Origin of the sequence: Bartonella taylorii 8TBB (genome assembly GCF_902825155.1) — a bacterium.
Classification (GTDB): Bacteria; Pseudomonadota; Alphaproteobacteria; order Rhizobiales; family Rhizobiaceae; genus Bartonella; species Bartonella taylorii_A.
On sequence record NZ_CADEAG010000004.1, the window covers coordinates 115343 to 168669 of the forward strand.

Below are 53327 nucleotides of genomic sequence, written 5' to 3' on the forward strand. Positions count from 1 at the left end.
TCTAATGAAATGTGATTATCAGCCATATGCCTTGCAACTGCCGCAAAAACACCAGCACGATCATGAACATTCAAACGAATAAAATAACCACCTGCATGTTGAGAAATACGTGCTTTTTTATGAGGAGAAAGCCCCAATGCAGGGCTTCTTAAAACAGGTGCATACTGAAAACCAGGACGCGCTTTCGCTATGTCAGCCAAATCGCCAATAACCGCTGATGCTGTTGCCGCTCCTCCAGCACCAGGACCAGAAAACAGTAATTCACCTAATAAATCACTTTGGATAGAAAGAGCATTCGTTACACCGTGAATCTGTGCAATCATTGAAGATGTTGGTACCATTGTTGGATGAACACGTTGCTCGATTCCAGAATCGGTTTCTAATGCAACTCCTAAAAGCTTAATCCGATAACCTAATTCATCCGCTGCACGGATATCAATTTGCGAAATATTACTAATTCCCTCAACATAAACGTCATCTAACGAAACCACCGTTCCAAATGCCAAACTTGTCAATAAAGCTAATTTATGAGCAGTATCATGGCCTCCAATATCAAAAGTGGGATTAGCTTCAGCATAACCAAGTTTCTGCGCATCTGCCAAACAATCTTTAAAGGAAAGTCCTTCAGTAAACATGCGTGTTAATATATAATTGCAAGTTCCATTGAGAATACCATAAATCCGCGATATGCGATTAGCGACAAGAGATTCCCTCATAGCTTTGATGATAGGAATCCCCCCCCCGATGGCAGCTTCAAAATGAAGAAAAACACCTTTTTTTTCTGCACTTACAGCAAATTCCACCCCATGTCGAGCAAGAAGCGCTTTATTAGCAGTAACAACATGGTGTCCCACTCCAAGCGCCCTTTTAACAGATTCATATACGACATCTAATTCACCACCAATTAATTCAACAAAAACATCAATCTCATCAGAAGCAGCCATATCTACAGGGGAATCGAACCATTTTACATCACTTAGATCAATTCCACGATTACGGCTTCTATCACGTGCACTAACAGCAACAATTTTGATTGATCTCCCACATTGGCAAGCTAAACTATCAGCTTTCTCGCGTAGAATTCTAATAACTGAAGTACCAACCGTACCAAGCCCCGCGATGCCCACTTTCAAAGTTTCTGTCATTATTTAACTGCTTACCCCTGTCTTCTCTAAAAAATATTTAAATGATACGCAAATCAACCTAAATGCTGCTTAAAATCAGCACAACTCAAAGACGCCCCCGTTCTTTTCAACTCCATTATCCCTCTCGTACAACAACAAGTGCTCGTTTAATAAAAACTTCTAAAGAACACCAATATTTATCTTTTTTAAAGATCAGAGATTACATTAAAAACTATGGATTTAGATATTTAAAATTTCCCATGAGCATAAAAAGCTTTCAATCACTAACTGTGTCCTTCTTTATACATCTTTTAAACAACTACAACATAAGGAAACAATATTTCTAAAAGCAATCGTAACGCTAAATAGAAGTTCTCCTTAATTTTAATAAGAGTTTATACACATAAAAAATTATCTTCTCTTCTAACATAAAAGATGTTTTACCCATAAATTCAATTATTACAGACATTTTCAAGGTAAAATTTCAAAATTTATATATAAAGTATCTAATTCAATAAATATCGGAACAAAAATAGTCTTTCATATGATAAATTAAAAGGAGGGATATGATGAAGTGTAACAGAAATACCACATATCTTGCTACCGTCACATAGCTCGAACTTTATTAGAAATATCTGTCCCTTAACCTAAACATCCTCATCCCCTGTATATACCTCAACAGAGCTTTACACCGAAACAAAAATCATAAATCGACTTGTACACAATGCAACCCCAAAATATTGGAAAATATAGAAGGATGAGAATATTTGCAAAACCTACATACTTCGCATTAACGCATCAACAGCATCTTTAAAGCATGGCAAATTACGGTTGCGTATATCTACATTAATTCACCTCATGCATAAAAGCTTTGAGACAAAATTTGTTCAGATATACAGAAGAGCCAAACGGTAGGCTTTAATTCTCTTTTACAAATCTCTTAATTCAACTACATAGAGATGAATAGAAAAAAGTGGTCATTTTTTTTACTCTTCAAAGAAACACACCTAAAAATAATTCAATAAAATAGGTTTTTTTTAAAAAAAATACATAGAGGGCTTGCGAAGTAAAAAGATCCTCTCTATAAGCCTCATCATTGGTTTGCGCCCATCGTCTAGCGGTTAGGACGCCGCCCTTTCACGGCGGAAACAGGGGTTCGATTCCCCTTGGGCGTACCAAGTTTTTCTTTCTTTAGCTAACAGGTTGATTTTACACTATTTTTTAAAAATATGGAATACACCAATAAAGAAGAGAAAACATTTTTTAGTGTACTTTTATATGTCTGCATAAAAGAATCATCAAAGTTACCCTGCGAACGGTTTATTTCCTCTTTTTAAAGAAAATGCCTTACTGCGCGCACTGATAATTAAAAGTAAGAATTCATCGAAAATAAAATCTCTTGATAATTTTATTCTCTAATAAATTAGGATTTGTAAGCTATATTAACATAATGGACACACTGTAAGTTTTTTAGCCACACTTCACTCGATCATTTATAATCTTTTAAAGTCATTTTGAGTAAAAAGCTTATAAAGGATCCTAAAAAGTTAAACCACAATTTGGTTTATAGGACCAATTTCCCACGACAGCTTCTCTTTATTACATTGAATTTTCATCTAAATAAATACGTTACGGTCCCTTACAATTGAAATGACAATACAAAAGTATTCATAATCTTATTCACCTTACACAACAACGCAAAAACTGTAAGAGAAATTAGAATAATATAATTTTATCAAACAACTATATAAAATACTTCACAAACAAAAAATAAATAAACCTTATATCACCAGTAAAGATTCACTCAAAGCGTGTATTTCTCAATAAAAGTATACACCTATGATATAGCTTATTATAACATACATAAAAGCCTCTCTATCATCCCTGTTTTTACTTTTCATAATAAACTTGAAAGTGTTATAAAAAATAATATCACTTAAACAAAAAGGACTTCTAATGATAAAGATAAAAGTGGAAAACCCCGTTGTTGAAATCGATGGGGATGAAATGACCCGTATCATCTGGAAATATATCAAAGATAAATTGATCCACCCCTATCTCGACATTGATCTCAAATATTATGATCTTTCTGTCGAAAATCGAAATGCAACAAATGATCAGATAACTGTCGATTCTGCTCATGCTATTAAAGAATATGGTGTTGGTATAAAATGTGCAACTATCACGCCAGATGAAGCACGGGTTAAAGAATTTAATCTAAAAAAAATGTGGAAATCACCTAATGGTACGATTCGCAATATTTTAGGAGGGGTCATTTTTCGTGAACCTATTATCTGCAAAAATGTTCCACGCCTCGTTCCTAACTGGACAAAACCAATTATTATCGGACGTCATGCCTTTGGTGATCAATATAAAGCAACAGATTTTAAATTTCCTAGCAAAGGAAAATTAAGTATTAAATTTGTCGGCGATGACAATCAAGTTATTGAGCATGACGTTTTTGACGCCCCAAGCTCAGGCGTTGCCATGGCTATGTATAACCTTGATGAATCAATTCGTGACTTTGCCCGAGCATCTTTTAATTACGGACTACAGCGGAATCTGCCAGTTTATCTTTCAACAAAAAACACCATACTGAAAGCTTACGATGGCCGTTTTAAAGATATTTTTCAAGAAATATTTGATGCAGAATTTAAAGCTGAATTTGAAAATCGTAAATTATATTACGAACATCGCTTAATTGATGATATGGTTGCTTCTGCGCTTAAGTGGTCAGGTGGCTACGTATGGGCATGTAAAAACTATGATGGTGATGTTCAGTCTGATATCATTGCTCAAGGCTTTGGCTCCCTTGGTCTCATGACTTCTGTTCTCATGACACCAGACGGTAGAATTGTTGAAGCAGAAGCTGCACATGGCACAGTAACACGCCATTACCGTCAGCATCAAAGAGGCGAAGAAACATCAACAAATTCTATTGCCTCCATTTTCGCATGGACACGTGGACTGGCGCACCGTGCTAAACTAGATAACAACGAAAAATTAAAAAACTTCGCCGAAACATTAGAAGAAGTTTGTATTGAAACCGTTGAAGAAGGTTTTATGACCAAAGATCTTGCACTTTTGATTGGACCTAAACAAAAATGGCTTTCTACAACAGGCTTCCTTGATAAAATTGATGAAAATCTTAAAAATGCAATGAATAATTAAATTGTAATATTATTTAAATTTCAAAGCTCTGCGAAAGAAGGGCTTTGAATCTCCTCTTGGCAAATTCAGATAACTGCCCTATAAATAAAAAAGGTCAACTCTTTACTAAATAGCAAAAACAGTGAAAAAGCAAAACTGGTCTGCGCTTTTATTGGGTAAGAATGGTGTTCACTTTTTAACGTTTACGGGCGGTGTTGTGTTGCATGCCACCAACGTTTACATTGTTGTTACTATTTTGCCTTCTCTTATGAATGACATTGGCGGTGAGCTATATTATTCGTGGGTTGCGACTGTTTTTATTACAGCATCACTTCTTGGTACTTCACTTGCAACAAAAATATTAGGAAAAATAGGTCCTCGCAGAGCTTATGTTATCTCTGGGCTTATCTTTACTGTTGGAACCTTTATGTGCAGCAGCGCACCAAATATGCCGTTATTTTTAATAGGACGCTTTGTTCAAGGATTCGGTAGCGGTTCTTTACTATCCCTATCCTATTCTATGGTACGTATTGTTTTCAGTCCATCTGTTTGGTCGCGCGCATTGAGTATTATTTCTGGAATGTGGGGAATATCAACCCTGTTAGGACCAGCTATCGGTGGCATTTCTGTGTATTATAGCGTATGGAGAGCATCCTTTTGGATCATTGGTGCATTAGCAATAATTTTCTCGCTCATAGCCCTTAAAATTTTACCAAAAGAAAATGAAAATTTTGTTCCAACACCCTCACTCCCCCTCGCACAACTTCTCACACTCATTTTATTGATTTTTATCATCTCTGCTGGGGGAGCTATAGATACTACAGTTGCAAAAATCTGCGGGCTATTTATTGGATTGAGTCTTCTTTTTGTTCTAGCAAAGATCGAATCATCTACGTTTTATCCTATGTTACCACGCAACTCCTTTTCCTTCTCCTCTGAGTTTTTTCCTCTTTACGCATTGATACTCGTTATGACGACAGTAGTGTACAGTATAGAGCTTTATTTTCCACTTTTTCTTCAAGAACTTCATGGACAAACCCCACTTATTGCCGGTTATATAGCATCACTTATGAGCTTGGGATGGACATGTGGTTCCCTATCCAGTGCTGGTGTATCCGGAAAAAAAGTTCGCAGTGTTATTGTGTATTCTCCTATATTAAGCCTTTTCGGCATAAGCAGTCTTTTATGGCTCATTCCAACACAAGATTCCACATCTGGACATATTTTTATCATTTGCTTAGCATTGTTTGCTATCGGGATTAGCGCTGGCATAGCATGGCCACATTTGCTAACACGAATCTTGCAATGTGCAAACAATGAGGACGCCTTACGTGCCAGCGAATCTCTTACCTCTGTACAACTATTTTCAGCGGCATTAAGCGCAACACTTGCAGGAACAGTCACTAATTTAGCTGGAATCTTTAATCCTGGAGGGGTAGTAGGAATGATTTTAGCAGCAAAAACTCTTCTTGCAACTCTCATCGGTCTTTTATTTTGTCTTGGTATTCCATTTGCTCTACGTGTTTCCTATAGCATATTTAAAAATCCAACAGGACAATCAAATAACTAGACAAACGAAAAAATGTTTTTTCTCTCAATAACGAAAAAAAGGTTGAGCACGCTTTTCCACATACCACGAGAAGCAAAAAATCAATAATCCACATAGAGTTAAAATACCTCCTAGAACAGCAGTATATTCATAACTATATCCCAAATTCAAAACCCATGCTCCAGATTCTGCTCCAAGAGCGTTGGCAATATTAAAAGCAGATTGCATTAACGCTCCTGCCAAAATCTGTCCATGGAGAGCAACATCCATGATTTTCGTCTGTATAGACGGCATAGCTGCAAAAGAAGTACCAACAAGAAAGCATCCTAATGCTGCCGTTAATGGAGTATAAGATAAAAAGAAAAAGAGAAAAAAAACAGACGCGCTCCAAAACATAGAAAAAAATATCATCGGTGAAGTACCAATTTTAACTGCAAATTTAGGTCCCAAAAGATTACCTACCACCATCCCCAATCCAACTAACGGCATAATAAATGGCACCCAATCAAGTGGAACACCAGAAATATGCATTAATGTTGACTTAATATAAGTAAAAACAGAAAATAATCCCGATGCTCCAACTGCAACCATCGTCAAGAGAAACCACACCTGCTTTTTCTTCAATGCACCCAGTTCGCGTAGAGGGCTTGTTTTTGAAGGACTCAAACCCGAAGGCAAAAACTTCCAAACAAGCAAACAACATAATAAAGCAATAGCACCTACAAGAATAAAAGCAGTCTGCCAACCAACAAGCTGACCAATCCAAGTTGCACCTGGAGCTCCCAAAACCGTTGCAATTGTTAAACCCAGCATAACATAACCAACAGCTTGGGAACGTTCATTCATTTCCACCATTGAAGATGCAACCAACGTTGCAAGCCCGAAATAGATACCATGCGGTAGACCACTGATAAACCGTAGCGCTACTAATATGCTAAAATCAGAAAAAAAGGCACTGGCAATATTTGCCAGCGCATAAAAAAACATCAATCCTATGAGAACAATTTTGCGTGATAATTTAGCTGTTGCAACAGCTAAAAGAGGTGCTCCAATCACAACTCCCAATGCATAAGCAGAAATATATTTACCAGCTGTAGGAATATCAATAGATGAACTCCGTGCCATCTCTGGCTGTAAACCCATTGCAACGAACTCTGCAGTACCAATAGCAAAACTTCCCACTGCAAGAGCTAAAATTGCCAAACGCCGTGTGCTAGAATTAATTCCTGATGCAAGAATATTTTTCCTATGAGAATTCTTCATTGTCATCATTTCTGTATAGTGACACTATAATCATAAATATCCGTGATATAGCATAAATGAACGCGAATCCTTCTTACATCTATGCCTAAAAACTTCCAATGAAGCATTAAAATATTTTCCACAATGAAAAGAACAACATCTTTCGTTTTCTCATAGTAGCATAATAGAATTTATTTTTTTAACTGCATAGCAGTTGCAATATTCTGTAACTTAAATGAAACTTCAGTTAATAGAATGTCTTTACTAGAAAAAATAAGCTTAGCACTTTACAATATTAACAGTTTGCATTTTCTAGAATTTAATTCAGACCCACTCTCCTTCACATCGACTCCTAAATGAAACATCTTTTGTTAAAACTTCATTTTCAAATGAAAAAAGCACAAAGCACCCTATAAAAATGCAGTTTTCATACTTCTTTAAGAGTTCGCTAACCCCTCATTAACATTGTTGATCTAAACAATCATCAGAAACAGAAGCAAACTGTTCATCTCCGGATCAGGTAGCGCGTACCGGAGTAACAGTTTCTGTTTACTATTAAAATATATAACCGTTAAAATTATGCATTCATCTTTCAAATCAGTACAATTTTATGCTTTTAAAAAACATTTCTCAACAACCAATGTCTTATCGCCCTTGCATCCATAAAGCACGTGTTTCAGCACAAAAATCAGCATAACATCCTTTTTCAATCGCATCACGAATTCCTTGCATAAGCTGCTGATAATAAAAAAGATTATTCCAAGTTAACAACATACCGCCAAGAGATTCACCAGATTTGATCAAATGGTGTAAATAAGCGCAACTATAATCATTTGCCGCAGGACAAAGCGACTGTGAATCAAGAGGATATGGATCCTCTGCATAACGTGCATTACGCAAATTAATTCTACCAAAGCGTGTAAAAGCTAAACCATGACGCCCTGCACGAGTCGGCATAACACAATCAAACATATCAATACCACGAGCAACACTTTGTAAAATATCATCAGGCGTCCCTACTCCCATAAGATAACGTGGCTTATCCTCTGGCAAAATCGGACACGTAGCATCCAACACAGAAGTCATAACGCTCTGTGGTTCACCAACAGCAAGCCCTCCAATAGCATAACCTTTCAAATCCATCTCTTTTAATGCTTGGGCAGAACGTTCACGCAGTTTCATATTATCACCGCCTTGAACAATACCAAACAGTGCTTTGCCTGGATGATCGCCAAAAGCTGTTTTACAACGCTGTGCCCACCGTAATGAAAGCTCCATAGCAGCTTCTATTTCTTTTTCACTTGCAGGTAATGCAATACACTGATCTAGCTGCATCTGGATATCAGCATTAAGAAGCTCTTGAATTTCGATGGAACGCTCTGGACTCATTTCATAGTACGCTCCATTAACATAAGAGCGAAAAATCACACCCTGTTCTGTAATTTTACGAATTCCCGCCAGTGACATAACCTGAAATCCACCAGAATCGGTTAAAATAGGCCCAGACCAGCGTGAAAATTCATGTAAGCCTCCTAAACGCGCAACGCGTTCAGCCCCCGGACGCAACATTAAATGATAAGTATTGCCCAAAATAATATCTGCACCAAGAGCACGTATCTGATCCATATACATAGCTTTAACGGTTCCTGCCGTCCCAACTGGCATAAATGCGGGTGTACGAATACACCCACGATCCGTTATAATTTCGCCACGACGCGCACATCCATCTTGAGCAATTTTTCTATAATGAAACGTCTTTATCATCACTTTCGTCTTTTTGATTCCATAAACTCATATGGCTATAGAAAGAAAAGCTATGCCTCTCTTGCCAGATTCGTCATAAACTTTACGGATTGATTTTCGATTCGCTGAATATTGTAATTAGCATAAAAAAATTAAACGAGATAAATAAAGTTTTGCGCTTAGGTAATTACCATAGTAAAAATGATAATCTCATTTCATAAAAATACTGAAATATCTGATAACACAAAATCTTAAGATACCTACGCTCATTGACTATAATTTTAATAACCGCAAAACTGTTTTTTTCAACAGAAACGCTCTTATTTCCACTCACCTTCAACCTTCACTACCAATAATACCTAGAGAATTTAGCATTTATAAAAAAATCTCTAAATATACTATATAACCTCGGATACGGATTACTTTCACAGATAAAAATTACAGGGAATGTGAATATTTTCTAAAGCTGCCTAGTAACTTCCCTGTAAAATGTAAACCAGTAGTGGAGTCTCCTGACCACTTTTTACAAGTAAAAAGAGCTACACATTCTTATCTTCAATATCTTAAACATGCTTTGACAGCAGCATAACAGAAAAATATACATGTTGAAAAAATACATCATCGCCAATATCAATACACCTGAAATACTACTATAGCCCAATAATCTTATATCATTCAAATTGATACCTCCCCTTCATCAGAAATCTCCTCATATCTGCTTTTGAGAGACACAAAGCAAAATAATTCTTTCATCCAGATCAACAAGGTTTTATGCAAACTGTTGTACTCAACAATTGAAATCTCTAAATTCTACTTGCATAAAAATAAGGTGACAAAGCTTAATGTGGAGAATGAACACATAACCGTAGAATCCTTTTACAGATCCAATCCGCATCAACCATCCTTCATCGACGTAAAACAACAATCAGACAGAATACCTTCACTTGGCGATCTTACAGCTGAAATCAATATAACTATACTATTTTATATCGGCAGCAACTGCAGCTTTAATAATTGCATCAGGCTCTACAACAGGCTCACCGCGTTTAATTTTATCGATATTTTCCATACCTTCAACAACATGCCCCCATATGGAATACTGACGATCAAGCCAAGGAGCATCGGCAAAGCAAATAAAAAACTGTGAATTAGCAGAATTCGGATTCTGGCTGCGTGCCATAGAAACTGTACCACGCTTATGAGAAAGATTTGAAAACTCTGCTGTCAAATTTGGCTTCTCTGAACCACCCATACCTGCACGCGATAAATTAAACTTTTCACCATCCTTTTTACCAAATTGTACATCACCAGTTTGTGCCATAAAGCCATCAATAACACGATGAAAAATAACATTATCATAAGCACCTTCACGCACGAGCTCTTTAATACGTGCAACATGGCTAGGTGCTAAATCAGCAAAAAATTCAATAACAACTCTCCCCTTCGTTGTTTCAAGGATTAAGGTATTTTCTAAATCTTTAATCTCGGCCATACGGCTAAACTCCTCGCACTCATCTATCAACTTGCAAAGTGGCAGCATTAATAACATCAGGATTTGTTACAGAGCCATTATTATTTGTGGTACCTTTTTTAATTTTATCAACAACATCCATTCCCTCTATAACCTCTCCAACAACAGTATACTGACCATTTAAAAAAGCAGCATCATTAAAACAAATGAAGAATTGAGAATTAGCAGAATTTGGATCTTGTGCACGTGCCATCCCAACTGTTCCGCGCTTAAATGGCTGCTTTGAAAACTCTGCCGATATACTAGGATACTTCGATCCACCCGTGCCAACGCGTTTAGGATCAAAATTCGCACTGCCCTTTTTCCCAAATTCTACATCACCAGTTTGTGCCATAAAGCCTGGAATAACACGATGAAATACTACATTGTTGTAAGCACCATCCCTTGTTAATCTCTTAATTTGTGCAACATGTTTTGGCGCCAGATCAGGGCGAAGACGAATAACCACATCACCATTTTCGAGAGATAAAACAAGAACATTAGAATTATCAGCTGTATTAGAATCATCCGCTACAGCACTCAATGAAAAAAAACAAAAAATAGATGTCAAAACAATAAAAATTCTAAGGTACACGATTATTCTCTCCTGAAGATTGAAATTTTAAACGCAAAGCTCTAGCAACATTTTCAGGCACAAAGGGTGTTACATCACCTCCCATAGAGGCAATCTGGCGGACCAATGTGGAAGTTATTGCGCGTCCGGAAACACTCGCTGGCAAAAAAACAGTCTGCAATTCAGGAGCCATGATACCATTCATCCCCGCCATTTGCATTTCATAATCAAGGTCCGTGCCATCACGTAATCCACGAATAAGAAATGAAGCACCAATTTCACGAGCCTTATCAATTAAAAGAGTATCAAACGAAATAACCTGTAACCGATCTAAACCTACACTTAATAAATCTTTTCCTACCTGAGTAATTAACTCAACACGCTCTTCAAAATTAAAAAGTGGAATTTTTTTAGCCTGTATGCCTATAGCCACAACAACCCTATCAGCCAAGACAAGACTGCCCCGCAAAACATCAAGATGACCATTTGTAAGAGGATCGAAGGAACCTGCATAAAGAGCAATTTTCATCATTTCACTCCGCTCCTTCAGAACTATTTCTCTTCGCTCACATCAACCGTACCAGAATGTTCTCCAGCTTCATCAATTAATTGGCTATCATCTTCTTCAGATTCAGAAATACGCTCAACAGACACAACTTTTTCACCTTCGGCTGTATTGAAAATTGTCACCCCCTTAGTCGAACGACCAGCTATACGAATACCATCAACAGGGACGCGAATAAGCTGCCCACCATCTGACACTAACATAATTTGATCTTGCGCCTTTACTGGAAAAGCCGCCACTAATTTACCAATTTCAGCCGTCTTAGTTGGATCTGTTGCACGAATCCCTTTTCCACCACGACCAGAAATCCGGAACTCATACGAGGAAGACCGCTTTCCATAACCAAACTCGCTCACTGTCAAAAGCATTTGTTCACATGCATTCAGTTTTGCATAACGCTCATCTGACAACTCTGTTTCAGCTCCCGTATCTTCTTCATCAAGAGCTACAATATCTTCAGCATCACCACTAGCAGCACGCCGTTCACTCATCACACGTTTGACGTAAGCAGAACGCTCAACCGACGTAGCTTCAACATGCTCTAAGAGTGTCATCGAAATGACTTTATCACCCTCAGCCAAATTGATACCACGTACCCCCACTGAATTACGCCCTGCAAAAACACGAACATCAACGACTGGAAAACGAATACATTGCCCATTAGCCGTTGTGAGAACGACATCATCATGTTCTGTACAAGTTTCAACAGAAAGAATTTCATCTCCTTCTTCATCAAGTTTCATTGCAATTTTACCATTACGATTAACCTGAACAAAATCTGATAATTTATTACGACGCACAGTCCCACGCGTCGTTGCAAACATAACATCCAATGCACTCCAACACGCTTCATCTTCTGGTAAGGGCATAATAGTTGTTATGCGCTCACCTTGCTGTAAGGGAAGCAAATTAATCAGAGCTCGCCCACGCGACTGCGGCGTACCAAGAGGCAAACGCCAAACTTTTTCCTTGTAAACAATTCCACGCGACGAAAAGAAAAGAACAGGCGTATGCGTATTAACCACAAACAATCGCGTTACAAAATCCTCATCCTTCGTAGACATACCAGAACGCCCTTTACCACCGCGACGCTGCGCACGGTATGTATTGAGAGGAACACGCTTAATATAACCACTATGACTAACCGTTACCACCATATCTTCCGGTGCGATCAAATCTTCGCTATCCATCTCAGCGCTACCAAACCCAAATACAGTGCGTCTGGGCGTTGCAAACTCCTCACGAAGAACTTTTAATTCATCCTTAACAATACCCATGATCCGTGAACGCGAAGCCAAAATATGAAGATAATCGGCAATATCCACTCCAATTTTATTCAATTCATCAGCAATTTCATCACGCCCAAGTGCCGTCAACCTTTGCAAACGCAATTCCAAAATAGCACGCGCCTGTTCTTCAGATAAATTATAAGTACTATCCCCATGAATAATATGACGAGGATCATCAATAAGTTTAATCAAAGGGGCCACATCAGTAGCGGGCCAGCGGCGTTCCATTAATTGTGCACGCGCTGTCTGAGGATCAGGAGCTTTACGAATGAGCGCTATAATTTCATCAATATTAGCAACCGCAAGTGCAAGACCAACCAAAACATGTGCACGCTCACGCGCTTTACGTAAAAGATATTTTGTTCGCCGACTTACAACCTCTTCTCGGAAAGAAACAAACGCACGAAGCATATCAAGCAACGTCATCTGTTCAGGCTTCCCCCCATTCAATGCAACCATATTACAACCAAAGGAAGTTTGCAGTGGTGTATAACGGTATAATTGATTCAAAATGACTTCCGCAACAACATCTTTCTTAAGCTCAATAACAACGCGATACCCATCACGATCAGATTCGTCACGCAAATCAGAGATTCCTTCGATACGTTTATCGCGCACCAATTCGGCCATTTTCTCAATCATCGTTGCTTTATTAACTTGATAAGGTATTTCACTCACAATAATTGCCTGTCGACCATTGCGAATTTCTTCAATATCAACCTTAGCACGCATAATAATTGAACCGCGCCCTGTTTCATAAGCCGAACGGACACCAGAACGACCAAGAATAATACCACCAGTGGGAAAATCAGGACCAGGAATGATTTCAATTATCTTATCAAGTGTTATATTGGGATTATCAATTAAGGCGATACAACCATCAACGACTTCACCAAGATTATGGGGAGGAATATTGGTTGCCATCCCTACAGCAATACCACCTGACCCATTGACCAAAAGATTAGGGAAACGCGCTGGCAAGACAACCGGTTCACGTTCACGCCCATCATAATTATCCTGAAAATCAACAGTATCTTTATCAATATCAGCCAAGAGCTCTTGCGAAACTTTTTCCAAACGACATTCTGTATAACGCATTGCCGCAGGTGGATCACCATCAACAGAACCAAAATTTCCTTGACCATCAATCAGCGGATTTCTTAAAGAAAAGTCCTGTGCCATACGCACTAAAGCATCGTAAATTGACGCATCACCATGAGGATGAAATTTTCCCATAACTTCACCAACAACACCAGCAGACTTACGATAAGACTTATTAAAAGAAAGCCCCATTTCATTCATGGCATGAAGAATACGCCGATGAACAGGTTTCAGACCATCACGTACATCCGGAAGTGCACGCGAAACAATCACGCTCATCGCATAATCGAGATAGGAGCGTTGCATTTCATCAATAATGCTGATTGGCTCAATACCAGTCAGCACATCACGTTCTGGGTGTGGGGTAAGATCGGTCACTGCTTCAAGACTTTCAATAAAGAATCACTTCATTTTGTTTATATCGAAAAACGCATCAAAATGCCAATTTCTCTGCCATGACAGAAAAGAAATTTAACAATAATTTTCAACATGTTATTTATTTTATTAAAAAGCACAAATAAAATGAATAGGACTTAATTTTGCTAAACTTTAAAAAACTGAAACAAACACCCCAAAAATGATAATAATACCACACTTTAAGGATTCTTAAAAAGGTACATCATCATCCAATTTGTGTGAAAAACTTTCTCCCGATTGGCTATTGCTTTGATCAAAAGCATTTCTCTTATTTGAGCCATTATCACCAAAACCACCACTCGCCTGATTCGCTCCTTGGATTTGCTCCCCACCAGCAGCTCCACGCCCATCAAGCATTTGTAATTCACCACGGTATTTTTGCAAGACAACCTCTGTTGTATAACGGTCATTCCCATTTTGATCTTGCCATTTTCGTGTCTGCAACTGACCTTCAATGTAGATTTTGCTGCCTTTTTTTAAATATTGCTCTACAACTTTAACAAGATTTTCATTAAAAATAACTATACTATGCCACTCCGTACGTTCTTTTCGCTCATTTGTATTACGATCTCGCCAGCTTTCTGAAGTAGCAATACGTAAGTTTGCCACTTGATCACCAGAGTTCAAACGGCGGATCTCAGGATCCGCACCAAGATTACCAATCAAAATAACTTTATTAAGGCTACCAGCCATCGCATAAACTCCAAAATCTTAATTCGCAAAACGATCTTTGCCGTATAACGGTTACCATCTTGACTTTGCCATTTGCATATTTACAATTGACCTTCAATATGGATTTTGCTACCCTTTTCAAGATATCGTATCGTGCAATTATAACAAAAAATGATAACAACGCATAGTTTATTCCATCATCACCGAATAAAAAGCTGCTCTTTACATTTTTCTTTCCACGAAACTTGCATTTTTTTTCCTCGTTAAAGCAATTAAACGCGTTGTAATTCTAAAAAACAGTTTTATTCTATTTTACGATGCTTAATTTTTGTCACATATGCCAAGGATAAAATATGGCTCATCAAAAATACATCTCCATTCGCGGCGCACGTGAACATAACCTTAAAAATATTGATCTCGATCTTCCTCGTGACAAACTGATCGTGATCACGGGGCTTTCTGGGTCAGGTAAATCATCCTTAGCTTTTGATACAATTTACGCAGAAGGCCAACGCCGCTACGTTGAAAGTCTTTCTGCCTACGCACGCCAATTTCTAGAAGTGATGCAAAAACCAGATGTGGACAGAATAGACGGTCTTTCTCCAGCGATCTCCATTGAACAAAAAACAACCAGCCGCAACCCTCGTTCAACAGTAGGAACCGTCACTGAAATCCACGACTATATGCGCCTTCTCTTTGCACGTATCGGTGTTCCTCATTCCCCTGCTACAGGACTTCCTATTGAAAGCCAAACCGTAAGCCAAATGGTTGATCAAATTATGGCCTTACAAGAAGGTACGCGGGTTTTCATTATGGCACCTCTCGTCCGAGGACGAAAGGGAGAATATAAAAAAGAGCTGACAGAGCTTTTAAAAAAAGGATTCCAGCGCGCTAAAGTTGATGGAAAATTCTATGAAATCCCCGACATTCCTCCTCTTGATAAAAAGTATAAACATGACATAGATGTAGTGGTAGACCGCATTGTTGTAAGCAATGATATTTCCTCTCGCTTAGCGGACAGTATAGAAACCTGTTTACAGCTAGCAAATGGGCTTGCAGTCGCTGAAATGGCAGATCAGCCTTTGGCACAAAAAAAAACCACAAAGGAGTCTGCTTATAAATCAAAAAATGAAACCCACAAACGACTTATTTTTTCAGAAAAGTTTTCCTGCCCCATCTCTGGATTTTCTATCCCTGAAATTGAGCCACGCCTTTTTTCATTTAATAATCCTTTTGGCGCTTGTCCTCTTTGCGACGGACTTGGCCTTAAAAAGGCAATAGACCCCAAAAGAATTGTACCAAATGAAAATCTTACCTTAAAGGAGGGAGCAATTGTTTCTTGGCCAAAATCATCTTCACTCTATTATAGTCAAACTTTAGAAGCATTAGGCAAAGTTTACGGATTTAAACTTACGGATAAATGGTGCACGCTCTCAGATGAAGCACAACAAGCTATTCTCTATGGTACAAAAAGAAAAGAAATCTCCTTTATTTATAAAAATGACTTAAGTTCGCATAAAACGACCCAACATTTTGAAGGAATTATCCCTAATATGGAGCGGCGATGGAAAGAAACCGATTCTACGTGGTCACGTGAAGAAATCGAGCGCTATATGTCTTCTTCACTCTGTCCAGCTTGTCATGGTTATCGTTTAAAACCAGAGGCGTTAGCTGTCAAGATTCACGGGATGCATATTGGGCAAATATCAGAACTTTCTATCCTAAAAGCAGATGATTGGTTTGCCAATCTTCCTCAATATTTAACGGAAAAACAACACAGTATTGCAACACGTATTTTAAAAGAAATTCGTGAACGCTTAACTTTTTTAAATCATGTAGGACTCGAATATCTTACCTTATCTCGAAGCTCAGGCACCCTTTCAGGTGGAGAAAGTCAACGTATCCGATTAGCATCCCAAATTGGTTCTGGCCTTACAGGTGTCCTTTATATTTTAGATGAACCCTCCATTGGTTTACACCAACGCGATAATGAACGCCTTCTAAAAATGCTGCGCCATCTACGTGATCTTAGCAACACGGTTATTGTTGTTGAACATGACGAAGATGCTATTCTTACCGCAGACCATGTAGTTGATATGGGCCCTGCTGCTGGTGTTCATGGTGGAGAAATAATAGCGCAAGGCACACCGCAAGAAATTATAGAAAATCCATCCTCTCTTACAGGTCAATACCTTTCAGGAAAAATGGCTGTTAAAGTACCTGCTCAACGACGAAAGATATTAAAATCGAAAACACTTAAAATCATAGGAGCCCGTGGAAATAACCTCAAAAATATCAGTGCGGATATCCCTCTTGGAACCTTTACATGCATAACTGGCGTTTCAGGAGGAGGAAAATCAACATTTCTCATTGAAACTCTTTTCAAAGCTGCTTCACGCCATATCATGGGAAGCCATCACAGCCCCGCAATCTATGACAAAATTGAAGGATTAGAATTTCTCGATAAAGTCATTGATATAAACCAATCACCTATTGGACGCACCCCACGCTCTAATCCAGCAACCTATACAGGCGCATTTACCCCGATCCGTGAATGGTTTGCCGAACTTCCAGAATCAAAAACCCGCGGTTATCAAGCAGGACGTTTTTCATTTAATGTTAAAGGAGGGCGCTGCGAAGCATGTCAAGGTGATGGAGTTATCAAAATTGAAATGCACTTTTTACCTGATGTTTATGTTACTTGCGATATTTGTCAAGGAAAACGCTATAATCGAGAAACGTTAGAAGTAAAATTTAAAGGACAGTCCATAGCCGATATTTTAGATATGACAATCGAAAAGGCTGAAGAATTTTTTCAAGCTATTCCTACCATTCACAACAAAATGAAGACCCTTATCAAAGTTGGTCTCGGCTATATCAAAGTAGGACAACAAGCCACAACGCTTTCTGGTGGTGAAGCTCAACGTGTAAAACTTGCTAAAGAACTTTCACGCAAAACAACAGGTCGTACACTCTACATTTTGGACGAACCAACAACAGGTCTGCATTTCCATGATATTTCTAAACTACTTGAAGTTTTGCATGAACTCGTTGAACAAGGCAATACGGTCGTAGTTATTGAACATAATCTTGAAGTTATAAAGACAGCCGACTGGATTATTGATTTAGGACCAGAAGGTGGAGATCGTGGTGGTGAAATTGTTGCCGTTGGCCGTCCTGAAGATATTGTTAATGTTCCCACTTCTTATACAGGAAAATTTCTGAAAGAAATTTTGCTGCGCCGACCTTTATATAATTCCAATTTTTAAAGCGATTCCTATCATAAAATCAGTGTGCTACAATAAATAAAGCAAAATATCTCTTAGTTATATCACTGTTATTTTTTACCAACCTTGTAGATTTTTTTCAACGGATAACAGCATTTCACTTTATGCTACAAGAAAGGCTTTCTTCCCAAAATATCTAGTAACGCAATTTTTGACTTTTTGTGTAAAAAGTATCTGTTGGACATCTCACAGTTGCCAATATAATGTGGTGCAGTCTAAAAAGACAAATTAACGTTGGAGATAATTTCAGCATGAAAAAAATTGAAGCCATTATAAAACCTTTCAAACTTGATGAAGTAAAAGAAGCGCTTCAAAAAATTGGTTTAGATGGCATCACAGTAACAGAAGCAAAAGGTTTTGGTCGTCAAAAAGAACATACAGAGCTTTATCGTGGTGCTCAATATGTTGTTGATTTTCTACCTAAAGTAAAGATTGAAATTGTTGTTGCCGATGAAAAGTTGGAACAAGCCGTTAACACAATACGTAAAGCAGCTCAAACAAAACATATTGGAGATGGAAAAATATTTGTTTTTTCTATTGATGATGCCATTCGTATTGGCACTGACGAATCTGGAATCGATGCCCTTTAATAAATAACAACAAAATTTTTCACCTTTTTTATCTACATCAATCCCACATAAGGAAATTGAATATGACAACCGCATCAGATATTATCAAACAGATTGCAGACAACGAAATCCGTTTTGTTGATTTACGTTTTACCGATCCACGAGGAAAGTTGCACCACGTCACAATGGATATCACAGAAATTAGCGAAGATACATTTAACGATGGTATTATGTTTGATGGTTCTTCAATTGCCGGATGGAAAACGATTCATGAATCTGACATGGCATTGATGCCAGATCCAGAAACAGCGCATATTGATCCTTTTTTTGCACAATCTACTTTAGTTCTATTTTGTGACGTACTCGATCCTGTCTCGGGAGAATTTTATCGTAGAGATCCTCGTTCTATCGCCAAGAGGGCTGAAGTTTATATGAAATCTTTAGGAATAGGAGATACAATCAATGTAGGTCCAGAAGCAGAATTTTTCATCTTTGATGATGTCCGCTATAAAACTGATCCTTACAACACAGGATTTAAGCTCGATTCAAGTGAACTTCCATCCAATAACGATACGGAATATGAGATGGGCAATCTAGGTCATCGCCCACGCATGAAGGGCGGTTATCTTCCTGTTCCCCCCATCGATTCCTGCCAAGATATGCGCTCTGAAATGCTCACCGCACTCAAAGATATGGGTGTCCAAGTTGAGAAACATCATCACGAAGTGGCAGCAAGCCAGCATGAATTAGGTATTCGCTTTGATACTCTTGTTCGTGAAGCTGATAAAATGCAAATTTTTAAATATGTCGTGCATCAAATAGCAAACAGCTATGGGAAAACAGCAACTTTCATGCCAAAACCAATTTTTGGTGACAACGGCTCAGGTATGCATGTTCATATATCCATTTGGAAAGATGGAAAACCAATGTTTGCGGGAAATGAATATGCAGGGCTATCGGAAACTTGCTTGTTCTTTATCGGCGGTATCATTAAGCACGCAAAAGCACTCAACGCCTTTACCAATCCATCCACCAATTCCTATAAGCGTTTGGTTCCTGGTTATGAAGCTCCTGTACTTCTTGCTTACTCCGCACGCAACCGTTCTGCATCTTGCCGTATTCCCATGAGTGCTTCACCAAATTCAAAACGTGTAGAAGTTCGTTTCCCAGACCCAACAGCAAATCCATATTTGGCGTTTGCAGCACTCTTAATGGCTGGTCTTGATGGCATCAAAAACAAAATTCATCCTGGACACGCTATGGATAAAGATCTTTACGACCTCCCCTTAAAAGAACGCAAAGAAATCCCTACAGTCTCAAGAAGTCTGCGCGAAGCACTCGAAGTACTTGATAAAGATCGTGGTTTTCTTAAAGCCGGCGATGTTTTTGATGATGATCAAATTAATTCCTTTATTCAAGTAAAAATGCAGGAAGTTTTACGTTACGAAACAACTCCTCATCCTATCGAATTTGATATGTACTATTCTGTTTAAAGAATAAAAAGTCATTCCTTTTGATTTAAAATGGAGGTTAGAATCTCCATTTTTGTGGATATTCCTCTTTTCAAAGGGCACCGATAGCTTTCTCCCAATATGCTTTTCCTTTATAAATCTAGTTGAGTCCACTCAAATCAATTATCAAGGTTTCCAATGCTGCGAATTCGTTACCTTTTTCCCATTCTTTTATGCATTGCTTTTATTATATCAGCAGTTCAAGCCTATACCATTACCAATCAAGAACTTACAACACTTGAAAAAGCGACATCTGCTTACAGTGAAGCAATTCAAAATGCCGATACCGATGCCATTTTAAATGCTATCCCTCCCCAAATTATCGATAGTCTAGCTGCCAAAAAAAATATCAGTAAATCACAGTTTCAACAAATCATGAAAAGTCAAATAGAGCAGTTGGCAGAGAGTTATAAAATTGAAAGTATCCATATAGATCCAAAACAAAAACGTGAAGGCAAACTTGATAATGGTATTCCCTATTTCGTTATACCTGTGGAGTTTGTAACCGTAACGAATGCTGGAAAGTGTTGCATCCAAACTGAAATTATTGCCCTTCTTTACAACAGCCAATGGTATTTTATCCGTGGTAATGATAAAGCTATCTTAAATATAAGCAATGAAGCATTTCCTGGACTTGAAAAAATAAAAATCAGCCCTCAAAAAATTACAAAAATACTATGACTTAAAAAAGCGCACGCATGAACAAAAGAAAAGCTGAATTTACAAACAAGTTGTAATGATTATAGCAGCAGCATTAAATTCAGCCTTCTTATGAGCACGGCGCGTCATTGCTTCTTCATCAACACCCCACTGTTCCATCAACCAGTCTTCATCTAAATGAGCAATATCAAAAGCATGATCGGCATCAAAATTTCCTGCAGCAACAGCCAGAGAAATAAGAGCTGATCCTGTTAAGGTTGTCATTGTATGAAGTGCAGCAAGCGTATAAGGAGACTCAACTTGACGTAAATAATTACTCACTGCTTGGATAGATTCCCGTGATTGTTCGACATGCATAAGCCCTTCTGTCACCTGAAACCGTGCTCCAAGTTTTTCTTCTGCCCAATCCAATAAAGGATCCCACTGTTCACGTTGTCGCTCCACCAACTCTTGCGGGGTTTGTGCCCGATAAAAGATCATATCACATGCAACAAAACGTAATAGATCTTCAAAAACAACCTGCATATCATCAGCTATACCATCAATAACAGTGTTAACCAAACGCGTAATCGGCATTTTCGATGGATCAATAACTTGCTTTTGGCTCTCAAATTCCTGTGCTACTAATGTAGCAAATGCTGCTGTAGGTACAAGAAAATGGCGTCTTGCTGGTGTTTTAACTGGACATCCATCCAACAATATAGAAAAGCCTTCTTCTTCACACAAAGTTTTCACTTCTTTATAGAATCGTTTTGGTAGCGACTGACATGAAAAATTTTGCATCTTTTGAACGAGGTTATTTTTATTCAATGGCATATCAAACTGATTCAAAATTTCACGCATATTATTTATTATTTACCTCTGATATTTTCAAAAAACATTATTTTTTCTAAGTTCTATGTATCTCAATGAGGTTTAATTTGCCCTCCTTCCCCACCCTAAAGAAGGAACAATCTTACCAGCATCAATCTGAGTTAAGACTATATTTCATGTCTATTTTACAAACAAGACAATGGTGAATGCCTTGTTTATATTCAGCAACAACTGTCAGAACAATTTTTTTAAAGTATTGGACTTAATCTAAAAACTAGATGTGTTGAATTTAAAAAAATTCCATTCCACCATTACTGTCCACAGTGTTTGCGAAATTTTAGAAAACCGCATTGGGCTCTGTCTGTATCGATGAGACTTATATCAAAGTTAAAAGCAAGGGAAAATATCTCTATTGAGCTATTGATAAACGTGGTCTTTCCATATGATGCTCAAGGTGTCATCAAGCCATTTATGGTAATCGCGAGCTTCTTCGTTTGAGGCATGAACAGAGAAAATAAAACCAGGATATCCACCGAATGCTGGTGGAGGTGGTGAAATATGATCAATTTCAAAGAAAATGATAGTTCTAGTAGTTAGTGGATGCTGTACAACCTTATCTAAACCTGAAAATCCAGAAAACCGTCCATGACCACGAAGAGGAATAATGTAATTTGCTGCCACTTTTTCAGCTGGGAGTACATCGGGAAGATCTAAGTTTTGTTTAGCTAAAGCAGCATTCATGCATAGTTTTCCAAATGAAATCCCTGTACCTTGCTCCACAATAAAATGGGAAACACCTGACCCACCTATACGAGCGCCGATCTCAATTACATAAGGTAAGTCATTGGCATCTAAGCGTAGCTCTACATGAGCAGCTCCCATATTTATACCAAGAGCTTTAACCCCAGAGCATGCAGCCTTACATAAAGAAATAATTAAAGGATCGTCTATATCACGGCGTTGACGATAAATTGTTTCTTCGAACCATGGTCCTTCAGGTTGTCCCTTGTCTCCAACGGCCAAAACGTGCACACCTGCTGTATCGACAAAGCATTCCACAACAAACTCTTTTCCTGGTAAATACTGTTCTACTACTAAACCTACAGATTTATTTTTATAGTTGAAACGTGCCATATCTTTATGCTGAACATTCCATACCGCTTTGATGAGATCAGGAAATTCTTCAGAATTTTTAGCTAACATTACGCCTATACTACCAGCTCCAGAAACGGGTTTAATGACTAGCGGCCAACCCAAAGCATGGGCTTGTGATAGATCTTCTGGATTATCTATATAAAAAAATCTTGGTGTTCTAAGCCCTGCTTTAACAAAAGCTTGACGCATTAGATATTTGTTCCGAGTTAATGCCGCTACTTCTGGATCAATACTGGGAGTATTGATTTTTTTTGCAGCTAAAGCTGTCCATATGATGGCTTTTTCGCAAAGAGTCATAACCCCACCAATATTGCGTTCTTTCACTCCGGCTGCAAAAGCGTCTAGAGCTAAGTCTGGATTATCAAAAACAGGAAGTTGCCAACTTGAAGTTACTGCCGCAGGTGGCTGAATAGGTGCACTTTCAGCGATATCATAAATCATTACTAATTCGATGTTAGCTGCTTTCGCAGCTTCAAATATAAAGGGTAGTTTTGCATTACGCTGACAAACTAACGCCAATTTTTTCATTTTATTTTTTCCTTATAATTTAGAATTTTTGGAACGGTGTTTCAGTTGCCATCCAGATACTTTTGATGCATCTATAAATAAGAGTATCATCCCTATAACAACTACAATCATAGCAATTATTTTGATAGCACTTAGAGAAGTTCTAGAACCAATTATCCATTCACATGCCACTACTGCAAAAGGAGCTAATACGCCGATAGTATTGGCGTATAATACGCCTCCTTCGGCTAAAACTTTTTGGTACAATACGTAACCTGGTGCAGATAAAAAGGCTCCTAAAATCAATATCTTAAATATATCTTCTAACTTAAGATGTAATAGTGGAGCAGAATCAAAAATGAATAATGGCATAAATGATGCTGCAGAAATTGTAGTAATCCAAGCCAGTGCGGATAGCAAAGGTAAATTTTTAAGATAACGTTTAGACAACAAGCCATAAATAGAGTAAGAAAGTGCTGCTATTAAAGCAAGACCTATCCCTATCAAGCTATAATATCCATCCTCTACACTGTTTATATTGAATGCTACAGCTGCTACACTAACAATTATCACCCCGCCAAGCTTCAGCCATGAGAACTCAAGGCCATGAGTCAGTGCACCCAATATATAGGTAATACCTGGAATAGTGGCGAGCACCATAGTTAAATCACTAGCTTTGAGCGATTTTAAAGCGCCAAAGCTGCATACAAAATACAGCGAGAATCCTAATACTGATAGAATTAAAAAAGAAGGCATCATTGCAAGCAACGGTAATGATCTTAAAACGGCTTTCTCACGAAATACTACGATCAACCACAAAGCTGCAGCAGTAGCACATAACCTAAGTCCAACTGCATGCATTACCGGTATACTGTTAACCAAATTCTTAGATAATAACCAACTTATGGAAAACAACGCTAGAATAGTAAAAGTAAAGAATAATAACCGTCCTTTTAAAAAACTCAATGATTTAATCCTCCAATCACTCGCCGTGCATAATATGATGTTGAAAAATCAAATCGTGACTTTGGAGTTTTCGGCTTCCCAAGGTTATTTTGGATATAATCTTTAGCACCTGCTAAATAAGCGTCATCATCCAATGCTTCAAGTGCTTCTATATCTACGATTATCAATGGTATTACTTCTTTAAGACGCTCCAAATCAAATTGAAGATAACCTCACCCCGTTTAATCAATGCTTTGTTACGCATCAATATTTCAAAAAGTAAGATACCTGTACCAGCATCGAACGTCATATGGTGGTCATAACCTTTTGGATAACGAAATATGCGTTCTAATAGGACAAACTCAGATATTTCTTTCCAAAACTTTGGACGATTTTATAGCATAATACGCACTGTAATTAAGTCCACTTTATAGTTTCTTCTAGTAAAACGCTAAAACAGAAAAAGCGCTTATCACTCAAAAAAAGTTACGGAGCAATAACCTTTGATCATCATCCTGCTTTTCTAGTAGCTGTTGTGGTGCACCAATTGACATTATTCGTCAACTATATCAACAACAACATAACGTACCTGATATGTAAAATTTATATGCCTTATATCCCCTTAAACAATAAAGTTTTACGGCATAATAGTATAAAGAAACTGTAGAAAAAATTATAAATGATATGTGCCAGATTTATCACTAAAAATACAACTCTTTAACAATAATTACTTATCAAGAGATCTCTGTAACACTTTATCAAATCTACAAAAATTGCACAAATAAAAACGAAAAAAATCCTTCTGTGATTCTATCTATTCTGTCTCACCATCATTTTCATTAAAAGCCAAAAGATTAAAACTTTGTACCATATGAGGTGGTAAAGGTGCGATAATATCCAAAACCCCTCCTGAAGGATGAGGAATACGAATACGGCGCGCATGAAGGTGAAGACGGTTTTGAATTCCTCCTGGTAATGCCCAATTACTATCAGAAAAAAAATATTTTGAATCACCAATGATAGGATGATCCATATGGGCGGCATGCACACGTAGCTGATGTGTTCTCCCCGTATAGGGTTCCATTTCAAGCCACGAAAGAGCTCTCCCCCTAGTATCTAAAACGCGATAGTAAGAAACCGCATGGTTAGAATCTGGCTCTCCATGTTCACAAACACGCATTTTATCACCTTGTGCAGTGATATCCTTCACCACCCATGTTGAAATTTTATCCTGCTTTTTTTTAGGCACTCCCCGAACCAATGCCCAATAAATCTTTTTCGTTTCCCGTTCTCTAAAAGCAGCCGTTAAAGCCTGCGCAGCACTCCTAGATCGCGCAACAATGAGCACGCCAGATGTTTCACGATCAAGGCGGTGCACTAAACGTGGTTTTTCGCCTTTCTTATTGCGCCATACCTCAAGCATGCTATCCACGTGGCGCGTCAAACCAGACCCCCCTTGTACAGCTAACCCCGCAGGCTTATTAAAAACAAAAATCTTTGGATCTTCATAGAGAAGCATTTTTTTTAAAACGGTTCCATCATCCTGTCCACGAAGTGTTTTATCCGTTATAGGAAAGCTTTCTTTATCATCAATAGGGAAAGGTGGAACGCGCACAACTTGCCCCATGAGAAGACGCGTATCGGTTTTAACACGCCCACCATCAACCCGTATCTGGCCAGAACGGAGCAACTTTTGTAAATATCCAAATCCAACTCTTGGATAATGCAATTTAAACCAGCGATCCAAGCGCATTCCGTTTTCATCTACCTCAACCTGTTTTATTTCGACGCCTACCATAATACTTCCCTTACCAGATAATTTTCTTGACCCGTTTTATGCCTTAAACACAAAAATACATATCTTATAGAACTGGCTTTATCACACCATATTACAGTCAGTATCTAAAATTGCATTTTCTTACTGATAAAATTTTATTAACTCAAAACCTAATGATTATCAGAACTATAACCTTTATACTTGTGATAACTATTGGAGATAATGCTCTGTGTCCTTATTCAAAACCTATACACGTGTTCTCAGCTACCTAAACAGAGAAAAAAATACATCTCTTTTAATCTGTTCAGCAAATATTATATTGGCTATTATCACCATTGCAGAACCTATTTTATTTGGGCGTGTCATTGATGCTATCGCAGAAAAATCAGGTATTGTTTTAACTCTCACCATTTGGGTCTGTTTTGGGCTTTCACATATTATTGCTTATGTCCTTGTTGCTCGCGGTGCTGATCGTTTAGCACATAGACGTCGCTTAGCTGTTTTAACGGAATCCTTTGAGCGTATCATTGCTATGCCTTTAATCTGGCATCAACAACGCGGAACTTCTAACACTCTCCATACACTCTTACGCGCCGTAGACTCTATGTCAACCATATGGCTTGATTTTATGCGTCAGCATCTCTCAACGCTTGTCACCTTATTCGTTCTCATCCCCATAGCCTTTAACATGAATTGGCGTCTTTCAACAGTCTTGGTTGTACTCGCCATCATTTATCTACTGATTGCACGTTTAGTGATGCAAAAAACAAAAGATGGACAAGCCGCTGTAGAAAGCTACCATCATAACCTTTTTAAACATGTCAGCGATTCAATCTCTAACGTTTCCATTGTACAAAGCTATAATCGAATAAAGGAAGAAAGTTCCACATTGCATCAACATACAAACAATCTTCTTAAAGCACAAAACCCTGTTCTCAATTGGTGGGCTCTTGCAAGTGGCTTAAACCGAATGGCCTCAACCATTTCGATAGTTTGTGTTCTTCTGCTTGGAGCTTTTTTTGTAGCAAAAAACCAATTACGTGTAGGTGAGGTGGTCGCGTTTGTCGGATTTGCACAATTAATGATTTGTCGTCTGGATCAAATGAGCAATTTCATTAATTTAACCGTATCCTTACAAGCAAAATTACAAGATTTTTTTGCAATGGAAGACTCAACCTTTCATATCAACGGACCTGAAAATCTACCTTCCCTCCAAAATGTTAAAGGTGCCATAGAATTTCATCACGTTACTTATAAATTCCCAAATTCTTCTCAAGGTGTTTTTGACATTTCCTTTGAAGTTAAAACAGGACAAACTGTTGCAATTGTGGGACCAACCGGATCTGGCAAAACAACATTAATCAATTTGTTGCAACGCGTGTACGATCCTACATTTGGACATATCTCTATTGATGGAATAGATATACGCTCTGTTAATCGCGAATCCTTACGCAAATCTTTAGCAACAGTATTTCAAGACGCTGGCCTTTTTAATCGGACTATTCACGAAAACATCTCGATAGGAAAAGCAACCACAACGGAAGAGGAACTTTATGAAGCTGCAAAAATAGCAGCTGCCCATGATTTTATTCTAACAAAAACCAATCGTTATGACACAATGGTCGGCGAGCGAGGTTCTCAATTGTCAGGTGGAGAAAGACAACGTTTAGCAATTGCGCGCGCTGTTTTAAAAAATGCCCCCATCCTCATTCTAGACGAAGCAACAAGTGCCCTTGATGTTGAAACGGAAGCGCGCGTTAAAGATGCTCTCGATTGCATAAATCACAATCGTACCACTTTTATTATAGCACATCGCCTTTCAACAATACGCGATGCTGATGTTGTGCTCTTTCTAGAACATGGTCGCTTAATTGAAAAAGGAAGCTTTCAAGAATTGATCAATAAAGGCGGGCGCTTTTATAAACTACTAAAAGCCAGCGGTTTAACAATCAAGCAACCAGCGATAGGAGAAGATGAAAACGTGTTCCCATTGCACGAAGCGATGGCATCATAGAACAAGCGCTCCCTCTTTAAAAAATCTCGAAGCGAAGCAACACAAATAACCAATCAGAAATTATCTTTCAAGAAAAGCTTTTAGTGCCGCCAATGCCTCAGCAGCCTTATTCCCATCAGGCCCACCAGCCTGCGCTATATCAGGACGGCCACCACCACCTTTGCCCCCAAGGATACCTGAAACAATGCGCACCAAATCAACAGCATTTAACTTATCAGTCAAATCATCCGTAACACCAACAACAGCACTCCCCTTACTATCCTCTGAAATACCTATGAAAGCAACAACACCAGATCCAATTTGCTTCTTTCCAGAATCCACTAATGCTTTAAGATCTCGTGGTAAAATATTTTCAACAACACGCCCCATAAAAGAAATGCCATTGATGATAGTAATATCTTCTTGACCACTCTTCATGTCCCCACCATTCAAAGCAATTTTCTTGCGCGCATCATTCAACTCTTTTTCAAGTCTACGACGATCATCAAGCAAAATCCGAACACGTTCTTCTACATCAGCAGAAGAAGTCTTTAAAAGATCAGCAATTTCACGGATATGCTCCTCTTGGCGGTTCAGGTATAGGCGTGCCGCTGTACCTGTTAAAGCTTCGATACGACGAACTCCAGCTGCTACAGAACTTTCAGAAACAATATGAATAAAACCGATATCTCCTGTTCTCTTCACATGTGTGCCACCACAAAGCTCAATTGACCAATTCTTCTTTAATTCTTCCTGTTCACATTGGTTCCCCATAGAAACAACACGAACTTCGTCACCATATTTTTCACCAAATAACGCCATAGCCCCTTCAGAAATTGCATCATCCACGAGCATAAGGCGAGTTGTTACCTCACTATTTTGCAAAACAATATCGTTTGCTAAATCTTCTATTTTTTTCAGTTCTTCTAAAGAAACAGGTTTTGGATGAGAAAAATCAAATCGTAACCGATCTGGCAATACAAGAGATCCCTTCTGTGTAACATGAGCTCCCAATATTTGGCGTAAAGCTTCGTGTAATAAATGGGTAGCAGAATGATTCACACGAATTTTCTTACGACGAACAACATCAACGGCTAATTCTACACAATCAAACGTCTTTGCCCGACCAGATTTCACTTCACCAATATGGATAAAAACACCATCACCTTTTTTCTGGGTATCATGCACCTCAAAAATAAAATTTTCATGAGAAATGATACCGCTATCACCAATCTGTCCACCAGATTCACCATAAAAAGGTGTCTGATTTACAACAAGAACGGCTTTCTGCCCTGAAGAAATATGATCAACAATTGTACCATCATAAACAAAAGCTGTAAGAATACCTTTAGCTGTGTCAGTCTCATAACCTAAAAATTCTGTGGCCCCCACTTTCTCACGAAGAGAAAACCAGATCTTTTCCGTAACGGCTTCTCCGGAACCAGTCCAATTGGCACGCGCTTCCTCTTTCTGACGTTCCATCACCTTATCAAAAGCGTCAACGTCAACAAATATTCCGCGACGACGCAGAACATCTTGCGTCAAATCAAGCGGAAAACCATAGGTATCATAAAGCTTGAAAGCAACTTCACCACTCAAAGATTCTCCTTCTTTAAGAGTGGTACTTGCTTCATTCAACAAACCGAGTCCCCGTTCAAGTGTTTTACGAAAACGCGTTTCTTCTAACTTCAAAGTTTCTGAAATCAAAGATTCAGCACGCACCAACTCAGGATACGCTTGTCCCATTTCGTGAATTAAAGCAGGCAAAAGCCGCCACATTAAAGGTTCTTTAGCACCAAGGAGGTGCGCATGACGCATAGCACGACGCATAATACGGCGTAAAACATATCCCCTTCCTTCATTGGAAGGAAGAACACCATCAGCAATCAAAAACGCACATGAGCGAAGATGATCAGCAATCACGCGATGGCTCGCAACAAACTCACCCGTCGCCTCAACCCCTGTTATCTCTTGGGATACAGCAATTAATGCACGAAAAAGATCAATGTCATAATTATCATGAACACCCTGTAAAACAGCAGCAATGCGCTCTAATCCCATGCCTGTATCAATAGAAGGATGAGGCAACTCAACACGCTCTTCTTTGCTTATCTGCTCATACTGCATAAAAACAAGATTCCAAATTTCAATAAAGCGATCGCCATCTTCATCTGCACTTCCAGGTGGTCCTCCAAAAATTCCATCGCCATGATCATAAAAAATCTCTGAACAAGGACCACAAGGACCTGTATCTCCCATCGCCCAAAAATTATCAGACGTTGCAATACGAACAATTTTTTCATCAGGAAGACCTGAAATTTTACGCCATAATTCAGCAGCTACATCATCACTATAATAAACTGTCACCAACAACTTCTCTTTTGGAAGACAAAATTCTTTTGTTAAAAGATTCCATGATAAAAAAATGGCTTCTTCTTTAAAATAATCACCAAAAGAAAAATTACCTAACATTTCAAAAAATGTATGATGGCGTGCTGTATAGCCAACATTATCAAGGTCATTATGCTTTCCACCGGCACGGACACATTTTTGCGCCGTTGCTGCCTGCTTATAAGGACGCTGTTCAAGTCCAGTAAAAACATTTTTAAACTGCACCATTCCTGCATTTGTAAACATGAGTGTAGGATCATTACGCGGAACGAGAGGGCTAGAAGAAAGAACTTTATGCCCATTAAGATGAAAATAATCTAGGAAAGTTGACCGTATACTATTAACACTATTCATATCGTAACCTGTAGAGTACAGCGCAAAACCATAAAAACAAAATTCCCCTCATTAAATATCCTCTTTTCTACACGTAGAGTTAATTTAATCAAAGGGTGGATTTTTGTTCAAAGAAATTTAGAAATAAGCGATCTTAATATTTTAAAACTCTAACAAATAAAAAAATAAATGATGGCCACACATTCAGACAAGCACTCCATCAAATTTCTTCATCGTTTTCTATACTTTCTGCCCCTACATTTTCTAACAATTCAATCGCAATCAGACCAGCATTTTGTCGCAAAGCTGTCTCGATTTCTGTAGCTATTTCTACGTGATCGCGTAAAAACTGCTTCGCATTTTCCCGTCCCTGCCCTAAACGCTGAGAATTATAAGAAAACCATGCACCAGATTTTTCCACAACACCAACTTTGACACCCAAATCAATTAACTCACCTACTTTGGAAATGCCTTCACCATAAATAATATCAAATTCAACTTGCTTAAACGGAGGAGCCAATTTATTTTTGACAACTTTAACACGTGTCTGATTACCAACGATCATATCCCGATCTTTAATAGATCCAATACGACGAATATCTAAACGAACAGAAGCATAAAACTTTAAAGCGTTTCCGCCTGTTGTCGTTTCGGGAGAACCAAACATGACACCAATTTTCATGCGAATTTGATTAATAAAGATAACCATACAGTTAGAGCGAAAAATTGCTGCTGTTAGTTTTCGCAACGCTTTACTCATTAACCGAGCCTGCAGCCCAGGTAAAGCATCCCCCATTTCACCATCAATTTCTGCCCGTGGCGTCAAAGCCGCTACAGAATCAACAACAAGTACATCAACAGCACCAGAACGAACTAACGTTTCTGTAATTTCCAGTGCTTGTTCACCAGTATCAGGTTGAGAAATGAACAAATTTTCTAAATCAACACCAAGCTTACGCGCATAAATAGGATCAAGAGCATGCTCCGCATCAATAAAAGCACAAATCCCACCAATTTTTTGTGCCTCAGCAATAGCATGAAGAGCCAATGTTGTTTTCCCAGAACTTTCTGGTCCATAAATCTCAACAATACGCCCCTTTGGTAATCCACCAACACCCAAAGCAATATCCAAGGATAATGAGCCCGTTGGAATTGTTTCAATTTCAACAACCTGCTCCTTTTGCCCAAGACGCATAATTGAGCCTTTACCAAAAGAACGTTCAATTTGTGAGAGAGCAGCATCGAGAGCTTTTGTTTTATCCACGATTATATCCTTGACCGATTCATAACAACCAAACGTCCAGTGTACACTGTTATTTTAGCTTAACTAAAGTCTTGAATTTAAATTTTCACAGACTATTTCCATTTTTAACCTCACATTGTGTCAACAACAGATTATTACCATAAAAAAAGAATTGGTATTCCTTATCTTATGACAAAGAATCCCCATAGTAAGAAAAGAAACTTGGCATATTTATATCTCTCCTCTAGAAAAGAAACAATTTAAATTTCAACATGGTACTTTATATACAGCATTTCTGATACTTTTTTGCAAACACTGAAGAAATCATATCTCTTAATCTAATCCCCCCTATTGATAGCCAAAAAAATTCTCATCAATCAAAACCACAATACATCGCACACAACTGAAATCACAAGTACAAAGCAGCGCATGAATTATAGCTAGACAAATATCTCTTAAATTTGATTTTTAAGGGTATATAAATTCTTACTATGAAGAAATAAGCATTTAAGACATGCCATAGTCTGTTAATGAAATTATAATCACATAACTGATGTAAAATAAGTTTAAGATCTGTAAAAATCATATCTTAATTAAAATTGCATTTTTAACTGGTTCGCTTTTTACGCAATTTTTTCCACCACTCAAGACGTTTCGCGATTTCACGTTCAAAACCACGTTCTCGTGGTTGATAATAGCTCTGGCGCCCAAGTTTCTCAGGAAAGTATTCTTGTCCCGAAAAAGCATCTGGTTCATCATGGTCATAACGATAACCATGTCCATACCCTTCTTCCTTCATAAATTTTGTAGGTGCATTCAAAATGTGCCTAGGAGGAGGTAAAGAACCATTTTTTCGTGCACAACGCAGTGCAGCCTTATACGCAAGATATGTTGCATTTGATTTTGGCGCAGTTGCAACATAAAGACACGCTTGTGCTAAAGCTAATTCTCCCTCAGGTGATCCTAAATAATCATAAGCATCTTTTGCCGCATTACAAATAACAAGAGCTTGAGGATCTGCCAAACCAATATCTTCAACAGCCATACGAACCAATCTTCGCCCAATATAGAGAGGATCTTCTCCCGCATCAAACATACGCGCCAAATAATAAAGAGCAGCATCAGGATCAGATCCACGAACTGACTTATGCAACGCTGAAATGAGATTATAGTGACCCTCTTGTCCTTTATCATAAATTGGAGCACGACGTTGAATGATTTTTTGCAAAGCAACAGCGTCAAATATCTCTCCTTGTCGTGCAGCACACCAAACTTCCTCTGCCAATGTTAACGCTGCCCGCGCATCACCATCAGACATCCCGATCAAAACATCTCTAGCATCGTCATCCAAGGGAAGAAGCTTTCCTTCCACTTCTTCTGCGCGTTTCAAAAGCTTGTTCAAACTTTCATTGTCATGGGGAAGAAACGTCAAAACACGTGCACGTGAAAGAAGAGCAGCATTAAGTTCAAATGAAGGATTTTCTGTTGTTGCACCTATAAGAATGACCGGACCTTCTTCCATGACGGGAAGAAAACTATCTTGCTGAGCACGATTAAATCTATGAATTTCATCGACAAACAAAACCGTTCGCCCCCCAGACATAAAACGAGTCCGAGCAATTTCAAAAATCTTTTTAAGTTCAGAAACTCCAGTAAAAATAGCAGAAACTTGCTCAAAAGAGAAATTTGTTTCAAGAGCTAACAAACGTCCAACTGTTGTTTTTCCTGTCCCTGGTGGTCCCCAGAAAATCATAGAACCAAATGAACCAGCTGCTATCATGCGTGAAAGCACCCCCTCTTCCCCAACTAAGTGATCTTGACCCATTACATCCTGAAGAGAGCGAGGACGCATCCTTTCTGCAAGCGGCCGATTTTTATTAACTTGGAAATCAAGCGACGAAGTAAAAAAATCTTTGTTCAAAAAAAACCTCAGCGAATAAATTGGCGAATATACATACCATCACGTTCATATTCCAATTGCCAAATACGCGGACGACTTTGCATAAGAATCTTTTTCAACTGACTGACTGTTTGAATCTTATGGCCATTAACAACACGCAAAATATCTCCTGGACGAAAAATTCCAGCAGCATTGCTCAGTTCGTCAAGATTAGTAATCACAACACCTTTTGCAGATACAGAAAGATGAAAACGTCGACTATTTTGCGGTGTTAAATCTAATACTTCAGCACCAGAAAGAGGACCTGCATCAATAATTTTTTCAGATTTTAAGAACTCAGATTCCGGTACCGATAAAACGGTTATTTCTGTTTTGAAAGTTTTGCCATTTCGTAAATATTCTAAAGGAAGTTTCTGCCCCATGCCAGCTGTCATCAAACGGTATCCAAGGCTATCTGGACTATCAATTCGTACCCCTTGCATACTCAAAATAACATCACCTACTTTCAAACCAGCTTTTTCAGCAGGACTATCTTTGCTAATTTCAATAATAAGAGCGCCATAGGGACGTTCTAAACCTAAACCACCTGCAATATCAGGTGTAACATTTTGAAAAGATGCACCAATATAAGGTGGTACAAAATACTTCCCTCCACGTTTAACGGTATCAAGCATCACCTTTACAAGATTCGCCGGAATAGCAAAACCAATCCCTACAGAGCCACCAGAACGCGAATAAATAGCTGTATTAATCCCGATTAATTGCCCTTTCATATCAATCAAAGCCCCACCAGAATTCCCTGGATTAATGGCAGCATCTGTTTGAATAAAAAAGTCAAAATCAGAAATACCAACACGTGTACGTGCTTGCGCTGACACAATACCACTTGTAACTGTTTGACCAACACCAAAAGGATTACCAATTGCTAAAACAAGATCACCAACTTCAACTGCATCGGAATCTCCTAAAGGAAGAACGGGAAACTGCGCACCTTTTGCATCAATTTTAAGCACAGCAATATCCGTTGCTTCATCTTTGAGCATAACCTTACTCTCAAATTCTCGTCCATCAGAAAGAGCAACTTTAATTTCATTTGCATCCTTAATGACATGATAATTCGTAACGATCAGACCACGCGCATCAACAATCACCCCAGACCCTAATGAAGATTGCTTACGTACAGGCAGATTGTTTTGAAAACGACCAAAAAACTGCTCAAAAAATGGATCACCTTCAAAAGGCGAACGTGCTCTAATTTGCCGAGCTGCATAAATATTCACAACAGACGGAATAGTCTTTTTAACTAAAGGAGCAAATGAAAGAGTAATTTCTGACTGTGTTTGCGGAATTTGCGCATATGCACAGGGAAATGATATTTGCGCTATAATCACAAAAAAAAGCCAAACAAAAAGAGAATTCCTCATTATTCGCTCCTTATAAACTAATCTACTCTTTAAGAGGACAGCCACCTCTCATCTCTCATAAATTAAGGATCCTCATTAATATTTATAATTGAGAATAAAAACAACCTACCTGAACAACAAATATTATAAAAAACAAATAATTCAATATTTTATAATCCCATTTTTACTTTTATCACTTGTTCAATATATTGATTTATAATGATAATTTAGCGTTATTCATATTCAATGAGAACCCCAAATAACGTAAGATTCTCTCATTTCAAACCTGCTTATCTTGAATCAATCAAAACCACTCATTTGCACATAACAAGTGGGATGGTGGTATTTCCCCCACTTGTGCTATGAACAGTGCCGATGCCAATAATATGGCTGTTCTTTTGTTGAACCTGCTCACTGGAACCCTTGCCTTTGCCAAAAGAAGCATTCCCCATCCACCCTGTGCCACCGGTACCATAACTATACCCAACATTCACCGAAGCACTTTGCATACGATTCTGCGTCGTTAAGGCTAGCATTCAGGTGCGTTTTTATACCTTTTACAATAAGAGCTATTTAAGCGTTTCTCAACACTTCTTTGAGGCATAACAGCACCAGGACGACATATGGGAAGATTGTCCGATTTATGGTTCTCACACCATTCTTGTATTGTAAAGCTAGGGCGAAAGCCTGATTGCGCCATACACATTTCAATACTGGCAAATTGATTCAAATCTAGCGCCACAACCTTATTAAGGTCCGGTACTCCACATTCTAAAAGTATTTTATTTCTCCATAATGCTGGAGAAAGTGAGGGAATTGAGTTAACACATCCAGCGATACTTAACAGAGCCATGCAGCTCAATAGTTTTAAGATTTTTTTCATTTTCCCCTCTTTCAATGGATTTATTTACGATAAGAAGGCTCGTAAGCCTGGTGATATTTTCTGTCACCACTGTTTAAAACAGTGGTGAACAATGTTGAGATAGTGGATTGAGGAAACAATCCCGCTATTCCAAGCGAAAGCAAAAAGGGGATTGTTTCCATCACCAGCAGCAAGGATTAAGGTTTGCATTCAGGTTGTACTGGACTTCTTTTACAAAACGGGCTGTTTAAACGCTTTTCGACACTTCGTTGTGGGATGACAGCACCAGGCTGACAAATGGGGAGGTTTTCAGCTTTATAGTTTTGACATCAACTTCCTCCCCATTTATCTTTATAGTGGAATCCTGCTTGAACCATACAAGCATCAATTGTTGCCATTTGATTTAAGCTGCGATTGTTGTTTGCTGAATCAAGATTAATAAGGCTCGGCATACCACATTCTAGTAAGGCTTTTCCTACCTCAGTAGAATTTGCTCCTGGCTTCTCCCACATATTCACGTACTCTGTAGGAGTGCTGTCAATGTTTTCAATGTCACATCCAGCTATACTTAATAAAACTATCCCACTCAATAATTTAAACAATGTGTTCATTTTGTTCTCCATAAATAACCTAAACCTAAATTATCTAAAATTGCATAAATTGAAGTAATTGTTGCAGTATGAGGTGTTCCATAGCGCCTTGTACATGCATCACCCGCATCTCCATAACAATTATGGGGACTAGGATCATAGCCCAATAGCGCTTTCCCTTGCTCTACCATTGGAATTGCTGGTGGATATAATACATAGGGGAACTTCAAGGGTACCTTATAAAAAGTAGGTGGATTGTGACCAATTCCTGTACCAATGGGGTCAAGTAGATGGTTTTGTAAGTAAATATGATCTTTCTTGCCATCGCTTACGAAATATATTGCATTCGCTACCGATACACCGTTATCAGCCGGTCCAAAAAAACGGATATCTGTTTTGTACCCTATACCGTGGATGCCATGCTTTTCAAAGTCACGCATTCCATTGCCCACTGTCAGACTACCACGGCTATGCGCATTAACAATCGCCCCTGTATTGCCATAGAGATACATAAAATCCTGAAACTTCTTTGTCGAATTACTCAGCCCCCAAGAATTGCCTTCTAGAAACTTCTGATAAAAAGCTACCCCGAGCTCTACTTCCCATGAATCAGCTTTTGGAAAAGCTGTAAAATAAAATGGCTCAGACTTATTATCAACCAACTGGAACGCATAACGGGCTGCTTCATCTGGTGAAGTAAAAATGCCATTGTAGAACATACGCCTGTTACCATCCGAGCCTGCTTGTAAATGCTTTTCTTCTTCAGGCGTTAAATAGTGATACAGAATAATATATTTTCCATGGCTATCTTTTATAGGTTCACCATTTTCATCAGTTAAATAGAGTACTTTGCCATTTTTATCGTGCTCAACCTCACCCTCAGGGTGCTCTTTAACATTTGCGACCTCACGCACTTTGTCCCAATAATCAAATCCTTCATCCGATAATTTATTGATCATATCTAAGCGATTATGCACTACCCCCTCAAGCGAAGTGGCGTCCACCGGTGCAACGGCTTGGTGGGCTGCTGCGGTGTTGCGGTTGAGAGAGCCGATGATTTCTCCAGCATCTTGTCCCATCGCCCTCTGGTTAGATCCACCTGTCAGAATGATGGTGCCATCACTGATGGCAGATTTGGTATATCCTTCCGCTCCATCATGTGCCTTCCCGTGATTTAAAACATTTTTGGCAATGTTTTTAATCGTGTCGTTCCCAGAAAGGCTAAAACCATGGCTACTGGCTTGCGCATGGGCACTGTTGATAATATCACTGGTAGTAATGCTTCCTGTGGTCAGGCTGTTTTTGTCTGCCGGCGCAGTGCTGGCAATGATACCTCCGGTCAGTGTTGTCTTATCTTTAACGTTGATCTTAAAGCCGCCATCACCCGCTTTGATGCCTGATTGTTCCACAACACTGTGATAATCGCTAGAGGATTTGTCCTTTTGGAAAGAAGCGCTCACAGAGCCTCCACCACCCGTTTGTCCAGCACCAAAGCCAACAGAAACAGAGTTTTGCTTGCTGGAAGTTTGTTCCGTATCACTGCGGCTGGTAATGGTGAAAGCACCCCCTACTTCCATTTCTACACGCTCTCCAGAAACCACTGCTCCCGCCAGTGTGGTGTTGCCTCCACTTATGGTATGAACAGTGCCGGTGCCAATAATAACGTTTACATGCGTTATAATATTTGCATCATGTCTTGCTTTTTATGGTCTGTTTATAGATGGCAATTGTTTATAAAAAACGGTCAAATGAATCATGCATAAAAGTGTCGATTCTTAAGTGGTTTCATATAAAATAATTACACTCAAAATATTGACTTTATTGTATTTTTTTATATTATATCTTATATTACTTGAATAAAGCATTACTCTGTAATGCTAACAAAAAACCGCCATAAAAGGCGACCTTCTCAAACACAACGAAAAGAAAATAATTTATGAAGAAGATTCTTTTTCATTTACAACATTCTCTGTACGTGCACGATCCACAGCACCCTTCGCATCGATATCTCGATCAACAAATTCTATAACAGCCATGGGAGCATTATCACCTGTACGAAACCCCGCTTTCATAATACGCAAATATCCACCGTTGCGCGATGCATAACGCGGTGCAAGTGTATCAAATAATTTTGCAACTTTTTCCGCATCACGAAGCACAGAAACTGCTTGCCGACGCGCATGTAAACCCCCACGCTTACCAAGCGTCACTAACTTTTCAACAATAGGACGAATTTCCTTGGCCTTTGGAAGCGTTGTCACAATTTGTTCATGCTCTATCAGCGAAACCGCCATATTTGCAAACATAGCTTTACGATGACTAGCAGTTCGGTTCAATTTGCGACCTGAATTACTATGGCGCATGAGCCTTCTCCTCAAATTCTAAATTTTAATACTGATCTTCATAACGCTTGGCAAGATCATCAATGTTTTCAGGCGGCCATGCAGAAATTTCCATACCAAGATGCAGTCCCATACAAGCCAAAACTTCTTTAATCTCATTTAAGGACTTCCGTCCAAAATTCGGTGTCCGAAGCATTTCAGCTTCTGTCTTTTGGATAAGATCACCAATATAGACAATATTATCATTTTTAAGACAATTTGCCGAACGAACTGAAAGTTCTAACTCATCCACCTTTTTGAGCAACGCAGGATTAAAAGCAAGTTCCGAATCAGAATCCTCAACAACTTCCTTCTGCGGTTCCTCGAAATTAACAAACAACGATAATTGATCTTGAAGAATACGTGCCGCAAAAGCAACAGCATCCTCTCCATTAACAGCACCATTTGTCTCAATCGTGAGTGTTAATTTATCATAATCCAACACTTGACCTTCGCGTGTATTCTCTACTTTATAAGAGACCTTACGAACTGGTGAATAAAGACTATCAACTGGAATAAGACCAATTCGCGTATCATCAACACAATTGCGATCAGATGGAACATATCCCTTCCCTGTATTGACAATAAATTCCATACGAATCTCAGCATCTTCATCAAGAGTACAAATCACATGTTCTGGATTCAGAATTTCCATATCTCCAACAGTACTGATATCTCCAGCTCTCACAACACCAGGGCCCTCTTTAGAAATAACAACACGTTTAGGACCCTCTTCTTCCATACGCAGTGCAATTTCTTTGATATTAAGAATAATATCTGTAACATCTTCACGAACGCCTGGAATTGATGAAAACTCGTGTAACACACCATCAATCTGCACAGCAGTAATTGCAGCACCACGAAGCGATGACAATAACACACGACGAAGTGCATTCCCCAACGTTAAACCAAAACCACGCTCAAGAGGCTCTGCAATCACACTCAAAATATTCGGATTATCATGCGCACAAAACTCAACCTTATTGGGTTTAATCAGTTCCTGCCAGTTTTTCTGGATCATATTTTTATTCCCGTTCTTTAGTTCCGCTACCATTCAATCGTAACGACCAATGTGAACATCAGAGAAGACTCTGACAACAAAAAAACAATACCTAATTAAACACGCCGTCTTTTTCTCGGACGACATCCATTATGAGGAATTGGTGTTACATCGCGAATGGACGTAATGACAAAACCAACAGATTGTAATGCACGCAAAGCGGACTCACGACCTGATCCAGGACCACAAACCTCAACTTCCAACGAACGCATACCATGTTCCTGCGCTTTCTTAGCACAATCTTCTGCAGCAACCTGAGCCGCAAAAGGCGTAGATTTGCGTGAACCTTTAAACCCCTGAGCACCAGCAGACGACCAAGCAATGGTATTCCCCTGAGCATCAGTAATGGTAATCATTGTATTGTTAAATGTTGAATTGATATGCACAACACCTGATGAAATATTTTTGCGTTCGCGACGACGAACCCGTGTGCCTTCCTTGGCCATAGTCTTCCTTTCAACGATCTCTTCACTGCCGTAGCACCAGCAACTCTACCTTCTTTTTTCTTGTTAAAAAACTTTAAACAAGAAACAGAATATGAAAAACAAAACTCTTTTAAAAAAAAAGAATTTTATTTTTTCTTCCCAGCAATTGCCTTAGCTGGTCCCTTACGCGTACGCGCATTTGTATGTGTACGTTGTCCACGAACAGGCAAAGAACGGCGATGACGTAAACCACGATAACAACCGAGATCCATCAAACGCTTAACATTCATAGCAACCTCGCGGCGAAGATCTCCCTCAACTTGATAACCCTGATCTATCGCTTCACGGATTTGCAATACCTCTGCATCAGAAAGCTCATGCACACGACGGCCTATGGAAATGCCAACCTTTTTAGTAATTTCCTGAGCAAATTTTGGTCCAATCCCGTGGATATATTGAAGCGCAATAATTACACGCTTATTTGCCGGGATATTGACGCCAGCAATACGAGCCACACCTATTCTCCTTGATTGTGTTGACAGTTAACCATAAAATATTTGATGTACCTTAAATAAAAAAAACGACTCGGCATAAATATGCTCCGAATCTCAATACTTCCGAAAGAAATTGAGATTACTTTTGATAGATTTCACAAAAAAAGTCAACACTTTTCATTTATTTCTAAAAAAATACTTATTGCAGAAAATTTCTAATTATACGTGATACCTTAGTAACATCAATCATTCCATCAACCACCTTTAATAATCCTCTCTCTGAATAAAATTTTGATAAAGGAGCTGTTTTTTCACGATATTCTACTAATCGCTTCGCAAATGCAACAGGATTATCATCTGAACGAACTTGCCCACCAGCAGCTATAGTTTCCTCAACGCGTTTCTTCATTCTTTCAATCAATGCATCTTCATCAACACTCAATTCAATAACAGCATCAAGCCGCATATTTTTTGACTGCAAAATCTGCTGCAATGCTTCTGCCTGTCCTAAAGTCCGCGGATAGCCATCCAAGACAAAACCGTTTATACAATCACTTTCGTCAATTCGCTCTGATACAATTTGATTAACAATACTATCAGGAACTAAAGCACCAGAACTCATAACAGCTTTAGCTTTTTTGCCAACTTCCGTTTCTCTGGTAATAACTTCACGTAACACATCACCAGTTGACAACTGAGGGATATGATACTCCTCAGTTAATATTTTAGCTTGTGTACCTTTTCCAGCTCCAGGAGGACCCAAAAGAACAATTCTCATCGATTCCTTCTACCTCCACGAAGTTTTGACTTTTTAATCAATCCTTCATATTGGTGCGCAACAAGATGTCCTTGAATTTGAGCAACTGTGTCAAGCGTAACAGTAACAACGATCAACAAAGACGTCCCCCCAAGATAAAAAGGAACCTGTAGTGCAGATATCATAAACTCAGGTAGCAAACAAACCAAAATAATATAAATCGCTCCCACAACAGTAATGCGTGTCAAAACATAATCAATATACTCCGCTGTACGCTCACCGGGACGAATACCTGGAACAAAACCAGAATGCTTTTTCAACTGATCCGCCGTATCACTTGGATTAAACACAATAGCTGTATAAAAAAAGCAAAAAAACGCCATTAAAATGGCATAGACAATCATATAAAGCGGTTGTCCGTGACCAAGAGAATAAGAAATAGCCTGAACCCATTGCGGCATTTTGTCAGAAAAATTATTAATAGTTGCAGGCAATAACAACAAAGATGAAGCAAAAATTGGTGGAATAACACCGGCAGTATTTAATTTTAAAGGAAGATGTGACATGTCTCCTTGAAACATCTGATTTCCAACTTGACGTTTCGGATACTGAATAAGAATTCGCCGTTGCGCACGTTCTACAAAAACAATAATTCCTATAACAGAAACTGCAATAAGAACGATCGCTATTAACAAAAAAGTTGATAAATCAGCTTGACTATGTGCAGTTAAAAGTTGAGCAAAAGTGGAAGGGAGATTAGCCACAATACCTGTAAAAATAATAAGAGAAACCCCATTACCAACACCACGTGACGTAATTTGCTCGCCAAGCCACATCAAAAACATCGTTCCACCGACAAGCGTAATAACAGAGGAAACACGGAACATAAACCCCGGCTCCAAAACAATTTGAAGCCCTGTTCCTATACCCGTTTCAAGTGCAACCGCGATACCAAACGCTTGCAGAATTGCCAAAACTACTGTTACGTAGCGAGTATACTGATTAATAACCTTACGACCTACTTCACCTTCTTTTTTAAGGATTTCTAACGAAGGGATAACTGAGGTTAGCAATTGTACAATAATTGAGGCCGATATATAAGGCATAATTCCCAGTGCAAAAATTGCCATGCGCCCAACAGCACCTCCAGCAAACATATTAAACAACCCCAAAACACCAGAAGCATGGTGTTCAAATGTTTGGCGTAAAGAATCAATATTAATACCGGGAAGAGAGATATAAGTACCAAAGCGATAAACAAGAAGCGCAGCTAAGGTAAACCAAATACGCTTTTTCAATTCGGTTGCACGTGAAAAAGCCCCAAAGTTTATATTGGAAGCAAACTGCTCTGCCGCTGATGCCATAAACCCTCTCCAATCTCCACTCTAGTTCTTTAAATCACAAAAGCATAACTCCAGAAATTCCTGTCATCATACATAAATAAATGCAAAATTTAAATAATTATCCATAAAAAATATCCCCAAACAAAGCATAAAAGCTGCTTAGGACATCATTCATGCCAAAATAAGCTCACCGAACAGCCTCAGGAAAAACAACCTGACCACCAGCTTTTTCAATCTTAATACGAGCAGCCTCAGAAGCACCAGAAACATGAATTATAATCTTTGCTTTCACCTCACCATCAGCAAGAAGGCGTATACCATCCCTCACACGACGAATAATACCAGCCTCTTTCAACGCCATAATATCAACAGGTTTCTCAATATTCAACTTGCCTGTATCAACCGCCGACTGAATACGTCTCAGCGAAACTTCGTTATAAGTCTTAGCAAAAAAATTCTTAAATCCACGTTTTGGTAAACGGCGATAGATAGGCATTTGCCCACCTTCAAAACCATTAAGCGAAACACCAGAACGTGAACTTTGCCCCTTTACACCACGCCCACCAGTTTTACCGGTGCCAGAACCAATACCACGCCCAACACGTTTACGATCTCTTGTTGCACCTACGCAATCGCGCAACTCATTGAGTTTCATATCCTATACTCCTGCAACAGTTAATCTTTATCTATAACGCGAACAAGATGCCGAACCTTAGCAATCATACCTCGCACACAAAGCGTATCCTCTAAAACACGCCGCCGACGTATTTTATTTAACCCGAGCCCCTTCAAGGTTGCACGCTGAATCTGCGAATTCCGAATCGGGCTACCAATTTGTTCTACCGTCACAGTTTTGCCATTCTGAGATTTTTTCTGAACCATTTCCTAATTCCCTTTCTGATAATCTCAGAAACTAGCCTTCTGCATCAACTAAATTTCTACGACGCGCCTGCAAAGTTGAATATTTAATACCACGTTGAGCTGCAATATCTCTAGGATGCATTTGATGCATTAAAGCATCAAATGTTGCACGCACCATGTTATAAGGATTCGACGATCCTAATGATTTTGCAACAACATCCTGCATACCAAGAGTTTCAAAAATAGCACGCATCGGCCCACCAGCAATAATACCGGTACCAGCAGAAGCAGAACGCAGTAAAACACGACCAGCGCCGTGACGACCTTCAAGATCATGATGTAATGTACGCCCAGACCGCAGCGGAACATAAATCATTGCACGCTTTGCAGCTTCTGTAGCTTTACGAACTGCTTCTGGCACCTCACGCGCCTTACCATGACCAAAACCTACACGCCCTTTTTGATCTCCAACAACAACAAGAGCAGCAAAACCAAAACGCCGCCCACCTTTCACAACTTTAGCAACACGATTGATATGAACAAGTCTATCGACAAATTCACTATCACGCTCATCTCGCTCACCACGTTCTTTATGTGCCATTCCTCATTCCTTTTTCTTTTCCGGAAGCACGCTAACAAAGTCCCATCATCAAACCAGAGGACCCCACACGAAACACCCTAAAATCCGCTAACTCAAATTTCTAAATACAACACTTTAGAAGCTCAAACCACCTTCACGAGCGGCTTCAGCCAAAGCCTTTACTCTGCCATGATAAACATAAGCTCCACGATCAAAAACTACCTCATTAACACCAGCCTGCTTTGCACGTTCAGCAATCAACTTACCAACAGCAAAAGCTGCCTCTTTATCAGCACCATTTCTCAAAGACTTCTTTAAATCGCCTTCAAGAGTAGATGCTGAAACAAGCGTACACCCACGCAAATCATCTATAATTTGAGCATAAATGTTCTGATTTGAACGATAAACACTAAACCGCGGACGATTACTAGAAACCATTTTAATTCTACGACGAACACGCCGTGCACGACGCTGGATAATGTTCTTAGATGAAACCATAATACAAAATCCTTATTTCTTTTTACCTTCTTTACGAAAGATACGCTCATCTGCATGCTTGACACCCTTACCTTTGTAAGGCTCAGGCCTACGATATTCGCGAATCTCCGCTGCAACTTGCCCAACTCGCTGCTTATCAATTCCAGAAATAACAATTTCTGTAGGTTTAGGAACTGTTACAGTCACACCCGATGGCACTTTATAAATCACATCGTGTGAAAAACCTAACGATAGCTGAACATCCTTGCCCTGCAAAGCAGCACGGTAACCAACTCCGTTAATCTCCAATCTCTTTTCAAAACCATCTTTCACGCCACAAAAGATATTTTCAATCATTGAGCGTGACATTCCCCATTTTGAGCGTGCATCTTTTGACTGATCTCGCGGTGAAACTGATATAACATTTCCCTCAAATTTCACTAAGACTTCATCATTAACAACGTAACTCAATTCACCTTTCGGACCTTTTGCCTTAACCAGCTGACCTTCAACCGTAGCAGTAACCCCAGAAGGAATCGATATGGGCTTTTTTCCAATACGAGACATTGTTCTAACCTACTTTTCTTCTGTTTTCTTGACATAACTTAGAAAACACGACAAAGGAGCTCTCCACCAACATTCTGTTCACGTGCCTCATGATCTGCCATAACCCCCTTAGGAGTTGATAAAATAGAAATACCAAGACCATTTGCCACTTGAGGAAGTGACTTAGCAGAAACATATACACGACGACCTGGCTTTGAAACACGTGAAATTTCACGAATAGCAGCTAACCCCTCAAAATACTTCAACTCGATCTCAATTTCAGATTTTCCATCACCACAATCAACTTGATTATATCCGCGAATATAACCTTCAGACTGAAGAACATCAAGAACGCGAGCACGAAGCTTAGAAGCAGGCGTAACCACTTTTCCTTTTTTACGACCAAGCGCATTACGAATACGCGTTAACATATCACCAAGAGGATCTGACATAGACATTGAGTAATCTCCTCTCACCAACTAGACTTAACAATGCCTGGAATATGCCCTACGGAACCAAGTTCACGCAACGCAATCCGCGACATTTTTAATTTACGATAATAAGCACGAGGACGCCCTGAAACCTCACAACGATTACGAACCCGAACTTTTGCAGAATTACGTGGTAACCCCGCCAATTGAACAGAAGCTTTAAAACGCTCCTCAAGAGAAACCTTCTGATCCATAACTATCGCTTTCAAGCGTGCACGACGCGCAGCATAACGCTTCACCATCACCTCACGACGCTTATTTTTTTCAACGGCACTTACTTTTGCCATAATTCTACCTCGCTACACTTGCCGTTACGAACGAAAAGGAAAATTAAAAGCACGCAACAATTCACGCGCCTCATCATCTGTTTTCGCTGTCGTACAAACGATAATATCCATGCCCCAAATTTGATCAACTTTGTCATAGTTAATTTCTGGAAACACAATGTGCTCTTTAATACCCATAGCAAAATTGCCACGACCATCAAAACTTTTTGGATTCAAACCACGAAAATCGCGAACCCGCGGAAGCGCGATCGTAACAAGACGATCCAAAAACTCAAACATACGATCTTTACGCAACGTAACTTTAGCCCCAAGTGGCATTCCTTCACGAACCTTAAAGGTTGCGATGGAATTACGCGCACGGGTCACAACCGCTTTCTGACCTGTTATTAACCCCAAATCCTCAGCAGCAATAGATGGTTTTTTAGAATCGGCGGTTGCTTCACCAACCCCCATATTAATCACAATTTTATCAACCCGCGGAATTTGCATTGCATTCTTATAATTAAACTTCTCTTGAAGAGTTTTACGAACCACTTCAAAATAATGCATCTTCATGCGTGGCGTTTGTTTTTCCTCAGCCATTAATCAACTCTCCCGAACGCTTGGCAAAACGAACCTTATCACCATCTGCATTCACACGAAAACCCACACGCGTAGGCTTACCATCTTTAGGATCAGCAATCGCCAAATTAGATAGATGAATCGGAGCTTCTTTAGAAACAATTCCAGCTTCTTGTTTTTGCGTTTGGCGCTGATGACGTTTAATCATATTAACCCCACGAACAAAAGCCTTGTTCTCCTTCGGATTCACCTTAATTACTTCACCACTACATCCTTTATCCTTACCGGATAAAACAACAACTCTATCACCTTTGCGAATTTTTTGCATACCACCCACCCCTTACAACACTTCAGGAGCGAGCGAAATGATCTTCATATGATTCCTACCGCGAAGCTCGCGGGGAACTGGTCCGAAGATACGCGTACCGATCGGCTCTTTCTTATTATCCACTAAAACAGCAGCATTGCCATCAAAACGAATAACACTACCATCTGCGCGACGAATATCCTTAGCAGTACGAACCACTACAGCTTTCATCACATCACCCTTTTTAACACGGCCACGAGGAATAGCATCCTTGACCGAAACAACAATAATGTCACCGACCGAAGCATATTTTCGCTTTGAACCGCCTAACACTTTGATGCACATGACACGGCGAGCACCGGAATTATCGGCAACGTCGAGGTTTGTTTGCATCTGAATCATGACTGGCTACCTTCTCTTAATACTTACATCCGGTTATGTCTTTACATACCCAGATTTGCCTGCCAAATAACGAAAAAAACATTGCCCTTAAATCTACCAACGGAAAAAAAACCACTGTTAAATCTTAAAACAACAAACTTAATTAGCTACGCTACACTGCCTTTAAAAGCAGTCCAACGCTTATCTTTCGAAATTGGTCTAGATTCCTGAATAGAAACCTGATCCCCAATCTTGAACTGGTTACTCTCGTCATGCGCTTTATACTTTTTAGACTGTCGAACAGTCTTTTTGAGAAGTGGATGAGAATAACGACGCTCCACTTTAACAACCACAGTCTTATCGTTCCTGTCACTAACAACAACACCCTGCAAAATGCGTTTAGGCATCACTTATTTCCTTAAGCCTTACTTTCGTTTATCTTCTGGCGAAGAAAAGTTTTAACACGCGCAATGTCACGACGAACTTGCCTAACACGTGCAGTCTTTTCCAATTGCCCCGTTGCTTTTTGAAAGCGCAAATTAAACTGCTCTTTCTTTAACTTCACCAACTCATCTTTCATTTGGTCGAGCGTTTGCGCCCGTAAATTTGTGGCTCTCATCGCTTAACCTCTTTATTCAGCAATACGCTGGATGAAACGTGTCTTTATAGGCAACTTGGCAGCACCCAATCTCAGTGCTTCACGCGCTACATCTTCAGGAACCCCATCAAGCTCAAACATGATACGTCCAGGCGCAACACGAGTTGCCCAATAATCCACACTTCCCTTACCCTTACCCATACGAACTTCAGTTGGCTTAGATGTAACCGGAAGATCCGGAAAAATACGAATCCACACGCGACCAGAACGCTTCATATAACGTGTAATCGCACGACGGGCCGCTTCAATTTGGCGGGCGGTAATCCGTTCTGGCTCAACAGCCTTCAAACCGTAAGCACCGAAATTCAAATCCGTACCACCCTTCGAGACGCCGTGAATACGACCCTTGAATTGTTTACGGAACTTTGTGCGCTTTGGCTGCAACATTGTTCTCTACTCCAAACTTTAGTTCAATCAAAAAAACTAAGCATTTTCGCGGCGACGATTCGACGAGGAACCAGAATTATCAACTTCCGTAGCACGACGCTCCGAAGCCATCGGATCATGCTCAAGAATTTCACCCTTAAAGACCCAAACCTTAACACCACAAATACCATAAGCAGTCTTAGCCTCTGCTGTACCGTAATCAACATCAGAACGCAAGGTATGAAGCGGAACACGACCTTCACGATACCACTCCATACGAGCAATTTCAGCTCCACCAAGACGACCAGAACAATTGATACGAATTCCTTCTGCTCCAAGACGCATAGCTGACTGAACAGCACGCTTCATCGCACGCCGAAAAGCAACACGACGTTCCAACTGCTGAGCAATCGATTGCGCTATAATCGTAGCATCAATTTCCGGTTTACGAATCTCCACAATATTCAATGAAGTCTCAGCATTTGTCATCTCCGAAAGCTTACGACGAAGCTTTTCGATATCAGCACCTTTTTTACCAATAATCAATCCAGGACGTGCCGAATGAATTGTTACACGACATTTTTTATGGGGACGCTCAATAACAACCTTAGAAACAGCTGCTTGTTTCAACTCCTCAAGCACATACAAACGAATTCTTAAATCCTCATGAAGAAGACGCCCATATTCACCACTATCAGCATACCAACGAGAATCCCAAGTCCGGTTAACTCCAAGACGAAGTCCTATTGGATTGATCTTCTGACCCATTATGCGGCCTCCACTTTTTCGGTAACTTCACGAACAACAATAGTAAGATGCGAAAACGGACGTTCAATCCGACTAGCACGCCCACGACCGCGAACATGAAAACGCTTCATTACTATTGACTTACCAACATAAGCTTCTGCAACAACGAGCGAATCAATATCAAGATCGTGGTTATTCTCTGCATTTGCAATTGCTGATTCAAGAGTTTTTTTCACAGTCCCAGAAATACGTTTACGTGAAAACGTCAAATCAGCTAACGCCACATTCACTCTTTTACCACGAATCATCGCAGCAACCAAATTAAGTTTTTGCGGACTAACACGAATTGTCCGTGTAACAGCTTTTGCCTCATTGTCCTTAAGCTGGCGCGGAACCTTAGCTTTTCCCATTACTACTTCCTCTTCGCTTTCTTGTCTGCACCATGCCCATAATAAGTCCGAGTGGGAGCAAACTCACCAAACTTATGTCCAACCATCTCTTCAGAAACAGAAACAGGAATATGCTTATTACCGTTGTAAACACCAAAAGTTAAACCAACAAATTGTGGTAAAATAGTAGAGCGACGACTCCATATTTTAATAACTTCATTACGTCCACTTGCACGTACCTTCTCTGCTTTTCCAAGAAGATAGCCGTCAACAAACGGACCTTTCCAAACTGAACGAACCACTTCAGACTACCTTTCTTATTTCTTGCGCTGATGACGCGTACGCATAATAAACTTATCAGTGGCTTTATTGGAGCGCGTACGCTTACCTTTCGTAGGTTTACCCCAAGGAGACACCGGATGACGCCCCCCTGATGTACGCCCTTCACCACCACCATGTGGATGATCAACTGGATTCATAGCAACACCACGAACATGTGGACGCCTGCCACGCCAACGTGACCGCCCCGCCTTACCATCATTAATATTTCCATGATCCGGATTTGAAACAGCACCAACAGTTGCAAAACAGCTACTAGATACTAAACGCTGCTCTCCAGAATTAAGACGAAGAATAGCCATCCCTTGATCTCGTCCAACCAACTGTGCGTAAGTGCCAGCTGAACGTGCAATCTGACCACCTTTTCCAGGTTTCATTTCAACATTATGGATAATCGTACCCACTGGCATATTACCAAGCGGCATAGCGTTACCTGGCTTAACATCAACATTAGAACCAGCTATAATAGCATCACCCACACCAAGACGCTGTGGCGCAAGAATATAACTCAACTGCCCATCCTCATAACGAATTAACGCGATAAAAGCAGTGCGATTTGGATCATATTCTAAACGCTCAACTTTTGCAGAAATATTACGCTTAAGACGCTTAAAGTCAACAAATCGATAGCTGCGTTTATGACCACCACCCTGAAAACGAGCAGTAACACGACCACGATTATTACGGCCACCTTTTGATGACAAGCCCTCAGTGAGAGTCTTTACAGACTTACCCTTATAAAGACAAGAGCGATCTACAATAATAAGTTGACGTTGCCCAGGCGTTGTTGGATTAAAGTGCTTAAGTGCCATTATTCTTTATCTCCGAACCTCTTTAAAGACCTGCCGAAACGTCGATAGACTGCCCACTGGCCAACGTCACGATCGCTTTCTTAACATTACTCTGCCGACCAACAATGCCTTTAAAACGCTTCACTTTACCCTTACGGATTATCGTGTTAACTGCTTTAACTTTAACGCTAAAAAGCGCTTCAACAGCAGCCTTAATTTCAGGCTTTGTCGCTTTCGACGCGACATTAAACGCAACCTGATTATACTCAGAAATCATAGTCGACTTTTCAGTAATAACCGGACTAACAATTACATCATAATAGCGAAGATCTGTCATTTAAAACGCTCCTCAAGAAACTCGACAGCTTCTTTTGACAAAACAAGTTTGCTGCGACGTAAAATATCATAAACATTAATTCCTTGAATTGGTAGAATGTCAATATTAGGAATATTAGATGCTGCACGAGAAAAATTAATATCAATCTCTTTACCACCAATTAAAAGAGCATTATCAAAGCCAAGCTTAGAAAAATAAGAAACAAGCATTTTGGTTTTAGCATCCTTAACGCTCAGCGCGTCAACAACAATTAAATCCTTTGCCTTTAATTTTGCTGATAAAGCAAGGCGCAATCCAAGTGCGCGAATTTTCTTAGGAAGGTCATGCGCATGACTACGGGCCACCGGACCATGCGCCTTACCACCGCCTCGAAACTGTGGTGCACGAGCAGACGAGTGCCGCGCACGCCCAGTTCCTTTTTGTTTAAACATCTTTGCCCCTGTTCGAGATACATCAGAGCGCCCCTGCGACTGGTGAGTTCCTTGCTGACGACGTGCAAGTTGCCAACGAATAACACGTTGTAAAATATCCTCACGAGGAACAAGACCAAAGATAGCTTCAGAAACCTTTAACTTACCAGTCTCATTACCATCAAGAGTTTTAATTACAAGATCCATTACTCGGCTCCCTCAGCTTCAGAAGCTTCCATCACTACCGGAGAAACCATTTCAGTTTTCTCCTTTACAAGACAACGAATACCAGCAGGTTTCGGTACATTATCAGGAAGAGGTTTCTTTACGGCATCCCGCACTAAAATCCAAGAGCCTTTGGAACCAGAAACAGCACCACGCACCAAAATTAAACCACGCTCAACATCTGTGGAAACAACCTCTATATTCTGTGTTGTTACACGGACTTGCCCCATATGACCAGCCATTTTTTTACCTTTAAACACTTTACCTGGGTCTTGACACTGTCCTGTCGAACCATGAGCACGGTGTGTAATTGAATTGCCATGAGAAGCACGATGTCCACCAAAGTTATGCCGTTTCATAACACCCGCAAAACCTTTACCGATACTCGTACCTGTGACATCAACTCTTTGTCCAGGAACAAAATGTTCCACTGTAATTTCAGTACCTATATCAAGAAGATTATCGGGGCTCACACGAAATTCCGCTATCTTAGCTTTTGGTTCAACGGAAGCCTTAGCAAAATGTCCACGAAGAGCTCGCGAAGTATTCTTAACCTTAGCAAAGCCTACACCTAATTGAACAGCAGTATAACCATTCTTTTCAACTGTACGCTGAGCAACAACTTGACAGTTCTCCAAACGAAGTACTGTTACCGGCACATGCTCACCAGCTTCATTATAAATACGGGTCATGCCCAGCTTCTGTGCTATTACACCTGAACGCATCGGGTCTGTTCCTTCTGTCCTCAAACCTCAGAGCTTAATCTCTACATCCACACCAGCAGAAAGATCGAGCTTCATAAGCGCATCCACTGTTTGCGGTGTTGGATCAACAATATCAAGAAGACGCTTATGTGTACGCATTTCAAACTGCTCACGGCTCTTCTTATCGATGTGCGGCCCGCGATTGACCGTAAACTTCTCAATTCGCGTTGGAAGCGGAATAGGACCACGGACATTTGCACCAGTACGCTTGGCAGTCGACACAATCTCACGTGTCGATGCATCAAGAATTCTGTGATCAAACGCTTTCAAGCGAATACGGATATTCTGACTGTTCATGCTCTTTTATTTCCCTGTCATGTAAAGCGCCTTTAACAACTAAAGACGCTCTCAACAACCATTATTTATTCAATGATCTTAGAAACGATTCCTGCACCAACAGTACGACCGCCCTCACGAATAGCAAAACGAAGTTTCTCTTCCATGGCAATTGGAACAATCAAAGAAACATCCATCG

54 protein-coding genes, 1 tRNA gene and 2 pseudogenes (1 of these 57 cut by a window edge) are annotated in these 53327 nt (G+C 39.5%); 8 read left to right on the top strand and 49 right to left on the bottom strand.

Going from position 1 to position 53327, the window contains the following annotated elements:
• On the bottom strand, nt 1–1145 hold the 5' portion of the coding sequence (locus J7R13_RS04605; RefSeq protein WP_208437678.1) for a homoserine dehydrogenase. It extends 166 nt beyond the left edge of the window; 1145 of the gene's 1311 nt are visible here — the first part of the coding sequence; its start codon is at nt 1143–1145; its stop codon lies off the left edge, out of view.
• A gap of 1082 nt (nt 1146–2227) precedes the next feature.
• On the opposite strand from J7R13_RS04605, the gene J7R13_RS04610 reads away from it, so the two are divergent.
• The 3 genes from J7R13_RS04610 (at nt 2228) to J7R13_RS04620 (ending at nt 5844) form a co-directional block, all read left to right on the top strand.
• Nucleotides 2228–2302: transfer RNA gene (locus J7R13_RS04610), tRNA-Glu, on the top strand.
• Between the two features lie 778 nt (nt 2303–3080).
• Nucleotides 3081–4295 carry an NADP-dependent isocitrate dehydrogenase gene (locus J7R13_RS04615; protein ID WP_208437679.1) on the top strand — a complete coding sequence of 405 codons (1215 nt, stop codon included), beginning with the start codon at nt 3081–3083 and terminating at the stop codon, nt 4293–4295.
• A gap of 121 nt (nt 4296–4416) precedes the next feature.
• Nucleotides 4417–5844 (top strand): MFS transporter, encoded by a 1428-nt coding sequence (locus J7R13_RS04620; protein WP_208437680.1) that lies wholly within the window; start codon nt 4417–4419, stop codon nt 5842–5844.
• A 24-nt stretch (nt 5845–5868) separates the two neighbouring features.
• Here J7R13_RS04620 and J7R13_RS04625 read toward each other — a convergent pair whose 3' ends face one another.
• From J7R13_RS04625 to J7R13_RS04655, 7 genes are all read right to left on the bottom strand, one after another.
• Nucleotides 5869–7095 (bottom strand): MFS transporter, encoded by a 1227-nt coding sequence (locus tag J7R13_RS04625; protein WP_208437681.1) that lies wholly within the window; start codon nt 7093–7095, stop codon nt 5869–5871.
• Between the two features lie 615 nt (nt 7096–7710).
• Complete coding sequence (gene tgt, locus J7R13_RS04630) at nt 7711–8829, bottom strand: tRNA guanosine(34) transglycosylase Tgt (RefSeq protein WP_208437682.1); 1119 nt, start codon at nt 8827–8829, stop codon at nt 7711–7713.
• Nucleotides 8830–9787: 958 nt separating this feature from the next.
• On the bottom strand, nt 9788–10300 hold the full coding sequence (locus tag J7R13_RS04635; protein ID WP_208437683.1) for a peptidylprolyl isomerase: 513 nt from the start codon (nt 10298–10300) through the stop codon (nt 9788–9790).
• A gap of 19 nt (nt 10301–10319) precedes the next feature.
• On the bottom strand, nt 10320–10913 hold the full coding sequence (locus tag J7R13_RS04640) for a peptidylprolyl isomerase (RefSeq protein ID WP_208437684.1): 594 nt from the start codon (nt 10911–10913) through the stop codon (nt 10320–10322).
• Nucleotides 10903–11421: a pantetheine-phosphate adenylyltransferase gene (coaD, locus tag J7R13_RS04645; RefSeq protein WP_208437721.1), complete on the bottom strand. Its 519-nt coding sequence runs from the start codon at nt 11419–11421 to the stop codon at nt 10903–10905. The genes J7R13_RS04640 and coaD overlap by 11 nt, the downstream gene beginning before the upstream one ends.
• Before the next feature lie 23 nt (nt 11422–11444).
• The gene (gene gyrA / locus J7R13_RS04650) at nt 11445–14225 is read right to left on the bottom strand and encodes a DNA gyrase subunit A (RefSeq protein ID WP_208437685.1); all 2781 of its coding nucleotides are present in this window, start codon (nt 14223–14225) and stop codon (nt 11445–11447) included.
• A gap of 228 nt (nt 14226–14453) precedes the next feature.
• A complete protein-coding gene (locus J7R13_RS04655; protein ID WP_208437686.1) occupies nt 14454–14957 on the bottom strand; it encodes a single-stranded DNA-binding protein in 504 nt (167 codons plus the stop codon).
• Nucleotides 14958–15289: 332 nt separating this feature from the next.
• Here J7R13_RS04655 and uvrA point away from each other — a divergent pair, with 332 nt between their 5' ends.
• From uvrA to J7R13_RS04675, 4 genes are all read left to right on the top strand, one after another.
• Nucleotides 15290–18205 (top strand): excinuclease ABC subunit UvrA, encoded by a 2916-nt coding sequence (gene uvrA, locus J7R13_RS04660; RefSeq protein WP_208437687.1) that lies wholly within the window; start codon nt 15290–15292, stop codon nt 18203–18205.
• A 269-nt stretch (nt 18206–18474) separates the two neighbouring features.
• Nucleotides 18475–18813 (top strand): P-II family nitrogen regulator, encoded by a 339-nt coding sequence (locus J7R13_RS04665; RefSeq protein WP_004859103.1) that lies wholly within the window; start codon nt 18475–18477, stop codon nt 18811–18813.
• A 62-nt stretch (nt 18814–18875) separates the two neighbouring features.
• The gene (glnA, locus tag J7R13_RS04670) at nt 18876–20285 is read left to right on the top strand and encodes a type I glutamate--ammonia ligase (protein ID WP_078691801.1); all 1410 of its coding nucleotides are present in this window, start codon (nt 18876–18878) and stop codon (nt 20283–20285) included.
• 156 nt (nt 20286–20441) lie between these two features.
• A complete protein-coding gene (locus J7R13_RS04675) occupies nt 20442–20984 on the top strand; it encodes a hypothetical protein (RefSeq protein WP_004859108.1) in 543 nt (180 codons plus the stop codon).
• A gap of 39 nt (nt 20985–21023) precedes the next feature.
• Here the strand turns inward: J7R13_RS04675 and J7R13_RS04680 are convergent, their stop codons facing one another.
• From J7R13_RS04680 to J7R13_RS04700, 5 genes are all read right to left on the bottom strand, one after another.
• A complete protein-coding gene (locus J7R13_RS04680) occupies nt 21024–21806 on the bottom strand; it encodes an ATP12 family chaperone protein (protein WP_208432745.1) in 783 nt (260 codons plus the stop codon).
• A 387-nt stretch (nt 21807–22193) separates the two neighbouring features.
• Nucleotides 22194–23459, bottom strand: coding sequence for an ATP-grasp domain-containing protein (locus tag J7R13_RS04685; protein ID WP_208432746.1), 1266 nt, complete (start codon nt 23457–23459; stop codon nt 22194–22196).
• 12 nt (nt 23460–23471) lie between these two features.
• Nucleotides 23472–24404, bottom strand: a complete 933-nt coding sequence (locus tag J7R13_RS04690; RefSeq protein WP_208437688.1) for a DMT family transporter — start codon at nt 24402–24404, stop codon at nt 23472–23474.
• A complete protein-coding gene (locus tag J7R13_RS09595) occupies nt 24401–24571 on the bottom strand; it encodes a hypothetical protein (protein ID WP_245256399.1) in 171 nt (56 codons plus the stop codon). The genes J7R13_RS04690 and J7R13_RS09595 overlap by 4 nt, the downstream gene beginning before the upstream one ends.
• 626 nt (nt 24572–25197) lie before the next feature.
• Nucleotides 25198–26181 (bottom strand): RluA family pseudouridine synthase, encoded by a 984-nt coding sequence (locus J7R13_RS04700; RefSeq protein ID WP_208437689.1) that lies wholly within the window; start codon nt 26179–26181, stop codon nt 25198–25200.
• Nucleotides 26182–26389: 208 nt separating this feature from the next.
• Here J7R13_RS04700 and J7R13_RS04705 point away from each other — a divergent pair, with 208 nt between their 5' ends.
• On the top strand, nt 26390–28174 hold the full coding sequence (locus J7R13_RS04705) for a glucan ABC transporter ATP-binding protein/ permease (RefSeq protein WP_208437690.1): 1785 nt from the start codon (nt 26390–26392) through the stop codon (nt 28172–28174).
• A gap of 60 nt (nt 28175–28234) precedes the next feature.
• Here J7R13_RS04705 and alaS read toward each other — a convergent pair whose 3' ends face one another.
• The 36 genes and pseudogenes from alaS to J7R13_RS04885 all read right to left on the bottom strand — a co-directional run.
• On the bottom strand, nt 28235–30898 hold the full coding sequence (gene alaS / locus J7R13_RS04710) for an alanine--tRNA ligase (protein ID WP_208437691.1): 2664 nt from the start codon (nt 30896–30898) through the stop codon (nt 28235–28237).
• A 199-nt stretch (nt 30899–31097) separates the two neighbouring features.
• Nucleotides 31098–32141, bottom strand: a complete 1044-nt coding sequence (recA, locus tag J7R13_RS04715; RefSeq protein WP_004859134.1) for a recombinase RecA — start codon at nt 32139–32141, stop codon at nt 31098–31100.
• A gap of 586 nt (nt 32142–32727) precedes the next feature.
• Entirely contained in the window at nt 32728–34041 is a 1314-nt protein-coding gene (locus J7R13_RS04720; protein WP_208437692.1) for a replication-associated recombination protein A, read from the bottom strand.
• Nucleotides 34042–34049: 8 nt separating this feature from the next.
• A complete protein-coding gene (locus J7R13_RS04725; RefSeq protein WP_208437693.1) occupies nt 34050–35444 on the bottom strand; it encodes a DegQ family serine endoprotease in 1395 nt (464 codons plus the stop codon).
• 314 nt (nt 35445–35758) lie between these two features.
• Nucleotides 35759–35947, bottom strand: a pseudogene (locus J7R13_RS04730) (hemagglutinin repeat-containing protein); the annotation flags it as partial.
• Nucleotides 35948–35952: 5 nt separating this feature from the next.
• Nucleotides 35953–36306: a hypothetical protein gene (locus J7R13_RS04735; RefSeq protein WP_208437695.1), complete on the bottom strand. Its 354-nt coding sequence runs from the start codon at nt 36304–36306 to the stop codon at nt 35953–35955.
• 176 nt (nt 36307–36482) lie between these two features.
• Nucleotides 36483–36896: pseudogene (locus tag J7R13_RS04740) on the bottom strand (hypothetical protein).
• Nucleotides 36893–38557, bottom strand: a complete 1665-nt coding sequence (locus J7R13_RS04745) for a hemagglutinin repeat-containing protein (RefSeq protein ID WP_425523225.1) — start codon at nt 38555–38557, stop codon at nt 36893–36895. The pseudogene J7R13_RS04740 and the gene J7R13_RS04745 overlap by 4 nt, the downstream one beginning before the upstream one ends.
• A gap of 252 nt (nt 38558–38809) precedes the next feature.
• Complete coding sequence (rplQ, locus tag J7R13_RS04750; protein WP_208437696.1) at nt 38810–39238, bottom strand: 50S ribosomal protein L17; 429 nt, start codon at nt 39236–39238, stop codon at nt 38810–38812.
• Nucleotides 39239–39263: 25 nt separating this feature from the next.
• The gene (locus tag J7R13_RS04755) at nt 39264–40277 is read right to left on the bottom strand and encodes a DNA-directed RNA polymerase subunit alpha (protein ID WP_208437697.1); all 1014 of its coding nucleotides are present in this window, start codon (nt 40275–40277) and stop codon (nt 39264–39266) included.
• Between the two features lie 95 nt (nt 40278–40372).
• Complete coding sequence (gene rpsK, locus J7R13_RS04760) at nt 40373–40762, bottom strand: 30S ribosomal protein S11 (protein WP_208437698.1); 390 nt, start codon at nt 40760–40762, stop codon at nt 40373–40375.
• A 125-nt stretch (nt 40763–40887) separates the two neighbouring features.
• Nucleotides 40888–41256: a 30S ribosomal protein S13 gene (rpsM, locus tag J7R13_RS04765; RefSeq protein WP_208437699.1), complete on the bottom strand. Its 369-nt coding sequence runs from the start codon at nt 41254–41256 to the stop codon at nt 40888–40890.
• Between the two features lie 178 nt (nt 41257–41434).
• The gene (locus J7R13_RS04770; RefSeq protein ID WP_208437700.1) at nt 41435–42013 is read right to left on the bottom strand and encodes an adenylate kinase; all 579 of its coding nucleotides are present in this window, start codon (nt 42011–42013) and stop codon (nt 41435–41437) included.
• Entirely contained in the window at nt 42010–43356 is a 1347-nt protein-coding gene (secY, locus tag J7R13_RS04775; protein WP_208437701.1) for a preprotein translocase subunit SecY, read from the bottom strand. The genes J7R13_RS04770 and secY overlap by 4 nt, the downstream gene beginning before the upstream one ends.
• A 166-nt stretch (nt 43357–43522) precedes the next feature.
• Nucleotides 43523–43990 carry a 50S ribosomal protein L15 gene (rplO, locus tag J7R13_RS04780; protein WP_208437702.1) on the bottom strand — a complete coding sequence of 156 codons (468 nt, stop codon included), beginning with the start codon at nt 43988–43990 and terminating at the stop codon, nt 43523–43525.
• A gap of 20 nt (nt 43991–44010) precedes the next feature.
• A complete protein-coding gene (rpmD, locus tag J7R13_RS04785) occupies nt 44011–44217 on the bottom strand; it encodes a 50S ribosomal protein L30 (protein WP_208432755.1) in 207 nt (68 codons plus the stop codon).
• 31 nt (nt 44218–44248) lie between these two features.
• Complete coding sequence (gene rpsE, locus J7R13_RS04790; protein ID WP_208437703.1) at nt 44249–44797, bottom strand: 30S ribosomal protein S5; 549 nt, start codon at nt 44795–44797, stop codon at nt 44249–44251.
• A gap of 114 nt (nt 44798–44911) precedes the next feature.
• Nucleotides 44912–45274 carry a 50S ribosomal protein L18 gene (rplR, locus tag J7R13_RS04795; RefSeq protein WP_208437704.1) on the bottom strand — a complete coding sequence of 121 codons (363 nt, stop codon included), beginning with the start codon at nt 45272–45274 and terminating at the stop codon, nt 44912–44914.
• Between the two features lie 12 nt (nt 45275–45286).
• The gene (rplF, locus tag J7R13_RS04800) at nt 45287–45820 is read right to left on the bottom strand and encodes a 50S ribosomal protein L6 (RefSeq protein WP_208437705.1); all 534 of its coding nucleotides are present in this window, start codon (nt 45818–45820) and stop codon (nt 45287–45289) included.
• Nucleotides 45821–45858: 38 nt separating this feature from the next.
• On the bottom strand, nt 45859–46257 hold the full coding sequence (rpsH, locus tag J7R13_RS04805) for a 30S ribosomal protein S8 (RefSeq protein ID WP_007552557.1): 399 nt from the start codon (nt 46255–46257) through the stop codon (nt 45859–45861).
• A 14-nt stretch (nt 46258–46271) separates the two neighbouring features.
• A complete protein-coding gene (gene rpsN, locus J7R13_RS04810) occupies nt 46272–46577 on the bottom strand; it encodes a 30S ribosomal protein S14 (RefSeq protein WP_004859177.1) in 306 nt (101 codons plus the stop codon).
• Between the two features lie 24 nt (nt 46578–46601).
• Nucleotides 46602–47159: a 50S ribosomal protein L5 gene (rplE, locus tag J7R13_RS04815; RefSeq protein ID WP_208437706.1), complete on the bottom strand. Its 558-nt coding sequence runs from the start codon at nt 47157–47159 to the stop codon at nt 46602–46604.
• Nucleotides 47152–47466 (bottom strand): 50S ribosomal protein L24, encoded by a 315-nt coding sequence (rplX, locus tag J7R13_RS04820; RefSeq protein ID WP_208437707.1) that lies wholly within the window; start codon nt 47464–47466, stop codon nt 47152–47154. The genes rplE and rplX overlap by 8 nt, the downstream gene beginning before the upstream one ends.
• 12 nt (nt 47467–47478) lie before the next feature.
• Nucleotides 47479–47847 (bottom strand): 50S ribosomal protein L14, encoded by a 369-nt coding sequence (gene rplN, locus J7R13_RS04825; RefSeq protein ID WP_004859184.1) that lies wholly within the window; start codon nt 47845–47847, stop codon nt 47479–47481.
• 146 nt (nt 47848–47993) lie between these two features.
• Complete coding sequence (gene rpsQ / locus J7R13_RS04830) at nt 47994–48233, bottom strand: 30S ribosomal protein S17 (RefSeq protein WP_208437708.1); 240 nt, start codon at nt 48231–48233, stop codon at nt 47994–47996.
• An 11-nt stretch (nt 48234–48244) separates the two neighbouring features.
• Entirely contained in the window at nt 48245–48445 is a 201-nt protein-coding gene (gene rpmC, locus J7R13_RS04835) for a 50S ribosomal protein L29 (protein ID WP_208437709.1), read from the bottom strand.
• A 12-nt stretch (nt 48446–48457) separates the two neighbouring features.
• Nucleotides 48458–48871 (bottom strand): 50S ribosomal protein L16, encoded by a 414-nt coding sequence (gene rplP, locus J7R13_RS04840; RefSeq protein ID WP_004859191.1) that lies wholly within the window; start codon nt 48869–48871, stop codon nt 48458–48460.
• Nucleotides 48872–48907: 36 nt separating this feature from the next.
• The gene (gene rpsC, locus J7R13_RS04845) at nt 48908–49618 is read right to left on the bottom strand and encodes a 30S ribosomal protein S3 (protein ID WP_208437710.1); all 711 of its coding nucleotides are present in this window, start codon (nt 49616–49618) and stop codon (nt 48908–48910) included.
• A complete protein-coding gene (rplV, locus tag J7R13_RS04850) occupies nt 49618–50007 on the bottom strand; it encodes a 50S ribosomal protein L22 (RefSeq protein WP_208437711.1) in 390 nt (129 codons plus the stop codon). The genes rpsC and rplV overlap by 1 nt, the downstream gene beginning before the upstream one ends.
• Nucleotides 50008–50009: 2 nt before the next feature.
• Nucleotides 50010–50288: a 30S ribosomal protein S19 gene (rpsS, locus tag J7R13_RS04855; protein WP_004855734.1), complete on the bottom strand. Its 279-nt coding sequence runs from the start codon at nt 50286–50288 to the stop codon at nt 50010–50012.
• Nucleotides 50289–50303: 15 nt separating this feature from the next.
• On the bottom strand, nt 50304–51137 hold the full coding sequence (gene rplB / locus J7R13_RS04860; RefSeq protein ID WP_208437712.1) for a 50S ribosomal protein L2: 834 nt from the start codon (nt 51135–51137) through the stop codon (nt 50304–50306).
• A 22-nt stretch (nt 51138–51159) separates the two neighbouring features.
• Nucleotides 51160–51453, bottom strand: a complete 294-nt coding sequence (locus J7R13_RS04865; RefSeq protein ID WP_208437713.1) for a 50S ribosomal protein L23 — start codon at nt 51451–51453, stop codon at nt 51160–51162.
• Nucleotides 51450–52070 (bottom strand): 50S ribosomal protein L4, encoded by a 621-nt coding sequence (rplD, locus tag J7R13_RS04870; protein WP_208437714.1) that lies wholly within the window; start codon nt 52068–52070, stop codon nt 51450–51452. Before rplD ends, J7R13_RS04865 begins: the two co-directional genes overlap by 4 nt.
• The gene (rplC, locus tag J7R13_RS04875) at nt 52070–52813 is read right to left on the bottom strand and encodes a 50S ribosomal protein L3 (protein WP_208437715.1); all 744 of its coding nucleotides are present in this window, start codon (nt 52811–52813) and stop codon (nt 52070–52072) included. Before rplC ends, rplD begins: the two co-directional genes overlap by 1 nt.
• Before the next feature lie 27 nt (nt 52814–52840).
• On the bottom strand, nt 52841–53149 hold the full coding sequence (gene rpsJ / locus J7R13_RS04880; RefSeq protein WP_004855744.1) for a 30S ribosomal protein S10: 309 nt from the start codon (nt 53147–53149) through the stop codon (nt 52841–52843).
• Nucleotides 53150–53214: 65 nt separating this feature from the next.
• Nucleotides 53215–53327, bottom strand: a 113-nt coding sequence (locus J7R13_RS04885; RefSeq protein WP_017196482.1) for an EF-Tu C-terminal domain-related protein, incomplete at its 5' end; no start/stop codon positions are given.

Coding starts and splice junctions, on each gene's coding strand:
- J7R13_RS04615 (WP_208437679.1), top strand. CDS start 3,081: ATGATAAAGATAAAAGTGGAAAACCCCGTTGTTGAAATCGATGGGGAT.
- J7R13_RS04625 (WP_208437681.1), bottom strand. CDS start 7,095: ATGATGACAATGAAGAATTCTCATAGGAAAAATATTCTTGCATCAGGA.
- tgt (WP_208437682.1), bottom strand. CDS start 8,829: ATGATAAAGACGTTTCATTATAGAAAAATTGCTCAAGATGGATGTGCG.
- J7R13_RS04635 (WP_208437683.1), bottom strand. CDS start 10,300: ATGGCCGAGATTAAAGATTTAGAAAATACCTTAATCCTTGAAACAACG.
- coaD (WP_208437721.1), bottom strand. CDS start 11,421: ATGAAAATTGCTCTTTATGCAGGTTCCTTCGATCCTCTTACAAATGGT.
- J7R13_RS04655 (WP_208437686.1), bottom strand. CDS start 14,957: ATGGCTGGTAGCCTTAATAAAGTTATTTTGATTGGTAATCTTGGTGCG.
- uvrA (WP_208437687.1), top strand. CDS start 15,290: ATGGCTCATCAAAAATACATCTCCATTCGCGGCGCACGTGAACATAAC.
- J7R13_RS04665 (WP_004859103.1), top strand. CDS start 18,475: ATGAAAAAAATTGAAGCCATTATAAAACCTTTCAAACTTGATGAAGTA.
- glnA (WP_078691801.1), top strand. CDS start 18,876: ATGACAACCGCATCAGATATTATCAAACAGATTGCAGACAACGAAATC.
- J7R13_RS04675 (WP_004859108.1), top strand. CDS start 20,442: ATGCTGCGAATTCGTTACCTTTTTCCCATTCTTTTATGCATTGCTTTT.
- J7R13_RS04680 (WP_208432745.1), bottom strand. CDS start 21,806: ATGCGTGAAATTTTGAATCAGTTTGATATGCCATTGAATAAAAATAAC.
- J7R13_RS04685 (WP_208432746.1), bottom strand. CDS start 23,459: ATGAAAAAATTGGCGTTAGTTTGTCAGCGTAATGCAAAACTACCCTTT.
- J7R13_RS04700 (WP_208437689.1), bottom strand. CDS start 26,181: ATGGTAGGCGTCGAAATAAAACAGGTTGAGGTAGATGAAAACGGAATG.
- alaS (WP_208437691.1), bottom strand. CDS start 30,898: ATGAATAGTGTTAATAGTATACGGTCAACTTTCCTAGATTATTTTCAT.
- J7R13_RS04725 (WP_208437693.1), bottom strand. CDS start 35,444: ATGAGGAATTCTCTTTTTGTTTGGCTTTTTTTTGTGATTATAGCGCAA.
- J7R13_RS04735 (WP_208437695.1), bottom strand. CDS start 36,306: ATGAAAAAAATCTTAAAACTATTGAGCTGCATGGCTCTGTTAAGTATC.
- rplQ (WP_208437696.1), bottom strand. CDS start 39,238: ATGCGCCATAGTAATTCAGGTCGCAAATTGAACCGAACTGCTAGTCAT.
- J7R13_RS04755 (WP_208437697.1), bottom strand. CDS start 40,277: ATGATCCAGAAAAACTGGCAGGAACTGATTAAACCCAATAAGGTTGAG.
- rpsK (WP_208437698.1), bottom strand. CDS start 40,762: ATGGCCAAGGAAGGCACACGGGTTCGTCGTCGCGAACGCAAAAATATT.
- J7R13_RS04770 (WP_208437700.1), bottom strand. CDS start 42,013: ATGAGAATTGTTCTTTTGGGTCCTCCTGGAGCTGGAAAAGGTACACAA.
- secY (WP_208437701.1), bottom strand. CDS start 43,356: ATGGCATCAGCGGCAGAGCAGTTTGCTTCCAATATAAACTTTGGGGCT.
- rplO (WP_208437702.1), bottom strand. CDS start 43,990: ATGAAACTCAATGAGTTGCGCGATTGCGTAGGTGCAACAAGAGATCGT.
- rpmD (WP_208432755.1), bottom strand. CDS start 44,217: ATGGTTCAGAAAAAATCTCAGAATGGCAAAACTGTGACGGTAGAACAA.
- rpsE (WP_208437703.1), bottom strand. CDS start 44,797: ATGGCACATAAAGAACGTGGTGAGCGAGATGAGCGTGATAGTGAATTT.
- rplR (WP_208437704.1), bottom strand. CDS start 45,274: ATGGTTTCATCTAAGAACATTATCCAGCGTCGTGCACGGCGTGTTCGT.
- rplF (WP_208437705.1), bottom strand. CDS start 45,820: ATGTCTCGTATTGGAAAAAAGCCCATATCGATTCCTTCTGGGGTTACT.
- rpsH (WP_007552557.1), bottom strand. CDS start 46,257: ATGTCTATGTCAGATCCTCTTGGTGATATGTTAACGCGTATTCGTAAT.
- rpsN (WP_004859177.1), bottom strand. CDS start 46,577: ATGGCAAAAGTAAGTGCCGTTGAAAAAAATAAGCGTCGTGAGGTGATG.
- rplE (WP_208437706.1), bottom strand. CDS start 47,159: ATGGCTGAGGAAAAACAAACGCCACGCATGAAGATGCATTATTTTGAA.
- rplX (WP_208437707.1), bottom strand. CDS start 47,466: ATGCAAAAAATTCGCAAAGGTGATAGAGTTGTTGTTTTATCCGGTAAG.
- rplN (WP_004859184.1), bottom strand. CDS start 47,847: ATGATTCAGATGCAAACAAACCTCGACGTTGCCGATAATTCCGGTGCT.
- rpsQ (WP_208437708.1), bottom strand. CDS start 48,233: ATGCCTAAACGCATTTTGCAGGGTGTTGTTGTTAGTGACAGGAACGAT.
- rpmC (WP_208437709.1), bottom strand. CDS start 48,445: ATGAGAGCCACAAATTTACGGGCGCAAACGCTCGACCAAATGAAAGAT.
- rplP (WP_004859191.1), bottom strand. CDS start 48,871: ATGTTGCAGCCAAAGCGCACAAAGTTCCGTAAACAATTCAAGGGTCGT.
- rpsC (WP_208437710.1), bottom strand. CDS start 49,618: ATGGGTCAGAAGATCAATCCAATAGGACTTCGTCTTGGAGTTAACCGG.
- rplV (WP_208437711.1), bottom strand. CDS start 50,007: ATGGGAAAAGCTAAGGTTCCGCGCCAGCTTAAGGACAATGAGGCAAAA.
- rplB (WP_208437712.1), bottom strand. CDS start 51,137: ATGGCACTTAAGCACTTTAATCCAACAACGCCTGGGCAACGTCAACTT.
- J7R13_RS04865 (WP_208437713.1), bottom strand. CDS start 51,453: ATGACAGATCTTCGCTATTATGATGTAATTGTTAGTCCGGTTATTACT.
- rplD (WP_208437714.1), bottom strand. CDS start 52,070: ATGGATCTTGTAATTAAAACTCTTGATGGTAATGAGACTGGTAAGTTA.
- rplC (WP_208437715.1), bottom strand. CDS start 52,813: ATGCGTTCAGGTGTAATAGCACAGAAGCTGGGCATGACCCGTATTTAT.
- rpsJ (WP_004855744.1), bottom strand. CDS start 53,149: ATGAACAGTCAGAATATCCGTATTCGCTTGAAAGCGTTTGATCACAGA.